We start from the raw sequence: 54,522 nt of genomic DNA on the forward strand, positions 1-54,522 counted from the left end.
GGCGCGCCACGCGCAGCGTCGGGTCCAGCGGCTGCTGCGTGGCAATGCGCAGGTGGGGCACATTGGGCGTGACCACCAGCGCGTCGTGCAGCGTGTCGAGCTCGTTCGAGGTGTTGAGGGTGATGATGTCCAGCACGTCCAGCCTGCGACCATGCGCGCGCGCGCCGGCGTTGGCGCCATCGACGATGCCCTGCATCTCCTGCATCTGTTCGGGCGGAAAACCCTGGCCGAAGAGGGTTTGCGCCACCCGACGGTTCTGCGCCCAGGCGGCCGCGGGCGCCTTGGGGCCCCAGAACTCCGACAGCGCGCGAATATAGGCCGCGATCTCGGTCGCCAGCAGGTGACCATGCTGCAGGCCGCGTTCGCGCGGCGCGCCCTCGATGTGCACCACCGTCCAGCCGGCCTGGGCGTAACGCCAGCCGGCGCCCCAGCGCTGCACGGTGTGCGGGTCGATGGGCGCGTCGGCCGCCGGCTGCGCCTGCGCGGTGCCCAGCCCCAGCAGCCACAGCGCCAGGCACAGCAGTGCCACCCGAACCGCTAACGCCTTGGCCATGGTCGATGCCCGCTGGTGAGGGATGGAGAGAAGTTCAGGCCGGCAGCGGCACCAGCCGCCAGCCCTGCGGCGCCGCCCGCTGGGCCAGCAGCAACTCGATATTGGGGTGCGAACCCGGGTGCGCCCGCGCCTCGGCCACGTGCTCGGCAAACCACTCCAGGCCCTGGGCGATGGCCGCCGCGCTCAGTTGCCCGTCGAACGCCTGCGCCAGCGCGTGGTAGATGCGCAGCGAGCCCATCTTGCCCGGCGCGGCGGGGATGTGGTGCACCACGGCACCATCGGCATCCAGCACGTCCAGTCCGCGCAGGTGGTCCGCCGTGGGCAGCGTGGCCAGCGTTTCAGCGAAGTTCATGGCTTCAATCCTGCCAGACCACCCACCCGGTCCACCACGTCAGCAGCACGATCAGCCCGAAGGCGATGCGGTACCACGCGAACGGCACGAAGCTGTGGCTGGAGATGTAGCGCAGCAGCCAGCGTACGCAGATCCAGGCGCTGATGAACGAGAACAGCAGGCCGACGCCGAACATGGGCGCGTCGGCCCACGACAGCAGCGCGCGCTCCTTGTAGAGCGAGTACACGCCCGCGCCGATCAGCGTGGGGATGGCGAGGAAGAACGAGAAATCCGTCGCCGCCTTGCGCGACAGCCCCAGCAGCATGCCGCCGATGATGGTGGCGCCCGAGCGGCTGGTGCCGGGGATCATGGCGAAGCACTGCACCAGGCCGACCTTCAGCGCGTCCAGCGGCGTCATGTCGTCCACGCTGTGCACGCGCGCCAGGTTTTGCGGCCGGCGCTCGGCCCACAGGATGACGAAGGCGCCCAGGATGAAGGTGGTGGCCACCACCTGCGGCGTGAACAGATGCGCCTTGATGGCCTTGCCGAACAGCAGACCCAGCACCACCGCGGGCAGAAAGGCGATCAGCACATTCAGCGTGAAGCGCTGCGCCTGCCGGCTGCTGGGCAGCGCCACCACGGTATCGCGGATCTTCTGCCAGTACACGATGATCACCGCCAGGATGGCGCCGGTCTGGATGGCGATGTCGAACACCTTGGCCTTGGTGCCGGTGAAGCCCAGCAGGCTGCCCGCCAGGATCAGGTGGCCGGTGGAGGAGATGGGGAGGAACTCGGTCAAACCCTCCACGATGCCCATGATCGCGGCCTTGACCAGCAGGACGGTATCCAAGAAAAACCTTTCTGAAACGCTACATCATTTGTAGCTTGCGGCGCCGATTCTACGGCGACTGACTGTCGATTTCCTTCATCATCCTGAAACGGACGGCACACCACCAGTTCACACCGCGCTGGCGCATCTCGCGCCGCGTGCATGCATTCCGTCGCATCGCGCTCGCACGGCGCCGGCCTGCGTCGCACAGTGCGGGCCATCGACATCGCCACCCAGGAGACCCGCCATGCTGCTGACCACCCTGCTCGCCGAGCATCCCGAAGCCATCGGCTGATGGGCGTTCGCCCCAAGGCCTTGGCTGCCGCCTGACCGCACCCGACCCATCCACGGAGTACTGCCATGCAGATGAGTCCCGTCATCGCCGTGCACCTGACAGCGGTCCTGGCCGCTCTCGTGCTCGGCCCGATAGCCCTCTGGGCGCGGCGCGGCCATGGCCAACCCGGCCGGAGCGTCACATCGCGACCGCGCCTGCACCGCGCCGCCGGCTACGCGTGGGTCAGCATGATGCTGCTGGCCGCGCTCTCGGCCCTGTTCATCCGCGATTTCACGCTGCCCAACATCGCCGGCTACACACCCTGCACCTGCTGGTGCCCACGACGCTGGTCATGCTGGTGATGGCCTTCCGCGCCCTGGCACGCGGCGACATCCGGGCGCACCGCCAGGCGATGGCGCGCACGTATGTCGGCGCCTGCGTCGTGGCGGGGCTGTTCACGCTGTTGCCTTCGCGCTATCTGGGCCAGCTGGTATGGGGGCAATGGCTGGGCTGGCTGTGACGGCCCGTCGGCCGCCGCCGCATTTCGCGCCGCTCTGGCGCCTTCCGTCGCAAGCCGCTCGCGCCGCGCGCCACACCGTCGCACACTCGTCTCAACCCACACGTTCCACAGGAGCTCTGCCATGACCGACTTGCGGTCCCCCGCCGTCGACAGCGCGCTCGACCGCCTGGCCCGCCGTCGCGCCAGCGCCAAGATGGGCTGGTTCATACACGCGGCCGTGTACGCCATCGTCAACCTCGGGTTGGCGGCGCTGTCGCTCTCGGCTGGGCGAGACTGGCACGCCTACCCGCTGCTCGGCTGGGGGCTGGGCCTGGCCATCCACGGCGCGGCGGTGTGGCTGATCGGGCCCGGTGCCGCGCTGCGCGAGCGCCTGGTAGAACGCGAGCGCGCCGCGCTGGCCCGCCGCGGCCATTGATGGGGCACCACCGACCCCGATCCTGATGCACGAAACCCCCATGACCACCGCCCTCGCCCTGCTGTCCGCCCTGCTCTACGCCGCCGCCCCGCCGTTGCTGGCCGTGGTGCAGGCACGCGATCCCCATCACGACACCGTGCGCGATCCCGTGAGCGACTACGCCCTGGGCACGGCGCGCGGCCTGTTCCAGTGGCACGGCCACCTGGGCACGCTGGCCGCCGCGCTGATGGCGGGCGTGATGCACCTGGCCGGCCTGCCGGGCTGGCTGGTGGCCTGCATGGCGGCGGTGGTGCTGGCGCGCATCGGCGTGCTGCTGTTCCCCACCGACCTGGAGGGCGCACCCAAGACCGCCAGCGGCCGCCTGCACATGGGGTTCGCCGTGGCCTCGTTCGCGCTGTACTACACCGTGGCCGACAACGCCACGCCGCTGCTCGCCCCCGCCGCGCCGCCCGCGTTGGCCGGCGTGCTGATCGCCCTGCGCTGGCTGTGCGCCTGGGCGCTGGCGGCCCTGGTCGCCTGCCTGCTGCTGCCGCCGCTGCGGCGCTGGTTCGGCTTGGCCGAGCGCGTGTTCCTGATCGCCGTGCCGGCGTGGTTCGCCGCCGCCAGCCTGGCCATCGCGGTGCGCTGACATGACCCCGCCCACAATCACCGTCCACCACCTCCACAATTCGCGCGCGCAGCGCATCCTGTGGCTGCTGGAAGAACTGGGCCAGCCTTACGACGTCGTGCATTACCAGCGCGATCCGCAGACCCTGCTGGCCCCGCCCGCGCTGAAGGCCGTCCACCCGCTGGGCAAGTCGCCGGTCGTGCAGGTCGATGGCGAGGTGCTGGCCGAAAGCGGCGCCATCATCGAGACGCTGGCCGAGCGCCTGGGCAACGGCCGCCTGCTGCCCGCGCCCGGCACGCCCGCGGCCACGCGCTGCCGCTACTGGCTGCATTACGCCGAAGGCTCGGCCATGCCGCCGCTGCTGCTGAAGCTGGTGTTCGACCGCATCGCGCAGGCCAGGATGCCGTTCTTCGTGCGGCCCGTCGCCCAGGGCATCGTCGACAAGGCCATGGCCGGCTTCGTCGGCCCGCAACTGAAACTGCACCTGAATTACATGGAGGGCGAACTGCAGCAGCGCGACTGGTTCGCCGGCGATGCCTTCAGCGCCGCCGACGTGCAGATGAGCTACCCGGTCGAAGCCGCGCAAGCCCGCGCCGGCCTGAACGCCGCCGAGCACCCGCGCCTGACCGACTGGCTGGCGCGCATTCACGCGCGGCCGGCGTACCAGCGTGCGGCGCAGCGCGGCGGCCAGGCGCGCAGCCGAGTGATTGATGGGACAGGCAGGCACTGGCCATGTAGGCGCGCACAGCCCCTCTCCCGCACGCGGGAGAGGGTGGGGGTGAGGGCAACCACGCATCGCCACGAAGCACGCGCCGGCACGCTGCCCGCGGCATCGCCCTCACCTTGGCCCTCTCCCCTTCGGGTGGAGAGGGGATGGCAGGGCTCGCTTTCAAGCGCTTTGCCCTCACCAACAAGCACAAAATACGGCCCTGGCGCCCATCCCACGGGCGCGCACAGCTACTTTACTCATAGCAACCCACATGCACCCCTTCTGGCGCGACACCCTTCGGCACGGCCTTCAGGTGCTGGCCTTCTGCTGCGTCATCGCGGTGTTCACCACCATGATGTGGCCGGGCAGCGGCTACGCGCGGCAGCTGGTGCATTCGATCAGCATCGGCATGATCACATGGGCGGTGATCGAGTTCGGCCGCCTGCTGGTGCCGGCGCAGCACTGCCACCGCAACCCCGACACCGGCGGCCACGGCTGGCCCAGGGGCTGGCGCGGCGTCGCCCTCACCGCCGCCGGCATTGCGGCAGGCTTTTTCGGCGGCACGCGGCTGGCGCGGCTGCTGCTGGGCGACGTGACCGAGTACCCGCAGCGCGACCTGGTGCTGGGCCTGCTGGTCACCGTAGCGGCGGGCACGGTGGCCAGCTTCTACTTTCACGCCCGCGGCCAGGCCGCCGCGCTGCAGGCCAGCCGTGCCGCCGCCGAGCGCGACGCCACCGAGGCCCGGCTGCGCCTGCTGCAAAGCCAGCTCGAACCGCACATGCTGTTCAACACCCTGGCCAACCTGCGCGCGCTGATCGGCGTCGACCCGCCTGCCGCGCAGCGCATGGTGGACCGGCTGAACGACTACCTGCGCGCCACGCTCGATGCATCGCGCGCCACCACGCACCCGCTCTCGGCCGAGTTCGAGCGCCTGCGCGATTACCTCGACCTGATGGCGATCCGCATGGGCCCGCGCCTGGCCGCGTCCTTCGACCTGCCCGAGGCGCTGCGCGACCTGCCCGTGCCACCGCTGATCCTGCAGCCGCTGGTCGAGAACGCCATCCGCCACGGGCTGGAGCCGCAGGTGGCGGGCGGCCGCATCGACGTGCGCGCCGAGCGCGTGGGCGACACGCTGCGCCTCACGGTGGCCGACACCGGCGCCGGGTTCGATGCGACCCACGTTCGCGAAGGCCGCTTCGGCATGGCGCAGGTGATCGAGCGCGTGGCCTCGTCCACCGGCGGGCGCGGCGTGGTCCACGTGCAATCGGCGCCCGGCGCGGGCACCACCGTCGCCCTCGAACTTCCCATCGACCAGGCATCGGCATGAACTGGGACACCCTCGTCATCGGCTCCGGCATCGGCGGCCTCACCGCCGCCGCCGCGCTGGCGCGCGAAGGCCAGCGCGTGCTGGTGCTGGAGCAGCACGACATCCTGGGCGGCATGACGCAGACTTTCGCGCGCCAGGGCTTCAGCTTCGGCACCGGCCTGCATTACCTGACGGGCGTGACGGCGCCTGGCGACGACGAAGCGCGCTTCGCCCGGCTGCTGAACACGCTGGGCGACGGCACGCTGCGCTTTCAGCCGCTGCCCGATCGCTTCGACCTGGTGCGGCTGATCCACCCCGATGGCACCGAAACGCGCTTCGCCTACGGCGCGCCCGAGGCGGACAACTGGGCGCGGCTGAAGGCGCAGTTCCCGGCCGAGGGGCTGCCATCGACGCGTATGCCGACCAGTACGAGCAGGCGCGCCGCAGCATCAACACCATGATGGCTCTGCACGGCGTGCCGCGCCCGGCGGCCACGCTGATGCGCTGGGTGCTGGGCCGGCGCTTGCAGCGCCGGGCCGACGTGACGCTGGCCGAGGCGCTGGCGCACGTGCGCGACCCGCAGCTGCGCGCCATCCTGGCCGCGCGCGGCGGCGACTACGGCCTGCCGCCCTCGCACGCGCCGCTGGTGCTGCACGCGCTGGTGATGGGCAGCTATGCCGAGGGCGGCGCGGGCTACCCCATCGGCGGCCCGGCGCGGCTGGCCGAGAGCCTGGCGGCCGGCGTGTGGAACGCGGGTGGCGAGCTGCGCACTGGCGCGCGCGTGGCGCAGCTGCTGGTCGAGGACGGCCGCGCCGTTGGCGTGCGGCTGGCCGATGGCCGCGAAGAACGCGCGCCCCACATCGTCTCCGCCATGGGCGCGCTCAACACCATCGCCGCGCTGCCCGATGGCGTGGCGGCCGATTGGCGCGCCAGCATCCGCAGGCACGAACCCAGCTGCGCCTACATGATGCTGTACCTGGGCTTCAGCGGCACCGCCGACGAGCTGCGCGCCCTCGGTTTCGACGGCGCCAACCACTGGATCTACGACGGCCACGCCACCGGCGCCGCGCCCGACCCCGAGGCGCTGATCTGGCGCAACCCCACCGACGAGGACGCCGGCGCGCTCTACGTCTCCTTCAGCGGCCTGAACGACCCCGAGCACGCCCAAGCGCCCACCGCCGAGGTGTTGGCGCTGTGCGACTGGGAGGTGTTCGCCGCCTGGCAGGATTCGCGCCTCGGCCACCGGCCCGAGGACTACGAGGCCACCAAGGGCTGGATTGAGGACCAGCTGCTCACCCAGTTCAAGCGCCTGTTCCCGACGCTGGCGCAGCGCGTGGCCTACCACGAGCTGTCCACCCCGCTGTCGCAGGCCGCCTATGCGCTGGCGCCCGAGGGCGCCATGTACGGCCTGGCCACCACGCCCGAGCGCCTGCTCGACCCGCGCTGCATGTGCGCACCCCCGTGCCCGGCCTGCTGCTGGCGGGGCAGGACGTGGCCTCGCTCGGCGTCGAAGGCGCCGCCATGGGCGGGCTGATGGCCGCCGCCACGCTGAAGCCGGCGCTGTGGAAGTTGATGAAGGGTTGAGCCGCCGGCCCTCCGCGGCAGGAGCGGCGGCAGCCGCGAACAAAGCGTATCCGCGGTGGACGACAGACCTGTTCGCGGCTGCCGCCGCTCCTACGACGCCCCGCCCCTGTGGGAGCGGCCTTGGCCGCGATACAGCGCATCGCCCCCAGCCACCGCCCCATCGCGGGCAAGCCCGCTCCCACACCTGGTCTTGTTTGATTTCCACGAAACAACATCCATTTCGTCATTCCGGCGAAAGCCGGAATCCACACGACGCGCGCGGCGGAGCTGGATCCCGGCTTTCGCCGGGATGACGATGGTTGACGTTTTGGCAGACGCCGCACGACACCCAGTCCATCCGCCCGCCGCTGCACCACAGGCCGCGCCCCGGCATACTCGCCCGCATGGCCCCGCCCGATTCACCCACCCCCGCGCAGACCCTGCGCCGCAGCACCGCCGCCCTGCTCGCCTTCTGGCTGCTGCTGGCGGGCGCGCTGTGGTGGGGCTTTGCGTGGTGGGAGGGCCGCCAGCGAGCAGGGCTGGAGCCGTACCAGATGGCGGGCGGCGAGTTGGTCATCCCGCGCAGCCGCGACGGCCACTTCTACGTGCGCGGCGAGGTGAACCACGAGCCCGTCACCTTCCTCGTCGACACCGGCGCCAGCAGCGTGGCCATCAGCAGCCGCTTGGCGCGCGCCGCGCGCCTGCCAGAAGGGCGCCCCATCACCCTCAGCACCGCGGGCGGCACGCGCGAAGGGCGGCTGGTGCACGGCGTGCCGGTCAAGGCCGGGCCGCTGGCGCACAACGACGTCAGCGTGACCACCGGGCTGGACATGGGCGACGGCAGCGGCGCGCTGCTGGGCCAGTCGTTCCTGCGCCATTTCGACGTGCGCATCGAAAGCGATCGCATGGTGCTGCACCCGCGATGAGCCATGCCGCCTACCCGTCGTTGATCTGCATTCCCGTAGGAGCGGCGGAAGCCGCGAATGGCCGCATCGCCACGTGCAGGCGCCGATTCGCGGCTTCCGCCGCTCCTACAGTTCCGACTCATCCTCGCTGAACCGCCAAAAGATGCCCACCGCCCTGATTGCCGAAGACGAACCCCTGCTGGCCGCCGCCCTGCAGGCCGAGCTGGCGCGCGCCTGGCCCGATCTGCGCATCGTCGCCACCGTGGGCGACGGCGCCAGTGCGGTGCGCGAGGCACTGGCGCTGCGGCCCGACGTGCTGTTTTTCGACATCCGCATGCCCGGCCTGAGCGGCCTGGACGCCGCCGCCGAGCTGGCCGACGCGTGGGACAGCAGCGCCCAACCCTTCCCCGCCCTGGCCTTCGTCACCGCCTACGACCAGTACGCCGTGCAGGCTTTCGAGACGCAGGCCATCGACTACGTGCTGAAGCCCGTGCAGCCCGAGCGGCTGCACAAATCAGCGCAAAACTGCGCGCAGCGCTTGCTGCACAAGCGCCGGCAGCTATCAACCCAATAGCTAACCAGGCCAGCCTGCAGGCCACCGCCGACCAGCTGCGCCACCTGCTGGCCGCGCTGCAGCCGGGCGCCGATGCCGCCGCGCCGGCGCCGCTGCGCCAGTTGCCCGTCAGCACCGCCGGCTCGGGCGGCTCGACCATCCGCATGGTGCCACTGGCCGAGGTGCTGTACCTGCAGGCGGCCGACAAATACGTGCGCGTGGTCACGCCAGGCGGCGAACACCTGCTGCGCACGCCGCTGAAAGACCTGCTGCCGCGCCTGAGTGCCGACGAGTTCTGGCAGATCCACCGCAGCACCCTGGTGCGCGCCGACGCCATCGACACCGTGCGGCGCGACGAGGCCGGCAAGCTGCACCTGACGCTGCGCGGCTGCCCCGACCAGCTGGCCGTCAGCCGCCTCTACGCCCACCTGTTCAAGGCGCTGTAGGCGCGCGCGGCGGGTTCGGCCCCGCCACTTGCAGGCGATGACATCGGCCTTGTGCGATCTGCCGCAATAGCGGAGTATCGGCTCCCAGCGCTTGATGGACGGGCGCTGACGGATAGATATAAGGGGAGTATCTGCTCACGCATCGGCGCAAACAATTGCCAACGCAGGCAAGCCCGCTCCCGTCCCACGGGTACGGAGTCTGCCTGAAAACAGGAGTATCGATCTCCAGCGCCCATCTGACGGGCGCTACTGAACAGGTATGCAGGGAGTATTAGAGGCAACACTGCACCCGCACCCTGCCCCGCCACACCGGCACGGGCGTACACCCGGCCCTCGCCGTCAGGCCGCCAGCAAAGAAAAGCCCGCTCAGATGAGCGGGCTGCAAGGGTGGTCACCTTGGAGAAGCCGGCCTGGGCACTGGGGGCCTGTTTCCCGGCGGGAGAACCCGGAGGTTAACGCACGTCAATCGTCCCAGCCACGGTGCCGGCGGTGCTTGCGCGGCTTCTTGTGCCAGTGGCCGGGCGGGCCGTAATACACCGGCGCCGGGCGGTACACCACGCGCGGCGGCGCGTAATAGGCCGGCGGCTGCACATACACGGGGCGCGGGCGCACGTACACGGGGCGCGGCGCCACGTACACGGGCGCGGGCTGCACATACACCGGCGCCGGGCCGTAATAGGCGGGCGGCACGTTGCCCACCCCCACCGACACCCCCGGCGAGCCCACGCCCACCGACCAATACACATCCCGTGCCTGGGCCACACCCACGGCGCCCAGCGCGCCCGCGGCGAGCAGCCCGGTGGCCAACATGCGCTGCATCGTCTTCATGGTCAAACTCCTGGTACGCGGCCCGTTGCGGGATATGCCGAACGCGGCCGATACCCTGATTAAACGAAGCAAAGCGCGATACAGACCACATCGCCCAGGTGAAAGCCGTATCCAACGGTAACCCACACCTTGAAAAATCAAGGGTTTACGCCAGCCCGGCGGCACAAAGTCACACCCGCGGCGACCCACCGCGCCCACCGGCGCCGCGTGCCGCACCAACGGGGTGCCGACCTAGAATCTGCGCCATGTCATCCCCCGCCAAACCCACCCCGGCCGACGCCGCCAAGCCCAGCAACTTCATCCGCCAGGCCATCGAGGCCGACCTTGAAAAAGGCACCCACGCCCAGCGCATGTGGGGCGGCCAGCCGGGCGACGGCCCCAGCCACGCCGCCGGCGCGCTGGACCCGGCGCGCATCCGCACGCGCTTTCCGCCCGAGCCCAACGGCTACCTGCACATCGGCCACGCCAAGAGCATCTGGCTCAACTTCAGCCTGGCGCAAGAGTACGGCGGCGTGTGCCACCTGCGCTTTGACGACACCAACCCCGAGAAGGAAGAGCAGGAGTACGTCGACAGCATCCGCGACATGGTGCGCTGGCTCGGCTGGGACCACCACTTTGCCGACGACCCCGCCCGCCCCGGCGTGAAGCAGCCGCACGAATACTTCGCCAGCGACTACTTCGACTTCATGTACCGCGCGGCCGAATACCTCATCGAAGCCGGCCACGCCTACGTGGACGAGCAGACCCCGAGCAAATGCGCGCCACGCGCGGCGACTTCGGCACGCCCGGCACCAACAGCCCCTTCCGCGACCGTTCGCCCGCCGACAACCTGGCGCGCTTCCGCGAAATGCGCGATGGCCAGCACGCCGACGGCGCCATGGTGCTGCGCGCCAAGATCGACATGGCATCGCCCAACATCAACCTGCGCGACCCGACGATTTACCGCATCCGCCGCGCCACGCACCACAACACCGGCGACAAGTGGTGCATCTACCCCATGTACACCTACGCGCACCCCATTGAGGACGCGCTGGAGCAGATCACCCACTCCATCTGCACGCTGGAATTTGAAGACCAGCGCCCCTTCTACGACTGGCTGCTGGAGCGCCTCATCGAAGGCGGCCTGCTCAAGGCCCGCCGCCGCGGCAGTACGAATTTGCGCGCCTGAACCTCACCTACGTCATCACCAGCAAGCGCAAGCTGGCGCAGCTGGTGAACGAGAAAAAGTCAGCGGCTGGGACGACCCGCGCATGCCCACCATCGTCGGCCTGCGCCGCCGCGGCTACACGCCCGAGGCCATCCAGCTGTTTGCCGAACGCATCGGCGTGACCAAGAGCGATTCCTGGATCGACTACAGCACGCTCGACGGCTGCCTGCGCGAAGACCTGGAAAACAAAGCCCACCGCGGCATGGCCGTGCTCGACCCCGTCAAGCTGGTGCTCACCAACTGGGCCGAGGTGTTCGGGTCGGACGCCTACACCGAAGACTGCACCCAGCCCGCCCTGCCCCACAGCGCCATTGCCGAAGGCCAGACCCCGCCGCCCGACCGCGTGTTCAAGATCGGCAAAGACGTGTGGATCGAACGCGAAGACTTTGAAGAAGTGCCGCCCAAGGGCTACAAGCGGCTGTTCCCCGGCAACGTCGTGCGCCTGAAAGGTGGCTACGTCATCGAATGCACGGGTTGCGCCAAAGACGCGGACGGCAAAGTGACCGAAGTGCACGCCAAAGTGATCGCCGGCACCAAGAGCGGCACCCCCGGCGCCGACAGCGTCAAGGCCAAGGCCGCCATCACCTGGGTGGGCGCCGCCGACGGCGTGAGCGCCGAAGTGCGCCTGTACGACCACCTGTTCACCGACCCGCAACCCGACGCGGGCGGCAAGAACTTCCTGGATGCGTTGAACCCCGACAGCCTGAAGGTGGTGACGGCGGTCGTGGAACCGTCACTGGCCGCGGCCAAGCCGGACCAGAAATTCCAGTTTGAGCGGCACGGCTACTTTGTGGCCGACCGGGCGGACCATGGCGTGGGCGGGAAAGTGGTTTTCAACCGGGTGACGGGGTTGAAGGATGGCTGGGGAAAGTAAGCTCATTCAAAACAGGGCGGTACAAAGTGAACTATTTGCGCAATTCTTCTATTGCAGAGGAGCGGGAGCAGGTTGACTACGAGGTCATCTTTGGCAACGACAATGGCGAAGATGAGGATCCCGAAGTATTGGCAGGTTATTTCCTTGAACACCAATCATTCACCAGAGCATCCGACAAGAGTCGTCGCATTGAGATAGTCAAAGCAAGAAAGGGCATGGGCAAATCCGCGCTACTTTCTCACCTGAAATATCGACTAATCAACGCCAATAACCCATTAGACAAAGAGTCCATAGTAATCAAGGTAACCGGAAACGAACTCATTGGCCTTGCCGACTTCACAGGAAATGACGCCTCCAAGATAGAAAATCGATGGAAGCAAGTGATATGCAAGCGCATCTCTATGGAGATTGCAAGTCAAATAGGATTTGCAGGCTCAGATGACACAATGTCACTGGTAGAAGCAGCAGAGATAGAGGGCCTAAAGGGCAAGAATCTTGTCACCGGCCTTATGGCCAGGATTGGGAAAGCCATAAACATTGCAGCTCTTGCAGCAACAAACGGCGCCGTTTCGCTAGAAGCGAGCAATCCTACAGACCCTGACAGGCTTGGCTACGAACACATTCTCAGAAGACTGCAAGAATCCAAAGCAAAAAGCGTTTGGCTTCTTGTTGACGACATCGACGCAAAATTTGTCGATACACCCGAACTACAAACTAGAATTGGGCCTTCTTCAGCGCAATTAGATCTCTTGCATTTTCTGTTGAGGGTCTTCGCATCAGAGCAAGTGTACGCCCAGATGTCTGGACAAATTTGAGAGGCATGGAGGATCAAGATAAATTTAGACAATACATTACTGAAATAAAGTGGTCAGACGAGCATCTGAGAAGTATATTTGCAAAAAGAATTCTTAGCTATTTACAAAGAAATGGAAGCGCCGAATACGCACACTGGAATGAACAAACAGACTACACCCGGATTTTGGCCCAGGTTTTTCGGGCCAATTTAGAATCGGGTCCGAAAAGGACAGCGATCCACTACGAGTTGCGATGATGCTTGCAGGCAAGAGACCTAGGTGGCTAGGGCAACTCTGCAAACAAGCTGGAAATGCAGCCGGAACCCATCTTATTCAGCAACGTCACTTTGATGCCGTAATGGGCTCATTTGGCCAAGAAAAATAAGCGATCTAATTAAAGAGCATCAACACCAGTTCAAGGAACTCCAAAAAGTTATTGATGCATTCAGGGGTAGCGAAAAAGCCTAACCAAGTTCAAATTAATATCGCTAATAGACAGGTTATTCGTAAAAAGCTGGGCGCCGAAAATATTCCGAGCGTAAACGGATTCCCCTTCAAATCCACCGATCAACTCGCAGAATTTTTATTCGAAATTGATTTTATAGTTGGCGAGAAGGGCGGCAAACATACCCAATATCAGCACGATCCGACGCTATTTTCGAGCGAGCATAACGCGCAAAACAAGATTCCTTGGATCGTGAACCTCAGCTATCGAAAATTTTTGGGCATCCAATAAACGAAGGGACAGACACCTTTAGGCTCGATTTGGCACTTCGTCACCCTACCTAAAAGTGCCTCAACCGCACCGGCGGTTCTCGATGTCTAACAGGCCCTAAAAAGACCACGAAATCCGGGTCGATTCATAAGGATTCGGGGCTAGATGGGGAAAAAGCCACCGCGCCCCGTCGTGTTGCCTGATCCAACAAACTCGGTGTGGCGTAACTTTGACAAGGTCTCAGCGTTCGGCTCTTCGTTCTCCAAGATGATGATCTGCCCGGGTTCCTTGCGTGAAGGGGGAAATTGGGGTCAGATGAAGATTACTCGTCGCACCTCGGACAGCAGCAATCATTTCTGCGGGTGTGTCCGCGGTCCTCGCTGCAAGACCACGCTGCCCAAGGTGACTGCCTCCCGCGCCGCATGATGCGCTGGCCAGTATATTTTTATAGCTGCTCGCGCCTGACCATCAAGCGCTGAAGCCGGTTTTAGCCTCTAACCGTAGTGACTATTGGGCCAAATGAAAACGCCCTTTCAGCCATGATCAATGAGGCGCATCGCTGCCCCATCACCAACCCAATTCGGGTTTCATCAAACCCAATTTGGGTATAAACTGCCAGCATGACCTCGACCGCCGACGCCCTCTTCCCGCGGTGCGCCAGCGCGTGCTGGCGGTGCTGTTCGGGTCGCCGGATCGCAGCTTTTACGCCAACGAGTTGATCGCGCTCGCGCGCTCGGGCACGGGGGCGGTGCAGCGTGAGTTGGCCAGTTTGCTGGCGGCCGGGCTGATTACAGTCCGTGACCAGGGCAACCAGAAGCACTATCAAGCCAACGCGGCGTCGCCGGTGTTTGCCGAACTGCGCGGGCTGGTGCTGAAAACGGTGGGCCTAGCCGATGTGCTGCGGGCGGCGCTGGCGCCGCTGGCGGGGCAGATCACCATGGCCTTCGTCTATGGCTCAGTCGCACGGCGCGAGGACACGGCCGCCAGCGACGTGGATGTGCTGATCGTCAGCGATGCGCTGGGCTACGCCGAGGTGTTTGGCGCGCTGGAAAGTGCGGCGCAGACGCTGGGCCGCGCCATCAACCCCACGCTGTACACCCGTGCCGAACTGGCGCGGCGGCGCGCGCAGGACAACGCCTTTGTCACCCGCGTGCTGGATCAGCCGCGCATCTGGCTGATGGGCGATGAAGAGGTATTGCGTGGCGACTGACTCGCTGTTCAACCTGAGCGGGCCAGGCAAGCCGCTGAAAGCCGAGCCGCCCGACACGGCCGAGACCGCTGGCCTGCTGCGTACCGGCCGCGCGCGCCTGATGGACGCGGGCAACGCCGCGCTGTCGCTCGAAAGCCGGTTCGACCTGGCCTACAACGCCGCGCACGCGCTGTGCCTGGCCGCGCTGCGGCGGCAGGGTTATCGCCCCAGCCAGCGCTACATCGTCTTTCAGGTGCTGCCGCACACGCTGGGCTTGGGGCCGGAAGTCTGGCGCGTGCTGGACAAGTGCCACAACACACGGAATCTGGGCGAATACGAGGGACTACTGGACATCGACGAGCGCCTGGTCAGCGGCCTGATCGAGGCGGCGCAGCGCGTGGACGAGGCTTTGCGCGCAGCGGGTGCGTGAACCTATGACCTCGTTCCACTTTCACGCCCGACGCGCTTGCGTTCGCGCAGGCTGACGGCATCAACGCGCTGGATGGCTCGCGCCTGCTGGATCAGATCGCCCGCCTCACGCCCGAGCAGCAGGCCGCGCTGTTGGCGGTGGCGTTCGAGGGTGAATATTGGCGCCCCAACTGCCCGAGCTGCGGCGTGAAGATGCTTGAGCGCGACGCGCGCAAGTCGGGCGAGCGCTTCTGGGGCTGCGAGAACTTTCCGCGCTGCAAGACCACGCAGCCGATGACGAGGGCGGCCGCCATGACACCGCAAGCCAACGGCTGATCGCCCGCAGCGCCTGGTCTTTCTCTATATTTTCGATAGCAGCTTGCGCCGTCTGGACAAGCGCGGGAGCACGATTTGGCCATTGATCGCCTGAAGGCCGCGCAGTGCCGGAAAATCGACCACGACTCGCCTCAAAATCGCTCGAAAATCCCCCATGGACAACACCCAAAAATAAAAGTCCGACGGTCTGGAAATATCAACTACACTGCTTCGGTCGTTGCTTGAAAATCCCTCCGGGCTTTTTCTGAACGATATGCACGGCAGCCACCCAACGGGTCGCCTGCATTCTTGGCAGCACGCCGCCAGGCTGCGCCACCCGCTGTCTTGAAAGAGCCTTGAGCAGCGCGGTTGTCCTTCAGGCTCACGCAGGATGCCCACGGCAAGCCTGCGGATTTGCATGATTTCTGTTTCCACTTTTTCCCCTCCATGGGCGCGGCCATGATGCCGCTGCCGACCCCTCGCCTGCCCCCGAACGACGCCAGCTCACGCTGGGCAAACCCATGCTGACCCGCATGATCGAAGTGCCGGGCGCTCTGTTTCTTGAAGCAGTGACGCCGGTGCGCCGGCGCCGCCAGTTGCAGCCGGCGGCACGTGTGCTGGCACGCCTGCTGGCCGTCACGCAGCTGCAATGGTTCGACGACCAGGGCGGCGCACGACCGCTGGCGGCGGCCTGACGCAGCCTTGACCGGCGCCCGCGCGGCCGCTGCCGCCACGGCGTCTTGCGCGCTCACTGCTGGGCGCCCGTTTTCCCCGGTGGCCCGGGTTTTGATATTGCCGGGGCCGCCATTTTCCTGAAGAGAGAAATATCCATGAGCCAAAATCTATGTGGGCAATCTGCCCTATTCCGCTTCTGATGCCGACCTGCAGCAAAATTTTTCGGCCTTCGGCGATGTGGTTTCGGCCACCGTGATGACCGACCGCGACACCGGTCGCTCGAAGGGCTTCGGCTTTGTCGAGATGAGCAGCCCCGCCCAGGCGCAGGCCGCCATCGAGGGGCTGAACGGCCAGTCGGTCTCGGGCCGCGCGCTGGTGGTGAACCTGGCACGCCCGCGCGACGACAGCGGCCCGCGTGGCGGCGGTGGCGGTGGCTATCGCTCCGGCAACGGCGGCGGTTATCGCGGCGGCGGCGGTCGCTACTGATCAACTGATCGCAGCGGCGGTCCGCAAGGCCCGTCAGCGCGCAGGAGCGCAGGCCCCGGCCTTGGCGCACGACACAGGCGGACACCTTGGCTGGTGTGCCGCCTGTGTTGTTTCTGGCGCTGTACGCTGGCAAGAGCGTGCGGCCCTGCGCCACGGGTTCAGCGCGCCGGGCCGGCCGGTCGGGGCGCATCACCCGCCGGGCGCGCGGGTACGATCCGCCCATGCTCGCCAATCTCACCCCTTTCCTGCTGCACTGGGCCATCACCGCGTTCGGCCTTTGGGTGGCGGCGCACGTGTTCAAGGGCATGCGCTTCGACAGCGGCGGCGCGCTGGCGGTGGCGGCGCTGCTGCTGGGGCTGGCCAATGCGGTGGTGCGGCCGCTGCTGGTGGTGCTGACGTTGCCGCTCACGCTGCTGACGTTCGGGCTGTTCCTGCTGGTGATCAACGCGCTGATGCTGATGCTGGTGGCCAGACTGGTGCGCGGCTTTCACCTGGACGGCTTCTGGACCGCGTTCTGGGCCAGCCTGTTCATGTCGCTGCTGAGTCTGGTGCTGGGCGCCTTCGTTCTGGGCGGCACGCCCGAGTTCACCATCGAAACCAGCCCGCCGCCGGGCCAGACCTGGCTGTGAGCGCGGCGCCGCCCCGCCCGCGACGGCGGCGCGCGCACTACCACGTCTACGTCATCGAACTGTCGAAAGACGTGCTGCTGGAGCCGCGCTTTCGCCGCTGCAACCCCGGCTACGTGGACGGCAAGCCCTGCGTGTATGTGGGCATGACGGGGCTGGACCCGGATGTGCGCTTCGACAAGCACAAGGCGGGCATTCAGGCCAACGCCTACGTTTTGAAGTACGGCCTGCGCCTGTTGCCCGATCTGTACGAAGGCTTCAACCCGATAACGCACGACGAGGCCGTGGCGCGCGAGATCGAAGTCGGCATCGACCTGCGCTCGGCCGGCATGGGGGTGTGGCAGGCGTAGCGGCCAGGGTTGTCGTCAGCCGCCGTTGCGCGTGCGGCTTCGACCGGCGGCCTGGCGACTGCCCAGGGCCGCCAGCAGCAGGCCGGTCAGCAGCAGGCTCCATTCGCCCAGCGTGGGCACGGAAGCGGGCGCGGGCGGCGGGGGCGGTGGCGCGCTGACTTCGAAGTTGGCGGCAAGGCTCTGGCCGCCGGCACTCAGCATGACGTTGTCGACGGCGCCGTGGAAGCTGCCGTCCCAGCCGGTGCCTGCGAAGGCCAGCACACCGACGATGCAGGCCCCGCTGACCGTGCCGGCAGAGCCGTCGATGTACGCCGACAGCGGCATGAAGGGGGCCACCGCGCCGATGTCGTTTTGCCAGACGATGGACGTGGGCGTGATGGTCTGGGGCACCCACTGGTCGGTGGGCACGGGCGTGGGCGCGGGGGTTTGGTAGCCGGGCTCGTAGATCAGATAGGTCTGATCGGCGCCGGTGTTCGCGTCACAGTCCAGATCGAGCCACAGCGCGTAGGCCGGCGCCTGGATGCCGGGGTTGGTGCTGCGCCGTCCCGGTAGAACTCGTAGCTCGCGCTGGCAAAGCTCGACAGCGGCACCGGCGTTTCCAGCCCGTACCACCACATGGCCTGCGCCGCAACCGTGGGCAGGGTGATTTCGGCCGAACCGTTGCCGCTGCGTGGCAAGGTGCCGGTGATGGCGGTGCTTCCCCGCCCGATGCGGCGTTGCCCCAGCCTGCCGGGTCAGCCGGCGTGACGATGGCAGCATGGGCGCTGCAGGCCAGCGCGGCAGCGGCGGTGGCGATCAGGCGAACAGTTCGAGCAGGCATCGGCGTCCCCCATGTGAAGCGATCGGTAACGTACCTGATTCCATCGGTCTGCTCAATGGGCACGGAGCCATCTTTACGAACCGGCCTCGACAAAGACAACAACCATGAGGCACCGGTGCTTCGTCGCCAGCTGGCGGCGGCATGACAGGTGCATGTGATCGCAGCACGCGGCGCGCGTTGATCAGGATCGTTACCATGCGTGACCCTCATGCGCTGCCGGCCAGGGCCGGACCGCTGCACCATGAATTCCTTCAACCGCATTCTTTACCTCGCGCTCGCCGTCTATGTGGCCGTGCTGCTCTACAAGGGTTGGACGAGCGGGCAAGTCATGACACGACGGCGCCCGCCCGGCAAACGGTATGGCCTGGTGGACCGCGGCGAAGCGCCCCGCAGATACTGGGGCTACATGCTGTTCTATGCCCTGGCCCTGATGCTTTTTGGCCATGACGATCTGGAGCGCCTGACGCTTTCGACCGCTGGCAGCCAGTCCGGCCATCAGCACCGCCCGAACCATGCACCAGCGCACGATGCCTGGCACGCAGCACCCAAGCGCCTCGCCCTGATGAGTTTGTCGCCAGGCAGCGATTCAGAATCATGGGAGTATCCACCTACAGCGCTTTATAGATAAGCGCTATAAGACTGGTATATGGGGAGTATCCTGAATTCACCACTCCCTGCGACATGGCGCGGCGACCACACCAGGCGATCCGGCCATTGGTCGGCACAGGCCAGGCTGGGTTCCAGGCTGCCGCGCACACGCCCACCACATCCGCTACGATGCATTAATCAGTGTTTGCTGATTTGCGCATATACGAAAAGGAGATACCCATGACCGCCCCCATCCAGACCGACGTGGCCATCATTGGCGCCGGCACCGCCGGCATTGGCGCCTTTGCCGAGCTGGGCAAGCTGGGCCTGTCGCGCGTGCTGATCAACCACGGCCCGCTGGGCACCACCTGCGCGCGGGTGGGCTGCATGCCGTCGAAGGCGGTGCTGCACGCGGGCGCGCAGTGGGCCACGCTGCGCACGCTTTGAACGGGGCCGAGCCACCAGCCGGCGCCCAGCGCCCCATCGACCTGTGGCGCCACGCCCGCGCCACGCGCGACATGCTGGCGGGCAACACGGCCAAGCGCACGCAGTCGGCCGCGGGCGACGATCTGCTGATGGGCCGCGCGCGCTTTGTCGGCCCCAGCACGCTGGACGTGGACGGCCGCCGCGTGGAGGCCAAGGCGGTGATCGTAGCCACGGGCTCGGGCCCGGTGGTGCCAGGCTTCCTGAAGGCGCTGGGCGAACGCGTGCTGACCACCGACACGCTGTTCGACCTGGACGAGCTGCCCGCCAGCGTCGGCATGCTGGGCCTGGGCGCCATCGGGCTGGAGATGGGGCTCGCGCTGTCGCGCCTGGGCGTGCGCGTGGTGGCGGGCGACATGAAGGCGCTGCCCGCCGGCATCACCGACCCCGAGGTGGGCCAGGCCGCCATTGCCCGCTTTGCGCCCGAGCTGACGATGTGGCTGGGCCAGCCGATGCAGGCCAAGGCGGATGACAAGCGCATCACCGTGAGCGCGGGCGATGGCCGATCGGAAACCGTCGACATGGTGCTGGCCGCGCTGGGCCGCAGCCCCAACCTGGACGGGCTGGATCTGGCCGCCGCCGGCGTGCCGCTGGACGACAAGGGCCGCCCCCAGCTGAGCGACGACGGCCTGCGCGCCGGCGATGCGCCGGTGGTTTTGCCGGCGACGTGAACGGCGTGCGCCCGCTGATGCACGAGGCGGTGGACGAAGGCCTGTTCAGCGCCCGGCTGGCGGCGCACATCGTCGACGGCCGCGCCATCGAGCAGCCGCAGCGCCGCGTGCCGCTGGCCATCGTGTTCAGCGACCCGGACATCGGCGCCGTGGGCATGGCGCACGACCAGCTGGATGCCGGCAGCACGGTGATCGGCACGGCCAAGGGCTCGGCCAACGGCCGCGCGCAGGTGCTGGGCGCGCCGGATGACCTGATCCGCGTGTACGCCGACGCCCGGTCGGGCCGCCTGCTGGGCGCCAGCCTGATCACCAGCCACGGCGAGCACCTGAGCCACCTGCTGGCCTGGGCCATCCAGCGCGGCGAAACCGCCCAGCAGCTGCTGGAGCTGCCCTACTACCACCCGACGCTGGAAGAGCTGCTGCAGAGCGCGCTGAAGGATGTGGCGCGGCAGGTGAAGGGCTGAGGCGGGCACGACCGGCGCGGTGCGGCGGTGTGCCGCGTCGTGATGGGTTCTTGCTCCACGTCGTACTCGCGCAACCCGCCGTGCTGTACAAACCGGCCAGCGCCGTCCGCGTGGCGGCCTGTTCACACCCCCAGGAGACACCCATGACCCACCCCACCCTTCCCCGCCGCCGCGACGTGATCCGCCAGGGCGCGGCCGGCGCGCTGGCACTGTCGCTGCCCGCGCTCAAGGCCCATGCGCAGGGCGATGCGGCCTGGCCCAGCAAGGTGATCCGCATGATCGTCGCCTTCCCGGCCGGCGGGCCGACGGACACGGCGGCGCGGCTGATCGCGCAGAAGCTGTCCACGCGGCTGGGCCAGCAGGTGATCGTGGACAACCGGCCGGGCGCCTCGGGCTCCATCGGCACGGCGGCGTTCATCAAGATGCCGGCCGATGGCTACAGCATCTCGATGTTCGGCATGCCGGCGCTGCTGGCGCCCATCGTCTACCGCAACAACCTGTACGACTCGCGCAAGGACTTCACCTGTGTGGCCACCGTGTACGACCTGCCCTACGTGATCGTGGTCAACCCGCAGGCGCTGCCCGGCGTGGACAACCTGCAGCAGCTGATCGCCGCCACCAAGGCGAAGGAGCTGAACTACAACAGCCCCGGCACGGGCAGCATGGGCCACCTGTCGATGGAGCTGCTGAAGGACCTTGGCAAGTTCCCCATGCAGCACATCCCCTACAAGGGCAGCGCGCCGGCCATGACGGACCTGCTGGGCGGCCAGGTGCCGGTGATGTACGCCGACCTGATCGCCGCCATGCCGCACATCGAGAGCGGCAAGATCAAGGCCATCGCCCTGGGCTCGCCCGATGCCAAGGTGTTTCTGCCCAAGGTGCAGGCGATCTCGGAACAGGGCTTTGCGGGCTTCAACTCCAGTTCGTGGAGCGGCATCGTGGTGCCCAACGGCACGCCGGCGCCGGTGGTGGCGCGGCTCGATCAGGAGCTGAAGGCCATCCTGGCCGAGGCCGACACGAAAGAGCGCATGCAGAAGATCGGCGCCCTGGCGGCGCACCAGCCGCCCGCGCAGATGAAGACGCGCCTGGCGCAGGAGTACGAGCGCTGGAACAAGGTGGCGACGGAGAAGAACATCTCGGCCTGACGGCGGCGGGCATGTGCATGCCAGGGCCGACGCCGGTCAAGCCGCTGCACGCCGGTTATTTACTATACTAAAAATAGCTGGTCGCGCTTGGTGGATGCGGCCTGCAGCCACATTTCATTGAAATTGTTCGCTGACGCCGGACCATGCCACCAACGCCGCGTGGTCGTGCGCGCACCCGATCCGTTGCGCCACCGCGTCGTTCAGCAGTCAGAATCCGAACCCATGCCGATGACGATGCAAGAAGTGGCCATCTGGGGCGTGCTGGCGGGCGGCCTGCTGACGCTGGCGGGGCTGGCGCTGGCCTAATGGCTGGCCGAGGGCGCCACCGGCCGGCCTTGCGCAATCTCGTATTCGTGGCGCTGATGGGCACGGCGGTGATCCTGATCGTCGGCCTGCCCGAGACGCTGTGGCCGCGGCTGGACGGGCGGGTGCTGCGCATGTTCAAGGCCAGTCTGGGGCCGCTGGCGGCCTCCGTCACGCTGTACTACCTGGGCCAGTGGATGGGCGGCCTGCGCGAGGACGCGGTGATGAACCGCATCACCAACTGGAGCGCGGCCGTGATGGGCGTGCTGGCGCTGGGCCTGGCGCTGGCGGCCCTGCTGGCGCCGCCGGAGCGCTTTCGCAGCGTGTTCATGGCGACGGCGGTGTGCAACGTGCTGGCGGTGCTGCCCGGCTTTGCGGCCTCCGCCCGGGCCGCCATGCTGGGTGATCGGCTGGCGCGCTGGATGGCCCTGGCCACGGCGGTGCTGGGCGCCATGACGACGGGGCTGTACCTGCACGGGCTGTACCTGCACGGCCTGGCCATGCAGGGCGTGGCATGGCCCTGGCTGGGCACCGGCACGGTGCTGGTCACGGTGGTGCTGACGCTGGGCTTCTTCATCCTCACCTCCGACCTGGTGGGCGTGCGCAACCGCGAGCAGCGGCGCCTGGCACGGCTGTCGCGCATCCAGCCGGGCATGGAACCGGCCACGCAACTGCCCACCGGCTCGCACCTGCTGACCCGGGTGGAAGACGCGCTGTGGACAGCCAAGCGCCGGCAGGCGCAGGTGGGTGTGGTGGCGCTGTACCTGGACAATCTGTACGAGCCGCTGGAAGGCGATGATCGCAGCAGCGAATACCAGATCCTGGTGGCGATGGCGGCGCGCATCCGCCGCGCGGCGGGCTTTCGCTGCCTGGTGGGCATCTACCACCCGCGCTGCTTCATCGTGGTGATCACGCTGGATGCCGACCGGCAGGCCTTTGCGGCGGCGCTGAACCGGCTGCGCGCCTACGTGGGCGAGTCGATCGACCTGCTGGGCACCGACCGGGGCCGCGGCGCTTTGTGCCGCGCGTGGGCGTGGGCGTGGTGGTGACCGATGCCGCCGACGCCGTGGCACGCGTGCTGCTGGACGAGGCCGAGCAGGAGGCGCGCGCCAGCGTGCCGGCCGAAGAGGTGGATACGCAGTACTGAGGCTGCGGGGCCGTGCGACCGTGGTTGATGGGGAAGCTATCGACTTGAAGATGCGCTGAATTTTTTGAACGCAGAGAACGCCGAGATTTCGCAAAAGCCGCAGAACAAGCTTGAAAACCTTGCGCGAGCTTTTGCAAGTGATGGGGCCATCTTCCTTGATGAGCGGCAGATGATGCTTCTGCGTCTTCTGCGCTGGCTTGGCGATTTCTGCGTTCAAAGGTTTTTCAACTTGCTTTCTTTCGAGTCAATATAAAGCCAAATCGGGCTTCAGCGCCCGCCCCAACTGCTCAGATAGCTCCCCTATTGATAGCAACAACAGGACGGATCGTGCCGCTTCAGTTGCGCCACGCGATGCCCACGGTGGCCGACACGCCGCTGCTGCGCACCGTGAGCGGGCTGCGCCGGGCATCGCCGTGCAGCTGCGAATAGCGCAGGCCGCCGAACACCACCCAGGCGCGCGACAGCGCATGCGCCACGTCGACGCCGATCTCCGTCTGGTACAGCCCGGCGCGCGGCTTGAAGGCGGGGTAGCCCGAGGCCGTGGTGGACGCCTGCGGAATGCCGAACTGGCTGCGCATGTACTGGCTGTTGCCCCACGAGGCGCCAAGGCCGAAGTCCATGCGCGTGGTCTCGCTGATGGGCCAGCGGTAGCCCAGCCAGCCGTCCAGCTCCATGCCGCGGCCGCGGTTCAGGATGTCCTGCGAGGCGGCCAGGCTGGCCGTCCAGCGGTCAGTGAGGTTGTAGCGCGCGCACGCGGGCACGCAGCGTGGCGCGCACGTCGGGCACGCCCTTCAGGCGCTCGGTGTCGGCCACGTCGCGGCCGCGGTCGATGTTGAGCGACAGGCTGAGGTTGAAGTCGTCGGTTTCGCGCAGCACGGCCTGGGCGCCGCTGCCGCGGTCGCGCCGGCCCTGCCCCATCAGGCCGTAGCCGCCGCCGGTGCTGAGGCGCCAGCGGCCCCATTGCAGCGCACCCACGGGCTTGAGCTTGAAGTCCTGGCTTTTGCCGCCGAAGAAGTTGGGGCTGGTGTTGGCCGCCACGCCGACGAGAAAGTGCACGCGCTCGTCGTCGGGCTGCTCGGGGCGGTGCGGCTGCGGCAGGTTGTCGTAGGCCCAGGGCTGCTGTGCGCGCCGCGCCGGCGGGGGTGCCGGGCGCGGTTTCGCCGGCGGCGGCCACGCCGGGAGCGGGCGGGGTGCTGGTCTGGGCGAGGTGCAGCGCGGGGCCGGACGCCGCGAAGGCCTCCTGCGGCGCCATGGCCTCGACATCGAGCGTGGCCAGCGCCGGCGCGGCGCAGCCAAGGCCGGCGATGACGGCGGTGAGGGCGCGGGCGCGAGGCAAGGGGATGAACGGCAACTGCATGGTCAGGATGATGCGCGAAAAACCAGCGGCCAACCGGCCGCACCCGGCTATTGTCGCGCTGCCGTGGCGCGCGGCATGAAAAAGCCCGCGTGATGCGGGCTGGTGGTCTGCGCTCAGCGGCCGTCGCCGTCGGCATCGCCGGGCAGCGCGCGTTCCACGCGGTGCCACGCGGCCTGGCTGGCCAGGCGGGCCTGCTCCCAGGTCAGGCGGGATTGGCCCTTGAGCGATTCCCAGTCGTTGCGCAGCTCGGCCTCGGCCTGCTCCCAAGGGCGGTCGGCGTAGCGGCCACGGCCCTGATAACCCAGGCGGTAGGCGGGGGCGTAGTCGTCCTCGTAGCTGTAGCCTTCCACATAGCCGGGCTGGCCGATGTGGTTGTCGCGCCAATAGTCGTAATTCGGGTCGCCGGCGCTAACGGCGGCGTAACCACCCAGTGCACCGGCGATGGCACCGATGGTGCCGCCCACGACGATGCCGACCGGGCCCGCCACGGCGGTACCGATGGCCGCGCCCGCCGCGGCGCCCGCGGCCATGCCACCGCCCATGACGACGCTGTTGGCTTCGAACGCCCGCTCTGCGGGCGTCAGCGGCTCCTGCGCCTTCAGGCGCGGGTCTTGCGAGGGGATGCCGGCCGGTGCGGCGGTGGGCGGTTCCTCGGGCGGTTGGGTGTTCTTCAGGTCGTTGGCCATGTCGGCTCCTTGTCTCGGTGGTTTCGTCGGATCGGCTCGCGGGGCGCTGGCTTTGCAGTTGGCGCCGATGAGCCGGCATGGGACCACTGTGCAGCGTGCAGCACGCGCCGGCTGTCGCCGAAGGCCGCTGCGGCTGTCGGTCAGGCCTGACAGCGGGCGTGGGCGTGGGCGCCGGGGCGGTGGCGCACCGGCGTCGATTGCTATTTTTAGAAGCTTTCCGCGGCGTGCTGACGCCGACCTGCGCCGGTTGGATGGCAGCGCTGCGTCAGCCGGGCGCGCAGCCGCTGTGCACGCTGGCCGGCGGCAGCGCGATGCGGAACACCGATCCGCGGCCGAGCTGCGAGCGCACGCTGACGCTGCAGCCGGTCTGCCGCGCCAGCTGCTGCACCACGGTCAGGCCGAGGCCGAAGCCGTCCTGCGTGCCCGTGTGCTGGCCGGATTTGAAGAATTCCTGGAACACCTGCGCCTGCTCGTGCGGCGCGATGCCGGCGCCGGTGTCCCACACCTCCAGCCGCGGCGCCGACAGCGTGCCGCGCAGCGCCAGCAGCACGCCGCCCTGATCGGTGTAGCGGATGGCATTGGCCACCAGGTTGCCCAGGATGCGCTGCATCATCACGCGGTCCGTCGTCACCCTGGCACACTGCAGCGCGCGGCTGGTCCGCAGGCGCAGCCGCAGCCCCTTGTCGTGCATGGCGGGGCGGGCCTGCACCTCCATGTCGGTCAGCAGTTCGTGCAGGCACACCGGCTGCGGCACCGGGTGCAGGCGGCCCCAGTCCAGCAGCGCCAGGTCGAAAAGGTTGTCGAACAGGCTGTTGACGGCGGCGCTGGACTTGACGATGCGCGGCGCCAGGTCGTCCACCTGGTCCGGGTCCTGCTGCAGCATGTCGGCGTACAGCCGCAGTGCGTGCACCGGCTGGCGGATGTCGTGCGTGGCCACGGCCAGAAAGCGCCGCCGCGCGTCCAGCGCCTGCTCCAGGTCGGCACTGCGCGCCTGCAGCGAATCGATCAGCAGCGCGTTGCGGTGCTGCAGCGTCATGGCGCGCAGGAACACCTCGTGCTGCGTGCGCCCGATGTGCACCAGCGCGAACCAGTAGACCAGCAGCAGCACCAGCATGAGGCCGTTGATCCACGCCACCTGGGGCAGCAGGGCCAGCACCACCGCGTAAGACACCACCAGCGCCCCGGCAAAGCTGTTGATGTAGGCCATCAGGCTGGGCCGGTGCGGCGCCAGCGCGGCGATGGAGAGCGCGCCGATGCAGACCAGGATCAACCAGCTGACCATCAGCGCCGCCGAGGCGCCCTGGCTGCCGGCAAAGATCAGCACCGAGCAGCCCCACAGCGCGCCGTAGAGGGCCCACGGCCAGCGCAGGCGGCGCCCGAAGTGCGCGCGCTCGGCCGCGCTGCCCTGCATCACCTGCCGTGCATGAAAGCGCAGCAGCGCCATCCACGCCAGTTCGGCCGCCATGGCGATGGCGCCCCAGATCAGCGGCCACGGGCCGCCGCGCTGGCGCCACAGCAGGGCCGAGAACACCACCGCCGTGATGAGCGAGGGCCATTGCAGCCCGCGCAGCGTGGCCAGCACGTTGTCCACCAGCGCGGCGTCGACCTCGACCGAATCGGGCACACGCGCCGCGTCGGCATCGCGCTCGTCGGCGGGGGCAGGCAGGGTCGGGGGATGGGTGGAAGACATGCAGGGGGCGGGCAGGCCCGGCGGATTCTACGGAGCGGGGTGCGGGCTTTCTTCAGCCGGCATCAGAGCACCGCTTCTTGGCCTGCTTGCCAGCGCGATGATCACGATTCACCACGACCCGATCGTGGGCTCGCAGTCAGGCCTGGGCAGGCGGCGCCGCGCCACCGGCGCGCGCGCAGGCCCAGGCCACGCCGGGCCGTGCGCCCGGCACCGTGTCGCACGCCAATGCGTACAGCGCCGGCAGATCGCCGCGCGTGGCCACGCCGCCCAGCGCCGCGGCCAGAGGGGCCAGCGGGTCGGCGCCGCTGGCGGGCAGCGCTGCGACGGGCGTGAACAGGTTGAACTTCATCAGCAGCTTCTGGTCGTCGGCATTCGGTGCGCGCGGCAGCTGGGCGATGAAGCGGCGAAACGGCGAACCGGGCGGCTGCGTGGCCTGCAGCCACTCCCAGCGGTTGCACTGGCCGTAGGTCTTGAAGTTGCCCTCGCCCATGCCGCTGGGGAACATGTTGGCGTTGAGCACGGCCAGCTCGTCCAGGATCCGCGCCTCGTGCCAGCCGGCGGCCTCGCGCTCGGCGATGCGGGCGAACAGGTCCACCGGGCGCGTGCCGAAGTCCTCGTCGTTCTCGATCCACTGTACCTGGCTGGATTCGGGCGCACCGCCCACCTTGGCGCGGCACAGGCGGTACTGGTTGAACCAGGCGTGGGCCTCACCCAGCTCGCGCGAGCGGGCGTAGGCCTGCGCGTCGGCAAAGCTGGCGGCAGGCTGCCACTGCGGCGGAAACAGCAGCGCGTGGCCCAGCTCGTGCGCCAGCGACCCAAACGTGGCGTGGGTGCACACCGCTGGCGCGGGCGGGTGGAAGAAGCGGATCAGCCCCGGCTGGCCGGTGGCGGCGCTGAAGGCGGCCTCGACCCGCTCGATGCAGCCGCCCTGGCGATGGAAGTCGGCCAGCTGCGCCCACATGGCGGGCGTCTGGCGCACCGCCTGCGCCTCGTCGTCGGCAAAGCCGGCGTGGCGCAGGTCGCGCAGGATGCGGCGGGCGAGGAACCACATGGCGGAACCGACTGTAGCGCGGCCCCACAATGCAGGCATGAACCACCCGCTGCCCCCGACGAACTGCGCGCCCTGCAGGCCCAGGCGCCCGCCGCGCCGCACTGCGCTTGCAGCGTGGGCGCCTGCGCCGGCTGGCGCAGCCTGCCGCCCGAGCGCTGGCCCGCCGCGCGCATGCAGGCCGTGGGCACGCTGCGCGATGCGGACGTGTACGAGCCGAGCTTCGAGGAACTGCACCCGCAGGGCACGCGCTACGAATCGGCCGACGCGCCGGTGGCGCCGCACTTCTACCCCTACAACCGCTGCACGCTGTTCCGCTGCGCCGACTGCCAGCGCTTGCTGCTGCGCTACACCGAGGCCGGCGGCTACTACGTGGACGAACGCGTGCGCGAACTGGCGCCCGGCCTGCCGGTGCTGGGCGACCAGCCCGCCTGATACTATCGTATTGATAGCTTTCGACGCTTGTATCCGGGCGCCTGAAGCCCGATTTCACCCATCCACCCCGACACCATGACCACCCCCTGCCCGCCCCGGCATCCGCCACGCTGCCGATGCGCCACCTGCTGCTGGGCCTGGCGGTGGTGGCGGTGTGGGGCACCAACTTCGTGGTCATCAAGTACGCGCTGGCGCACCTGCCGCCGCTGGCGCTGGCGGCGCTGCGCTTTGCGCTGGCGGCGTTTCCGGCGCTGCTGTTCATCGGCCGGCCGGCGGCCAGCTGGCGCAACGTGGCGGCCTACGGGCTGCTGATCGGCGTGGCGCAGTTCGGGCTGATGTTCATCGCCATGACGCGCTTCGTCTCGCCCGGCCTGGCCTCGCTGGTGGTGCAGGTGCAGGTGTTCTTCACCATCGGCCTGGCCATGCTGCTGGCGGGCGAGCGGGTGCGCGTGTTCCAGGTTCTGGCCATGGCCCTGTCGGTGGCGGGCATGGTGCTGATCGGCTGGCACGCCGTGACCGAGGGCGCGTCCGTCACGCCGCTGGGGCTGGTGCTGATGCTGCTGGCCGCCCTGGCCTGGGCCTGCGGCAACATCGTCAGCCGCGCCGCGGGCCGCGTGGACGCGCTGGGCTACATGGTGTGGAGCAGCCTGTTCGCCGTGCCGCCGCTGGTGGCGCTGTCGCTGCTGCTGGAGGGCTGGCCCGCCATCCACGCCGGGCTGCTGTCGGCCACCTGGGGCACCTGGGTGGCCGTGCTGTGGCAGTCGGTGGGCAACACGCTGTTCGGCTACGGCGCCTGGGCCTGGCTGCTGGCGCGCTACCCGGCGGCCAGCGTCACGCCGCTGGCGCTGCTGGTGCCGGTGTTCGGCATGGGCGCATCGGCGCTGTGGCTGCGCGAGCCCATGCCGGGCTGGAAGATCGGCGCCGCGCTGCTGGTGCTGGGCGGGCTGGCGCTGAACCTGCTGTGGCCGCGGCTGCGCGCTGTGCTGGCGCGCTGAACTACAGTCGGCGCATGTCTGAAGTCACGAGCACAAGGAAACACTGGATGCATCGCGTGCGCTGGCGCTCGCACCTGGCCACGCTGGCCATGGTGCTGGTGGCGCTGCTGGCCGCGCACTTCTGGCAGACGCGGAACGTGCCCGGCGGGCCGGCGCCGGATTTCAGCGCGCTGGCCGTGAGCGCGCAGGACGGCGCGGTGCTGAGCCTGGCGCAGTGGCGCGCCGCTCACCCCAGCCAGCAGGTGGCGCTGCACTTCTGGGCCGAGTGGTGCCCCATCTGCAAGCTGGAAGAGCATAGCGTGAGCCGCGTGTCGCGCGACTGGCCGGTGCTGACGGTGGCCATGCAGTCGGGCGACGTGGCGGCGGTGCGGCGCGTGCTGGGGCAGCGCTCGCTGGAATGGGCCACGGTGATCGACCCGGATGGCTCGGTCGCGGCAAGCTACGGCTTTCGCGCCGTGCCGGCCTTCGTGGCCATCGGCAGCGACGGCCGCATCCGCGCCACCAGCGTGGGCTACACCAGCGAGATCGGCATGCGGCTGCGACTGTGGTGGGCGCGGTGGTGATGTTGGCGGAGTCGTTGGCCGTGAATCATGGCGATAACGATTTGGTGCGGAACTTCAGTATCAATACAAGAGCTGCTCGCGCCTGATTGATGGGCGCCAGAGCCTGATTTCATACACAAAAATATTCGGAAGGTCCCCCTCCTTTCGAAACCTCACGACCACGGCTGCCCCGCAACAGCATCCGCGATACGCCGCCCTCAGTGCTCGGGGGCGATGTGCTCGCCCCACTCGTACAGCGCCTCCAGCACGCCTTGCGCGCGCTCGTCGTCCTCGACGCCTTCGGCCAGCCCATCGATGCGGTCGAAAAAGCCCTGCAGCGTGAGCGCGCCGCCCTCGCCTTCCATCAGCCGCGCCGCGCGGTGCTCGGCCCAGCGCGCCTGCTCGGCGTCGCTCAGCGTGTCGGGGAAGTTGCGCGCGCGGTAGCGCCACACCAGCTCGGTCAGGCGCGCGTCGTCGAAGCCGGTGCGGGCCAGCGCCAGCTCGGACGGCGACAGGCGCAGCAGGTCGTTCAGGCGGCGGCGGTCGGCGTTGCCGACGAAGCCGCCGTACAGATCCTCGTCCACGTCGAGCGCTTCGCCACCGGCGGGGCGTGCATAGACGGCGGGCCACAGCGCGCTCAGGTCGGGAAGCGCGCGCAGGCGCTCGAAGTGGCGCTCGGCCAGCGCCAGGTCGACGCCGTGGCGCGCGGCCTGCGCGTCGGTCAGCGTCTTCAGGTGGCCGATGACCATGGGCGACTTGTTCAGGTGCACGCCCTTGATGGCCAGGCGCGACACGCCCTCGGGCAGCTCGGCCGTGGGGGTGAACAGGCGCTCGCGGATGGCCTCGGGCTTCAGGTCGGCCAGCTCGGCCGGGTCGGCGGCCAGGTCCCAGGCCAGCAGCTCGTTCTTGTTGGTGGGGTGCATGGCCAGCGGCGCCATCACGGCGATGCAGCCGCGCGCGGCACCGAACATGCCGCTGACGTGCAGGAAGGGCCGTGCATCCTGCAGCGTGGTGGGCAGGCGCAGCTCCTGCGCCACGCGCTCTTTTATGCAGCGACAGGCAGAAGTCGAACAGCTTGGGCTGGCGCTGGCGCAGCAGCCGCGCCAGCGCGATGGTGGCGCGCACATCGGACAGCGCATCGTGCGCCGATTCGTGCGCCAGGCCGTTGGCGGCGCTCAGCTTCTCGAGCCGGAAGGTGGTGTGGCCGTCCTCGCCCACCGGCCACTCGATGCCCTCGGGCCGCAACGCGTGCGCGGTGCGCACCACGTCCAGCAGATCCCAGCGCCCGCAGCCGTTCTGCCACTCGCGCGCATAGGGGTCGCGCAGGTTGCGCCACAGCATGAAGCGGGTGACCTCGTCGTCGAAGCGGATCGAGTTGTAGCCGACGCCGATGGTTCCGCCCTCGCCCAGCGCATCGTTGATGCGGCGGGCGAATTCATGCTCGGGCACGCCCTTGGCCGCGCACTCCTGCGGCGTGATGCCGGTGATCAGGCAGCTTTCGGGCTCGGGCAGCACGTCGGTCGCCGGCTGGCAGTACAGCATCAGCGGCTCGCCGATCTCGTTCAGCTCGGCATCGGTGCGGATGGCGGCGAACTGCGCCGGCCGGTCGCGCCGCGGGTTGGCGCCGAAGGTTTCGTAGTCGTGCCAGAGAAAGGTGGGCGTGCTCATGGGCACCGAGCATAGCGGGCGCCAGCGTGGTGCTGATGCGTTGCCGGGGCTCAGGCCTTGGGCGGACGGTGCAGGCCGCAGATCTTGTGGCCATCCGGGTCGCGGAAGTAGCACAGGTACAGGCCGGCGGGGCCGCCGCGCCAGCCGGGTGGGTCTTCCACCGGCACGGCGCCGTGCGCGATGGCCGTGGCGTGGAACTGGTCCACCTGCTCCGGGCTGGCCAGGTTGAAGCCGATGGTCGTGCCGTTGCTGCAGGTGGCGGGCTGGCCGTCGATGGGCTGGCTCACGCTGAACGTGCCGCCGTTGGCACGCCAGAACACGCGGTGGCGGTCCACCACGCCGGGCTTGGCGCCGGTAACGGCCAGCACGGCATCGTAGAAAAGCCTGGATTTCTCGAGATCGTTGGTGCCGATCATCACGTGGCTGAACATGGGCATCCTTCCTGTCGGAGTTGAAAAGTGGGGTTGGATGCTAGCAGCCGGCGGCGGCCGTTCGCCGCCAGAAACAAGAAAGGCTGGTTGCCTGGGCAACCAGCCTTTGGTGGGCGCAGCGGGCTTCAGTCCGCCGCCATTTCCTCTTCCGGCTCGGCCGGCTCGGCGCCCTTGGCGCGCTCGCGCTTCGGGTTCGGGGTGATGTCGAGCAGCACCTCGTCCTTCTCGTCCAGGTCGACTTCGAGACGCCCACCCTCGGTCAGGCGACCGAACAGCAGTTCGTCGGCCAGCGCCTTGCGGATGGTGTCCTGGATCAGGCGCTGCATCGGGCGCGCGCCCATCAGCGGATCGAAGCCCTTCTTGGCGAGGAACTTGCGCAGCTTGTCGGTGAAGGTGACTTCGACCTTCTTCTCGGCCAGCTGCTGCTCCAGCTGCAGCAGGAACTTGTCGACCACGCGCAGGATGACGTTTTCATCCAGCGGCTTGAAGCTGACGATCGCGTCGAGCCGGTTGCGGAACTCGGGCGTGAACAGCCGCTTGATGTCGGCCATCTCGTCGCCCGCCTGGCGCTGCGTGGTGAAGCCGATGGTGCTCTTGTTCAGCGTCTCGGCGCCCGCGTTCGTCGTCATGATGATGATGACGTTGCGGAAGTCGGCCTTGCGCCCGTTGTTGTCGGTCAGCGTGCCGTGGTCCATCACCTGCAGCAGCACATTGAAGATGTCGGGGTGCGCCTTCTCGATCTCGTCGAGCAGCAGCACGCAGTGCGGCTTCTTGCTGACGGCCTCGGTCAGCAGCCCGCCCTGGTCGAAGCCGACGTAGCCCGGAGGCGCGCCGATCAGGCGGCTCACCGCATGGCGCTCCATATATTCCGACATGTCGAAGCGGATCAGCTCGACGCCCATGATGTAGGCGAGCTGCTTGGCAGCCTCGGTCTTGCCGACGCCGGTGGGGCCGCTGAACAGGAAGCTGCCGATCGGCTTGTCGCCCTTGCCCAGACCCGAGCGTGCCATCTTGACGGCGGCGGCCAGCACTTCGAGTGCCTTGTCCTGACCGAACACCACGCTCTTCAGGTCGCGTTCCAGCGTCTGCAGCTTGCTGCGGTCGTCGTTGGACACGCTGGCCGGCGGGATGCGGGCAATTTTTGCCACGATCTCCTCGATCTCGTGCTTGCCGATGGTCTTCTTGCGCTTGCTGGCCACGGCGATGCGCTGCGCCGCGCCGGCCTCGTCGATGACGTCGATGGCCTTGTCGGGCAGGTGGCGGTCGGTGATGTACTTGGCCGACAGCTCGGCCGCGGCCTGCAGCGCCGAAGTGGCGTACTTGACGGCGTGGTGCTCCTCGAAGCGGCTCTTGAGGCCCTTGAGGATCTCGATCGTCTCGGGCACCGTGGGCTCGACCACGTCGACCTTCTGGAAGCGCCGCGACAGCGCCGCGTCCTTCTCGAAGATGCCGCGGTACTCGGTGAAGGTGGTGGCGCCGATGCACTTGAGCTGGCCGCTGGACAGCGCCGGCGAGCAGGTTGGACGCGTCCAGCGTGCCGCCCGACGCCGCGCCGGCGCCGATCAGGGTGTGGATCTCGTCGATGAACAGGATCGCGCCCGGCTTGTCCTTCAGGCTCTTCAACACGCCCTTCAGGCGCTGCTCGAAGTCGCCGCGGTACTTGGTGCCGGCCAGCAGCGCGCCCATGTCGAGTGCGTAGACGGTGGCGTCTTCCAGCACCTCGGGCACGGTGCCTTCGGTGATGCGCCAGGCCAGACCTTCGGCGATGGCGGTCTTGCCCACGCCGGCCTCGCCCACCAGCAGCGGGTTGTTCTTGCGCCGGCGGCACAGGATCTGGATGGTGCGCTCGACCTCGTAGTCGCGGCCGATCAGCGGGTCGATCTTGCCTTCCTTGGCATTCTGGTTCAGGTTGACGGTGAACTGCTCCAGCGGCGACTGCTTCTCGCTCTTCTCGCCGCCTTCCGCCTCGCCCTCGGCGCCGCCCTGCTGGCCTTCAGTGGGCTTGCTGGCTTCGGGCGGGTCGCTCTTGCGGATGCCGTGGGCGATGAAGTTGACAACGTCCAGGCGCGTGACGCCCTGCTGGTGCAGGTAGTACACGGCGTGCGAATCCTTCTCGCCGAAGATGGCAACCAGCACGTTGGCACCGGTCACTTCCTTCTTGCCGTTGCCGGTGCTCTGCACGTGCATGATGGCGCGCTGGATCACGCGCTGGAATCCCAGCGTGGGCTGCGTGTCCACGTCGTCGGTGCCGGCCACCTGGGGCGTGTTGTCCTTGATGAAGTTGGTCAGCGACTTGCGCAAGTCGTCGATGTTGGCCGAGCAGGCGCGCAGCACCTCGGCGGCGCTGGGGTTGTCCAGCAGCGCCAGCAGCAGGTGCTCGACGGTAATGAATTCGTGGCGCTGCTGACGGGCCTCGACGAACGCCATGTGGAGGCTGACTTCCAGTTCCTGGGCAATCATGGTGTGTTTCCTTTAGCGCCTTAAGCTTACGACTGTCTCAAGGCTTCGACAGTCACAGTTGGGGAAGTTCGGTGATATTCAACGCCGTGACCCTCGTCGCCGTCATGCGGGGTTTGCCCTACTCGACCGGCTCGCTGACGCACTGCAGCGGGTGGCCGGCCTCGCGCGCGGCGTCCATCACCTGGTCCACCTTGGTGCTGGCCACGTCGCGCGAATACACGCCGCACACGCCTTTGCCGTCCAGGTGGATCTTCAGCATGATCTGGGTGGCGGTTTCGCGGTCCTTGCCGAAGAACTCCTGGATCACGACGACGACGAACTCCATCGGCGTGTAGTCGTCGTTCAGCATCACCACCTGGTACATCTGCGGCGGCTTGACCTTGAGCGGCACGCGCTCGAGCACGACACTGTCGCCGCCGCCGGGCTGCTGCGCCGGCACGATGGGGCCCGGGGTGGTGGGTGGCTTCTTGGGGTGGTGGTCGCCATGAAAATCATTCTATCGGGCCGCCTGCAACCCAGTCGTGCGCGCGCCCAAAGCCGGCACATGGGGTTGCCGGCGCAGATCGCAAGCCTTCAAGTTAGCGCGCGCCCACCGGGAAGCCCCCAAACGGTGGGCGGCCGGTTGACAAGCGCGAAGTTGTTACAGCACACTCAGGCGGCAAGGATGGAAGTCATAGAAGGAGACCCCGATGCCCATTGGAAAAGTCAAGTGGTTCAACGACCTCAAAGGGTTTGGATTCATCGAGCCGGATGGCGGCGGCCCGGACGTGTTCGCGCATTTCTCGGCCATAGACATGGACGGCTTCAAGACACTGAAAGAAGGCGCCCGCGTCAGCTACGAAGTGAACCAGGGTCCCAAGGGCCTGCTGGCCATCAAGATCCGCACCGAACCGGCCGATGACGGCGTGGCCCAGGCCATGCCATCAGCCCAGCCCGCCAGCGATCAGCCTCTGATGCCGAACTGACGGCGCGTTGCACGCGCCCAGCAAAAGCCCGGGCATGCCCGGGCTTTTTGTGGACGGCGCACCCGAAGGCGCGCCGGCAGCGGTGGTCACATGTGCTCGATCATCACCTGGCCAAAGCCCGAGCAGCTGACCTGCGTGGCACCTTCCATCAGCCGCGCGAAGTCGTAGGTGACCTTCTTGCTCTGGATGGCGCCTTCCATGCTGCTGATGATCAGGTCGGCGGCCTCGGTCCAGCCCATGTGGCGCAGCATCATCTCGGCGCTGAGGATTTCGGAGCCGGGGTTGACGTAGTCCTTGCCGGCGTACTTGGGCGCCGTGCCATGCGTGGCCTCGAAGCAGGCCACGCTGTCGCTCAGGTTGGCGCCGGGCGCGATGCCGATGCCGCCCACCTGCGCGGCCAGCGCGTCTGATACATAGTCGCCGTTCAGGTTCAGCGTGGCGATCACGCTGTATTCAGCCGGGCGCAGCAGGATCTGCTGCAGGAAGGCGTCGGCGATCGAATCCTTGACGATGATGTCCCTGCCCGTCTTGGGGTTCTTGAACTTGCACCACGGGCCGCCGTCCATCAGTTCGGCGCCGAACTCGCGCTGCGCCAGCGCGTAGCCCCAGTCGCGGAAGCCACCCTCGGTGTACTTCATGATGTTGCCCTTGTGCACCAGGGTGACGCTGGGCTTGTCGTTGTCGATGGCGTACTGGATGGCCTTGCGCACCAGGCGCTCGGTGCCCTCGATGGACACCGGCTTGACGCCGATGCCCGAGGTCTCCGGAAAGCGGATCTTGGTCACGCCCATCTCGTTGATCAGGAAGTTGATCAGCTTCTGCGCCTTGTCGCTCCTGGCCTCGTACTCGATGCCGGCGTAGATGTCCTCGCTGTTCTCGCGGAAGATCACCATGTCGACCTTCTCGGGCTCCTTCAGCGGTGAGGGCACACCCTTGAAGTAGCGCACCGGGCGCAGGCAGACGTACAGGTCCAGCTCCTGGCGCAGCGCCACGTTGAGGCTGCGGATGCCGCCACCCACGGGCGTGGTCAGCGGGCCCTTGATGGAGACCACGTACTCCTTCAGCGCCGCCAGCGTCTCCTCGGGCAGCCAGACGTCGGGGCCGTAGACGCGCGTCGACTTCTCGCCCGCGTACACCTCCATCCAGTGGATTTTGCGCTGGCCGCCGTAGGACTTCTCGACCGCGGCATCGACCACCTTGATCATCACCGGCGTGATGTCGAGGCCCGTGCCATCGCCTTCGATGAAGGGGATGATCGGCTGCTCGGGCACGTTCAGCGTGAAGTCGGGGTTGACGGTGATCTTCTGGCCGCCTGAGGGCACCTGGATGTGCTGGTACATGGAATGGAGTCTCCGAAGGGTGATACCGGGACCAGCGCCACGCCGCGGCGGGCATGGCCCTGAAAAGCGAAGTTCATTCTAGCCAGCGCTGCCCGCGTGCGGCCGAACGCCAGCGCGGCGGCGACAATGCAGGCTGCGCCAACGGCCTGGCGAACCTTTGCCGGCGCCCAGGTCAGATGCGCTTGTTGCCTTTCATTGCCACCGCCATGCGTTCATCCCTCCGCCGCCACCTGCTTGCCATCCTCGCCGTTCTGGCCTGCGCGCCCGCCTTCGCACAACTGGCGCCCGCCGGCCAGCCGCAGCTCGATCTGCCGCGCACCACGCTCAGCATCGGCATGCACCGCATCGACACGCAGCTGGCCACCGCACCCGAGCAGCGCCAGATCGGCCTGATGCACCGCAAGGAAATGCCGCAGCATGAGGGCATGCTGTTCATCTTCGAGCAACCCGCCACGCAGTGCTTCTGGATGCGCAACACGCTGATCCCGCTGACGGCCGCCTTCGTGGCCGACGACGGCAGCATCGTCAACCTGGCCGACATGCAGCCGCTTCAGGAAACCAGCCACTGCTCGGCCAAGCCGGTGCGCTATGTGCTGGAGATGAACCAGGGCTGGTTCAAGCAACGCAACCTGAAGGCCGGCGCCCGGTTGCGCGGCAAGCCGTTCGAGGCCGCGCGCTGATTTTTAGCCAAAACCACCTCCAGCGTTTATGCAGCAAGCGCTGGCAGCTATGATTATTGAACCAATCGGCTTGATGATCCTATGAAAAACGGCGCCCGCAGGCGCCGCTGTTGGGTTCAGTCCAGGACAGCGATCAGGCCGCGACCTTGGCCAGCGCGTCGTTGAAGGTCTTGCTGGGGCGCATCACCTGCGCCAGCTTGGCCGGGTCGGGCTGGTAGTAGCCGCCGATGTCCACTTCCTGGCCCTGGATCTCGGTCAGCTCCTGCACGATCTTCTGCTCATTGTCGGCCAGCGCCTTGGCCAGCGGCACGAACTTCTTGGCCAGTTCGGCGTCCTCGGTCTGCGCGGCCAGCTCCTGCGCCCAGTACATGGCCAGGTAGAACTGGCTGCCGCGGTTGTCGAGCTGGCCGGTCTTGGGGCTGGGGTTCTTGTTGTTGTCCAGCAGCTTGCCGGTGGCGGCGTCGAGCGTCGTCGACAGCAGCTTGGCCCTGGCGTTGCCGGTCTTCAGGCCCAGGTCTTCCAGCGACACCGCCAGCGCCAGGAACTCGCCCAGCGAATCCCAGCGCAGGTGGTTCTCTTCAGTCAGCTGCTGCACGTGCTTGGGTGCCGAGCCGCCGGCGCCGGTCTCGTACATGCCGCCGCCGGCCATCAGCGGCACGATGGACAGCATCTTGGCGCTGGTGCCCAGCTCCATGATCGGGAACAGGTCGGTCAGGTAGTCGCGCAGGATGTTGCCGGTGGCGCTGATGGTGTCCTGGCCGCGGATCACGCGCTCCAGCGTGTAGCGCATGGCGCGCACCTGGCTCATGATCTGGATGTCGAGCCCGTTGGTGTCGTGTTCGTGCAGGTACATCTTGACCTTGGTGATGAGCTGGTTCTCGTGCGGGCGGTACGGGTCGAGCCAGAACACCACCGGCATGCCCGAGTTGCGCGCGCGTGACGGCGAGCTTGACCCAGTCGCGGATCGCCGCGTCCTTGACCTGGCACATGCGCCAGATGTCGCCCTCCTCCACATCCTGGCTCATCAGCACCTCGCCGGTGGCAATGTCGGTGATGTTGGCCACGCCGTCCTCGGGGATCTCGAAGGTCTTGTCGTGGCTGCCGTATTCCTCGGCCTGCTGCGCCATCAGGCCGACGTTGGGCACGGTGCCCATGGTCTTCGGATCGAACGCGCCGTGCCACTTGCAGAAGTTGATCATCTCTTGGTAGATGCGGGCGAAGGTGCTTTCGGGCATCACCGCCTTGACGTCCTTCAGGCGGCCGTCGGCACCCACATCTTGCCGCCGTTGCGGATCATGGCGGGCATCGAGGCGTCGACGATGACGTCGTTGGGCGAGTGGAAGTTGGTGATGCCCTTGCTCGAGTCGACCATGGCCAGCTCGGGCCGGTGCTCGTGGCAGGCGTGCAGGTCGCGCTTGATCTCGTCCTGCTGGCTTTGCGGCAGGTCCTCGATCTTGTTGTACAGATCGACCATGCCGTTGTTGACGTTGATGCCCAGCTCGTCGAACAGCTTCTGGTGCTTGGCGAACGCGTCCTTGTAGAAGATCTTGACGCAGTGGCCGAACACGATGGGGTGCGACACCTTCATCATCGTGGCCTTCACGTGCAGCGAGAACATCACGCCGGTCTTGTGCGCGTCCTCGATCTCCTTTTCGTAGAAGGCCAGCAGCGCCTTCTTGCTCATGAACATCGAGTCGATCACCTCGCGATCCTGCAGGCTGACCTTGGGTTTGAGCACGATGGTCTTGCCGCTCTTGGTGATCAGCTCCATCTTCACGTCGCGCGCGCGGTCCAGCGTCATCGACTTCTCGCCGCTGTAGAAGTCGCCATGGTGCATGTGCGAGACGTGGCTGCGCGAGGCCTGGCTCCACTCGGCCATGCTGTGCGGGTTCTTGCGCGCGTACTCCTTCACCGCGCGGGGTGCGCGGCGGTCGGAGTTGCCCTCGCGCAGCACCGGGTTGACGGCCGAGCCGATGCACTTGTTGTAGCGCGCGCGGATCTCCTTCTCTTTCTCGTCCTTCGGGTTCTCGGGGAAGTCGGGAATCTTGTAACCCTTGTCCTGCAGCTCCTTGATGGCCGCCTTGAGCTGCGCCACCGACGCGCTGATGTTGGGCAGCTTGATGATGTTGGCCTCGGGCTTGAGGGTGAGCTTGCCCAGCTCGGCCAGGTTGTCGGGCACGCGCTGTTCTTCACTCAGGTACTCGGGGAACTGGCCCAGGATGCGGCCGGCGACCGAGATGTCGCTGGTGGTCACGTCGATGCCGGCGGGCGCGGTGAACGCCTGGACGATGGGCAGGAACGACGCGGTCGCCAGCAGGGGCGCCTCGTCGGTCAGGGTGTAGACGATGGTGGATGGCTTGTCGCTCATGGGGGTCTCTCCGGTTGTCGTTGTTGGCATGCCGCGGGGCGAACGCTGGTGGCGTCGGCGCGGCATGGTGTCATGCCTTCCTGACGCGGCGCTCACGCAGACCGCGTCGGTTGCGGCGCCTATTGTGACAAATGGCAGGCCTCATCATCCGCCCGGGGTTGGCGTGCGGTGGCCGCAAGCTATGCTTTTGCTAGCTTGCAGCGCCTATCAGGCATTGATTTCATGCGAAAAACACCATGAAATCAGCATGGACAATGCGCAAGCAGCTACGTTATTCGCAGCAAGCCGCGCTGGCCCAGGCCCATGGGTCCAGCGCCGTCAGCCCCGAGCGCTCCTGATCACCCCTGGGCGAGGAAACTATTTGATCAGCGCCTGCAAGGCCCTGAACTGCGGATGTTCGCAGTCGCGCAGCCACTCGAAGCCGACCATCTCGGTCGTCACCAGTTCGCAGCCGGCGCCGGCCAGGCGGTCGTAGGCGGCGTCGCGGTTGCGTTCGGTGCGCGAGCTGCAGGCGTCGGTTACCACCCACACGTCCCACTCGGCTTCCAGCAGGCTCAGCGCGGTCTGCAGCAGGCAGACGTGCGTCTCACAGCCGGCGATGACCACGGTGCCGCGCTCGGGCGCCGCCTGCACCGGCTTCTGCAGGTGCTTGGGCAGGCTGCGCGCGTTGCCGCGCGGGGCCGGCGCGGGCGGGGCCAGCAAAGGCTGCAGTTCCTCGGCGCCGCTGAAAGCCATCTTGGGCACGATGCGGTCGCACAGCGCCGCCAGCGCTTCGTCGGTGCCGCCCAGCTTGGCCGGGTTCTGCTCGGTCGCCCACACGGGCACGTCGACCAGCCTGGCCATCTGCGCCAGCCGGCGCGCGTTGGCCACCACCGCCGCCGCGTCGTGGATGGCGGGCATGAGGCGGGCCTGGTAGTCGATCAGCACCAGCTGGCAGTCATCGGCGTCGAGCAGCATGAGAATCCTCCAGGCGGCGCCTGGCAAGGGCACCAAAGAAAAACGCTCCGAAGTCAGGTCACTTCGGAGCGTTCATTTTGACTTGGTGGGTGATACATGGATCGAACATGTGACCCCTGCCGTGTGAAGGCAGTGCTCTACCGCTGAGCTAATCACCCGTTTCGCGTGTTCGGCGAAGCATGGAATTATATACCAGTATTTTCCCGCTCAGGCAGCCGCCGCATGATCGGCCTGCCACACCAGCTTGCCGCCGCTGGCCTTGTCGATCTGCGCCAGCACGTCGGCGTGCGCGGTCAGCTCCTGCGCGTTGGCGGTCAGCACGGGCAGGTCGAACACGCTCAGGTCGATGCGTTCGCCCTCGGCGCCCTGCTCGCCGACGTCGCCCAGGTCGATCAGCAATGCCTCCTGCCCGCGCGTGAGGTTGATGTAGACGTCGGCCAGCAGCTCGGCATCGAGCAGCGCCCCGTGCAGCGTGCGGCCCGAGTTGTCGACGCCCAGGCGGTCGCACAGCGCATCCAGGCTGTTGCGCTTGCCGGGGTACAGTTGCTTGGCCATGGCCAGGGTGTCGGTGACCTCGCTCACGAAGCTGGTGAACACCGGCTTGCCCAGGCGCTCCAGTTCCTTGTCGAGAAAGCCGATGTCGAACGCCGCGTTGTGGATGATGATCTCGGCGCCTTCGAGGTAACGCAGGATCTCCTCGGCCACTTCGGCGAACTTGGGCTTGTCGCGCAGGAACTCGGTGGTCAGCCCGTGTACGCGCAACGCGTCTTCGTGGCTGTCGCGCTCGGGGTTGACGTAGAAGTGCAGGTTGTTGCCGGTGAGCTTGCGGTTCAGCAGCTCGACGCAGCCGATCTCGATGATGCGGTCGCCGCTTTCGGCCGAAAGGCCGGTGGTTTCGGTGTCGAGGACGATCTGGCGCGACATGGAGTGTTGAACGTTTGTTATCGAAAACAGAGCTGCTGGCGCCCGCCAGTCAATGATTTCAGTTGTTTTTCTCTTGAAACCATTACCAGTAAAGCGCAAGCCACTATTGATTCATGAGCACCCGGTGATTCACGCCGAACGCGCCAGCGGTTCAGTGGTTTTCCCGCGCATGGTTGATGGAGTAGCGCGGGATTTCCACCGTCAGGTCCGTCTTGCCCACGATGGCCTGGCACGACAGGCGCGACAGCGGCTCCAGGCCCCAGGCGCGGTCGAGCAGGTCTTCCTCCTCCTCCTCGGCTTCGTTCAGCGAATCGAAACCCTCGCGCACGATGCAGTGGCAGGTGGTGCAGGCGCGGCTCATCTCGCAGGCGTGCTCGATGGGGATGTCGTTGTCCAGCAGCGCCTCGCAGATCGAGTCGCCCACGTTGGCCTGGATCTCTGCGCCTTCGGGGCAGTACTCGGGATGGGGAAGAACGGTGATGGTGGGCATGGTGTTCAGATCGATTCGACCGATTTTCCGGACAGGGCCTTCTGGATGCTGGCGTTCATGCGCATGGCGGCGAACGCCTCGGTGCCATCGGCCAGCGCCTTGGTGGCGGCTTCGATGGCGGCGGCGTCGGTGCTGTTGGCGGCGATGCCGCGCAGCGACAGCATCAGCGCGTCGACTTCGGCGCGTTCTTCCTTCGACAGCAAGGCGCCATCGGCATCCAGCGCGCTCTGCGTGGCCAGCAGCATGCGGTCGGCATCGACGCGCGCCTCGACCAGCGCGCGCGCCTTCACATCGGCCTCGGCGGTGCTGAAGCTGTCCTGCAGCATCCGGGCGATCTGCTCGTCGGAGAGGCCGTAGCTGGGCTTGACGTCGATGTGCGCCTCGACGCCGCTGGTCTGCTCTTTCGCGCCGACGTGCAGCAGACCATCGGCATCGACGGTGAAGGTGACGCGGATGCGCGCCGCACCCGCCGCCATGGGCGGGATGCCGCGCAGCTCGAAGCGCGCCAGGCTGCGGCAGTCCTGCACCAGGTCGCGCTCGCCCTGCACCACGTGCAGCGCCAGTGCCGTCTGGCCGTCCTTGTAGGTGGTGAAGTCCTGCGCCATCGCGGTGGGGATGGTCTGATTGCGCGGCACGATGCGCTCGACCAGGCCGCCCATGGTCTCGATGCCGAGCGAGAGCGGAATCACGTCGAGCAGCAGCAGGTCACCCGCCGCGTCGTTGCCGGCCAGCTGGTTGGCCTGGATGGCGGCGCCCAGCGCCACCACTTCGTCGGGGTTGAGGTTGACCAGCGGCTCGCGGCCGAAGAAGTCGGCCACGGCGCGGCGGATCACCGGCATGCGCGTGGAGCCGCCCACCATCACCACGCCCTTGACCTCATTCGGTGCCAGTTGCGCATCGCGCAGCACCTGGCGCACGGTGGTCAGGCAGCGCTGCGTCAGTGCGGCGGTGGCGGCCTCGAAATCTGCGGATTTCAAGTCAAATCGGGCTTCAGCGCCCGCCAGCATTGCGCTGAAAGCTACGTTTTCAGAAGCACTCAAGGCTTCCTTGGCGGCGCGCGCCGCGGCTTTCAGCGCCGCCTTGTCGGTGGCGGTTGCGGCCGTGGCACCGGTCTGCGCCAGCAGCCAGTCGGCCAGCAGGCGGTCGTAGTCGTCGCCACCCAGGGCCGAATCGCCGCCCGTGGCGATGACCTCGAACACGCCCTGCGTGAGCCGCAGGATCGACACGTCGAAGGTGCCGCCGCCCAGGTCGAACACGGCGTAAACGCCTTCGCTGGCGTTGTCCAGGCCGTAGGCGATGGCCGCGGCGGTGGGTTCGTTGATCAGGCGCAGCACGTTGATGCCGGCCAGCTGCGCGGCGTCCTTGGTGGCCTGGCGCTGCGCGTCGTCGAAGTAGGCGGGCACGGTGATGACGGCGCCGTACAGGTCTGCTTCAAAAGTGTCTTCGGCGCGGTAGCGCAGCGTGGCCAGTATGTCGGCGCTGACCTCGACCGGCGACTTTTCGCCATGCGGCGTCTGGATGCCCACCATGCCGGGCTGGTCGATCAGCCGGTAGGGCAGCTGGTCGCGGCCGGCGATGTCGGCGGCGCCGCGGCCCATCAGGCGCTTGACCGAGGTGATGGTGTTCTCGGCATCCTGCGCGGCGTTCGCCAGCGCGTCATGGCCGATCTGGCGGCAACCGCCCGGCAGGTAGCGCACCACCGAAGGCAGCAGCACCCTGCCCTGCTCGTCCGGCAGGCATTCGGCCACGCCGTGGCGCACGGCGGCCACCAGCGAATGGGTGGTGCCCAGGTCGATGCCCACGGCGATGCGCCGCTGGTGCGGGTCGGGCGATTGGCCGGGTTCGGAAATTTGCAGCAGAGCCATACAGCGGGGTTCAGAAATGCGCGCGAAAAATCATTCGAGTGTCGCACGCTTGCGGTCGATGTCGCCGGCCAGCCTGTCGAGAAACATCAGTGCCCGCACGGTTTGGGCGGCGGCTGGCCAGTCGTGCTGGGCATCCATCTGTTGCTCCAGTTTCAGGAGCATCTCGCGCTTCAGCGTGGCCGACTGGCGGCCGATTTCATCCATGGCCGCGGCGTCGACCGCGTCGTCCACCGCCTCGCGCAGCTCCATCTGCTGCATCAGGAACTCCGCCGGCATGGCGGTGTTGCTTTCTGCGTCGATGGGCGCGCCGTTCAGCTCGCACAGGTAGGCCGCGCGCTTCAGTGGATCCTTCAGCCGGCGATAGGCCTCGTTGATGCGCGCCGACCACTGCATGGCCACACGCTGCGCGGCCGCGCCCTGGGCGGCGAACTTGTCGGGGTGCACCTGCCGCTGCAGCTCCTTCCAGCGCGCATCGAGCTGCGCCGCGTCCTGCGCGAAGCGGGGCGGCACGGCGAACAGCTCGAAGTCGGTGGATTGCAGGTTCATGGATGCGGATCGTGTGAAACGGGTGGCACCGGCGCCACCATGCCGGTGGGCAGTTCAGCAAGGGCCTCGGCCGGCGCCTCGACACGCCAGATGTCGACGCAACAGCCGCAGCCCTGGTTGTCGGAGCACTGGATGCGCGTGCCCCAGCGGCGAAACCACGCGTTGACGGCCAGGATGTCGCGTTCGTTGTCGATCGTGACGCTGACCGTCGCCTTCGCCATGCTCGGGCGCGCGCGCTGTCAGACGCGGAACGATTCGCCGCAGCCGCAGCGGTCGCGCTCGTTGGGGTTGTTGAAGCGAAAGCCCTCGTTCAGGCCCTCGCGCACGTAGTCGAGTTCGGTGCCGTCGATGTAGGCCAGGCTCTTGGGGTCGATCATCAGCTTGACGCCGTGCTGCTCGAACAGCTCGTCCTCGGGCGCGACCTCGTCCACGTATTCGAGCTTGTAGGCCAGGCCCGAACAGCCCGTGGTCTTGACGCCCAGGCGCACGCCCACCCCTTTGCCACGCTTGGCGAGGTATTTGGTGACGTGCCGCGCAGCGGCTTCGCTCAATGTGACGGCCATGATGCTTTCTTCGATTTCAGTTCTTGCGCAATGCAATGGTGAGCAGGACGACCGAGCCCACGACGGCCAGCAACTGGTGCGGCTCGCCGCGCTGCAGGTACATCAGCTCGCCTTCGGTCAGGCGTGCCTTGGGGCGCGGATCGGGCTCGCCCAGCGCGTGCGAGATGACGTCGACACAACCCTTGATGCACTGCATCGTGATCTCGCCGTCGACCCGGTGATCCAGCATGCGCCGGCCCTCGGGCATCAGCAGCAGCATCACCTCCAGGTCCTCGCCCTTGAACAGCGCCCGCGATTCGAACTCGGTCGGCAGCGGACCTTCGGGGACGAGTGCCTGCGTCTGTCCGGGCAAGAGGTGATCAAGTGCCATGTCCAAGAGCCTTTCGTGAGAACAACGCGTTGGTGATCGCGCCGCGGCGTGCGCGGCACACGTGGGTTGCGTCGGCGCCTTCAGGCGGCGACGGTGTGCTTGTTCTTGTAATCCTGCACCGCCGCCTTGATGGCGTCCTCGGCCAGGATCGAGCAGTGAATTTTCACCGGCGGCAGGGCCAGCTCTTCGGCGATCTGGCTGTTCTTCAGCTCGGCCGCCTCGTCCAGCGTCTTGCCCTTGACCCATTCGGTGACGAGCGAGCTGGAGGCGATGGCCGAACCGCAGCCGTAGGTCTTGAAGCGCGCGTCCTCGATCACGCCCGTCTGCGGGTTGACCTTGATCTGCAGCTTCATCACGTCGCCGCAGGCCGGTGCGCCGACCATGCCGGTGCCCACGCTGTCGTCGCCCTTGTCAAAGCTGCCGACGTTGCGGGGTTCTCGTAGTGGTCAATGACTTTTTCAGAATAGGCCATGGTGTTTACTCCTTTATTGATAGCTATTTGCGCTTTGTGGATGGGCGCTAGCGGTCAATCTGATTCAAGATTCAATGTGCCGCCCACTGGATGGTGGACAGGTCGATGCCTTCCTGGTGCATCTCCCACAGCGGGCTGAGTTCACGCAGCTTGGCGACGTTCTCGCGGATCGTCTGGATGGCGTAGTCGATCTCTTCCTCGGTGGTGAAGCGGCCGATGGTCATGCGCAGGCTGCTGTGGGCCAGTTCGTCGCTGCGGCCCAGGGCGCGCAGCACGTAGCTGGGTTCCAGCGATGCCGAAGTGCAGGCCGAGCCGGACGAAACCGCCAGCCCCTTGATGCCCATGATCAGCGACTCGCCCTCGACGTAGTTGAAGCTCATGTTCAGGTTCTGCGGCACACGGCGTTCCAGGCTGCCGTTGATGAAGACCTGCTCGATCTCCTTCAGGCCGTCCAGCAGGCGCTTCTGCAGGCGTGCGGCGTGGGCGTTGTCCTCTTGCATCTGCGCCTTGGCGATGCGGTAGGCCTCGCCCATGCCGACGATCTGGTGCGTGGGCAGCGTGCCGCTGCGCATGCCGCGCTCGTGGCCGCCGCCGTGCATCTGCGCCTCCAGGCGCACGCGCGGCTTGCGGCGCACGTACAGCGCGCCCACGCCCTTGGGGCCGTAGGTCTTGTGCGCGGTCAGGCTCATCAGGTCGACGGGCAGCGTCTTCAGGTCGATCTCGACACGGCCCGTGGCCTGCGCCGCGTCGACGTGCAGCAGCACGCCCTTCTCGCGGCAGATGGCGCCGATGGCGGCGATGTCCTGGATCACGCCGATCTCGTTGTTGACGAACAGCACGCTGGCCAGGATGGTGTCGGGGCGGATGGCGGCCTTGAACTTGTCCAGATCCAGCAGACCGTCTTCCTGCACGTCGAGGTAGGTCACTTCGAAGCCCTGGCGCTCCAGCTCGCGCATGGTGTCCAGCGTGGCTTTGTGCTCGGTCTTGAGGGTGATGAGGTGCTTGCCCTTGCCCTTGTAGAAGTGGGCCGCGCCCTTGAGCGCCAGGTTGGTGGATTCGGTGGCGCCGCTGGTCCACACGATCTCGCGCGGGTCGGCACCGATCAGGTCGGCCACCTGCTCGCGGGCGGTTTCAACGGCTTTCTCGGCCTCCCAGCCCCAGGCGTGGCTGCGGCTGGCGGCATTGCCGAAGTGCTCGTACAACCACGGCACCATGGCGTCGACCACGCGCGGGTCGCACGGCGTGGTGGCGCCGTAGTCCATGTAGATGGGGAAATGCGGAGTCTGGCTCATGGCGAATGGCAATCGCAGGGTTCTGGTTGGTTTATGAACGTTTTCGGCCTCCAGCGCTTGCCCAGCAAGCGCCAGCAGCTACTTATTTTGTAGTCAACCCACCCAGTGCGAAGACCGAGTTGGGTGCGTTGACGCGGATCGGCTTGACCACCGGCGCGGACGAGATGGCGCGCTTGGTGGCGGGCTTGTCCTCGATCTCGATGCCGTTGGCGTGCTGGTCGTCCACCAGCTTCTGCAGCGTCACCGATTCCAGGAACTCGATCATGCGGTCGTTGAGCGAGGTCCACAGATCGTGCGTCATGCAGCGCCCGCCCTCGCCGCGGCAATTTTCCTTGCCGCCGCAATGCGTGGCGTCCAGCGGCTCGTCGACCGAGGTGATGATGTCGGCCACCGTGATGTCGGCCGCCTTGCGGCCGAGCGAGTAGCCGCCCCCGGCCCGCGGGTGGATTCGACCAGCTCGTGCCGGCGCAGCTTGCCGAACAGTTGTTCGAGGTACGACAGCGAAATCTGCTGCCGCTGGCTGATGGCGGCCAGCGTGACCGGGCCGTTGTCCTGGCGCAAAGCCAAGTCGATCATGGCCGTGACGGCGAAACGTCCCTTGGTGGTTAGGCGCATGTGAAGCTCCTTGGCGTATGGGTATGTCGATGGTTGTCGCAGGCCCTGGGACCGCGACCGATTCGGTGTCTGACGGCTTGGGCAACCAGGATGGCGCTGCTGCCGTCTATTTCCGAGTGTTTTGATCAAGTATACAGCAATTCCCACTGCAGCGTGGGGCTTTGCGTGCGCTGGCGGCACTGCCTCGCAAGGCGCCGCCGGCTTTTCCTACACCGAGGTGGCCCTTGCACGGACATGCAGGGCACGGCCCCCGCCCTAAATTGCGGAGGACGTTTCAACCTCTCCCAGACAACCCCACCCAGACAACCGAAAGCCACCATTCATGAAACCCCGTTCCACGCCTCGACCTTCCGCGCGCTGCTGGCCGCGGCGGTGCTGGCGGGCGGGCTGGCCGCCTGCGGTGGCCGCGACAACGACCGGCTCGGCGCGCACGACGCCCCTTCGTTCGAAACCCAGATGGCCCGCAGCCAGGCCGCTGCCGTGGAGGCGCAACGCAAGGCCGACGTGGCCGAGCAACAGGCGCGCGAGGCGCGGGCCGGACTGGATCGCGAAGCTGCCGCCGCCATTCACGATGCCGACATCACCCAGGCGATCAGCGCACGCCTGGCGCGCGAGCGCAGCCTGCGCGAGGCGCCGATCAAGGTGCAGACGCTGCAGGGCGTCGTGTGGTTGCGGGGCCATGTACCGTCCGAAGCCGCGCGCTCGGACGCTGAATTGCTGGCCCGCACCACCGATGGCGTGCTGGCCGTGCGCAACCGGCTGGACGTGGTGACGCGCTGACCGGCCGTCCTCGCTGGCCGTTTTCTACCGGTTTTCAACCAGTTCTCTTGACCCCGAAAGGAAACCCCATGAAAAAGATGAACCACACCCGCCCCGCCGCGATCGCCCTGGCCGTGCTGATGGCCGCCGCGTTGGGCGCCTGCAGCAAGAGCGAGCAGGAACAGGCGCAGCGCCAGGTCGATCAGGCCGCGACGCAGGCGGCCGAAGCCGGCCGCGAACTGAAGGCCGACGCCCAAGAGGCTGGCCGCGAATTGAAAGCCGAGGCCCAGCAAGCCGGCCGCGAGGCTGCCGAAGCGGGCCGCGAGCTGAAAGCAGACGCTGCCGAGGCTGGCCGCGAACTGAAGGCCGATGCCGCCGCCGCGACGGCCGAGGCACGTGCCGAAGCCGCCAAGGCCGGTGAAGCCATCAAGGAAGGTGCGCGCGACGCCGCCGGGCTGGCCAGCGACGTGGCCATCACCGCCTCGGTCAACGCCAGGCTGGCGAAGGACCCGGACCTGAGCGCGCTGCGCATCAACGTGGACACCAAGGACGGTGCCGTCACCCTCACCGGCCCGGCGCCCAGCCAGGCCGCCAAGGACCGCGCCGCCACGCTGGCACGCGAGGTGGAAGGCGTGAAGTCGGTGACCAACAGCCTGTCGGTCAGCTGAAGGAAGTCAGGCGCGGCAGGCTAGGCCGCGCTGCGGCCGGCCAGGCTGCTCAGGTTGTCGGTGCCGGGCGCGCCAAAGGCGCTTTGCTTCAGCACGTGCAACTGGTCGCGCACGCGCGCCGCCTGCTCGAACTCCAGGTTGCGCGCGTGCTCCAGCATGAGCTTTTCCAGCCGCTTGATCTCGCGCGCGATGTCCTTCTCGGACATGTCCTCGACCCTGGCGCGCGCCACCTCGGCCGCCAGCACTTGGGCGTCGGTGCCGCCACCCTTGTCGCTGTAGACGCCGTCGATCAGATCCCGCACCTGCTTGACGATGCCGCGCGGCGTGATGCCATGCTCGGCGTTGAAGGCGATCTGCCTGGCGCGGCGGCGCTCAGTCTCGCCCATGGCCTTCTTCATCGATTCGGTGATGCGGTCGGCGTACAGGATGGCCTTGCCGTTGACGTTGCGCGCCGCACGGCCGATGGTCTGGATCAATGAACGCTCGGCGCGCAGAAAACCTTCCTTGTCGGCGTCGAGGATGGCCACCAGCGACACCTCGGGAATGTCCAGCCCCTCGCGCAGCAGGTTGATGCCCACCAGCACGTCGAACGCGCCCAGGCGCAGGTCGCGGATGATCTCCACGCGCTCCACGGTATCGACGTCGGAGTGCAGGTAGCGCACCTTCACGCCGTTGTCGGTCAGGTACTCGGTCAATTGCTCGGCCATGCGCTTGGTCAGCGTGGTGATCAGCACGCGCTCGTGCTTCTCGGTGCGCAGGCGGATTTCCTGAAGTACGTCGTCCACCTGGTGCGTGGCCGGGCGCACCTCGACCTCGGGGTCGACGAGACCCGTGGGCCGCACCACCTGCTCCACCACTTGGCCGGCATGCGTCTTCTCGTAGTCGGCCGGCGTGGCGCTGACGAACACCACCTGCCGCATGCGCTGCTCGAACTCGGCAAACTTCAGCGGCCGGTTGTCCAGCGCGCTGGGCAGGCGGAATCCGTATTCGACCAGCGTGGTCTTGCGCGCCTTGTCGCCGTTGTACATGGCGTTCAGCTGGCCGATCATCTGGTGGCTCTCGTCCAGGAACATGATGGCATCGCGCGGCAGGTAGTCGGTCAGCGTGGCGGGCGGATCGCCCGGCGCGGCGCCCGACAGATGGCGCGTGTAGTTCTCGATGCCCTTGCAGTGGCCCAGCTCGCTCAGCATCTCCAGATCGAACCGCGTGCGCTGCTCCAGCCGCTGCGCCTCGACCAGCTTGCCTTCGGCGACGAAGAACTTGAGGCGCTCGGCCAGCTCCAGCTTGATCGATTCGACCGCCGCCAGCGTCTTCTCGCGCGGCGTCACGTAGTGGCTGCTGGGGTAGATGACGAAGCGCGGCACCTTCTGCTGGATGCGGCCGGTGAGCGGGTCGAACAGGCTGATGCTTTCCACCTCGTCGTCGAACAACTCCATGCGCACCGCCAGCTCGCTGTGTTCGGCCGGGAACACGTCGATGGTGTCGCCGCGCACGCGGAAGGTGCCGCGCGCGAAGTCCATGTCGTTGCGCTGGTACTGCATGCGCACCAGCTGCGCGATGGCGTCGCGCTGGCCCTGCTTGCCACCCACCTTCAGGATCATCCGCATCTGCAGGTAGTCGTCGGGCGCGCCGATGCCGTAGATGGCCGACACCGTGGCCACGATCACCGTGTCGCGCCGCTCCAGCACGCTCTTGGTGGCCGACAGGCGCATCTGCTCGATGTGCTCGTTGATCGCGCTGTCCTTCTCGATGAACAGGTCGCGCTGCGGCACATAGGCCTCGGGCTGGTAGTAGTCGTAGTAGCTGACGAAGTACTCGACCGCGTTCCTGGGGAAGAACTCGCGGAACTCGCTGTACAGCTGCGCCGCCAGCGTCTTGTTGGGCGCGAACACGATCGCCGGCCGCCCCAGCCGCGCGATCACGTTGGCCATGGTGAAGGTCTTGCCCGAACCGGTCACGCCCAGCAGGGTCTGGAACGATTCGCCGTTCTCCACGCCCTCGACCAGCGCGTCGATGGCCGTGGGCTGGTCGCCCGCCGGCGGATACGGCTGGAAAAGCTGAAACGGCGAGTCGGGGAAGGTGACGAACTGGCCGGTGGTCGGCGTCTCGGCCGCTGCGATGGTGGTCATACAGATGAAACGGTTCGGGGCGGGCCGCTAAAATTCAAGGGTTTTCCTCCAGCGTAGCGCATGCGGGCCAGTTGGACACCGCCGCACGCCTTTTGTCCGCCCTTTTCAGCCCACAGGATTGACCACCATGTCTTTGTTTTCCGCCGTCGAAATGGCCCCCAGCGACCCGATCCTGGGTCTGAACGAGCAGTTTGCCGCCGACACCAACCCCAACAAGGTCAACCTGGGCGTCGGCGTGTACTTCGACGAGAACGGCAAGCTGCCGCTGCTGGCCTGCGTGCAGGCGGCCGAGAAGGCGCTGATGGACGCGCCGAAGCCGCGCGGCTACCTGCCGATCGACGGCATTGCCGCCTACGACAACGCGGTGAAGAAGCTGGTGTTCGGCGCCGATTCCGACGTCGTCACGCAGGGCCGCGTGGCCACGGTGCAGGCGCTGGGCGGCACGGGCGGGCTGAAGATCGGCGCCGACTTTCTGAAGAAGCTCAGCCCCAACGCCAAGGTGCTGATCAGCGACCCGAGCTGGGAGAACCACCGCGCGCTGTTCACGCAGGCCGGCTTCGAGGTGGGCACCTACCGCTACTACGACGCCGCCACGCGCAGCCTGAACTTCGACGGCATGCTGGCCGACCTGAAGGCCGCCGCGCCCGGCACCATCGTGGTGCTGCACGCCTGCTGCCACAACCCGACGGGCTACGACATCACGCCAGCGCAATGGGCGCAGGTGATCGAGGTGGTGAAGGCCGGCAAGCTGACCGCCTTCCTCGACATGGCCTACCAGGGCTTTGCCCAGGGCATCGCCGAAGACGGCGCGGTGGTCGGCCAGTTCGTGGCCGCGGGGCTCGACATCTTTGTCTCCACCTCGTTCAGCAAAAGCTTCAGCCTGTACGGCGAGCGCGTGGGCGCCCTGTCGGTGGTGTGCGCCAGCAAGGAAGAAGCGGCCAAGGTGCTGAGCCAGCTGAAAATCATGATCCGCACCAACTACAGCAACCCACCCACGCATGGCGGCGCCGTGGTGGCGATGGTGCTGGACGACCCAAGTTGCGCGCCCAGTGGGAAGAAGAACTGGCCGGCATGCGCACCCGAATCAAGGCCATGCGCCAGGCACTGGTCGACGGCCTGAAGGCAGCGGGCGTGCAGCAGGACATGGGCTTCATCACCACGCAGGTGGGGATGTTCAGCTACTCGGGTCTCAGCAAGGACCAGATGGTGCGCCTGCGCAACGAATTCGGCGTGTACGGCACCGACACCGGCCGCATGTGCGTGGCGGCGCTGAACGAGAAGAACATCGGCCACGTGTGCGCGTCGATCGCCAAGGTGATCTGACGCTGTCAGCGGCGCCAGCAGCCTGAAAACAGGCGATAGCCATTTGGCGTCGTTTCTTGATTCAATAATGATAGCTGCTAGCGCCCGGCAATCGGGCGCCAGCAGCTATTTTCATTGTCAAGAAAATTTGGCAAGCCCCTCTTGCCCAGCCTGGCGCCGCGCTCAGAAGTCGTCGCTGCCGCCAAAGGCCATGCTCTCGAAGCGCGTCAGCGGCTTCAGGAAGGTGAGCTTGACGGTGCCCGTGGGCCCGTTGCGCTGCTTGCCGATGATGATCTCGGCCACGCCGGGTTCGCGCGAATCCTTGTTGTAGTAGTCGTCGCGGTAGATGAACATGATGATGTCGGCGTCCTGCTCGATGGCGCCGGATTCGCGCAGGTCGCTCATCATGGGGCGCTTGTCGGTGCGCTGCTCCACGCTGCGGTTGAGCTGCGACAGCGCGATCACGGGGCATTGCAGCTCCTTGGCCAGCGCCTTCAGGCCGCGCGAGATTTCGCCCAGCTCGGTGGCGCGGTTCTCGCCGTCGGAGCTTGATCCGCTCATCAGTTGCAGGTAGTCGACCACGATCAGGCCCAGCTTGCCGCACTGGCGCGCCAGGCGGCGCGCGTTGGCGCGCAGCTCGGACGGCGTGAGGCCCGGCGTCTCGTCGATGTGCAGGCTGACGTTGCGCAGGCGCTCGATGGCCTCGGTCAGGCGCGGCCATTCCTCGTCGGTCAGCTTGCCGGTGCGCAGGTGGCCCTGGTCGATGCGGCCGATGGAGCCGACGATACGCACCGCCAGCTGGGCGGCGCCCATTTCCATCGAGAACACAGCCACCGGCAGGCCCTCGTTCAGCGCCACGTGCTCGGCGATGTTGATGGCGAACGCCGTCTTGCCCATCGACGGGCGCGCGGCCAGCACCACCAGGTCGCCCGCCTGCAGGCCGGCGGTCATGCGGTCGAGGTCGATGAAGCCGGTGGGCACGCCCGTCACGTCGTTCGGGTTGTCGGCCATCTCCTGCACGCGGTCGAGCAGCTGCACCACCAGGCTGTCCATGGCCTGGAAGCCTTGCTTCATGCGCGAGCCTTCCTCGCCGATCTTGAAGATCTTGCCTTCGGCTTCGTCGAGGATCTTGTCCACCGCCCGGCCCTGCGGGTTGAAGGCGCTGGTGGCGATCTCGTCGCTGGCGCTGACCAGCTTGCGCAGGATCGAGCGCTCGCGCACGATCTCGGCATAGCGGCGGATGTTGCTGGCGCTGGGCACGTACTGCGCCAGCGAGTTCAGGTAGACCAGCCCGCCGATCTCGTCGCCCTTGCCCTGGCGCTGCAGCTCTTCGTAAACGGTGATGACGTCGGCCGGCTTGGTCTCGTTGATGAGCTTGCCGATGGCGGCATAGACCAGCCGGTGCTCGTAGCGGTAGAAGTCGCTGTCGATCAGCACGTCGCCCACGCGGTCCCACGCGTTGTTGTCGAGCAGCAGGCCACCCAGCACGCTGGATTCGGCCTCCAGCGAGTGCGGCGGGATGCGCAGCTGCGCGACCTGGCGGTCGGTGGGGAGGTCGTCGCCGAGGTCGGCGTAGGCGGGAGGAAAGACGGAAGACATCGAGGGCAGCGAGGCAGCGGCGAACTGCGGCAGGGAAGGCGTGGTCAATGCTACGCCCGTGGCTCCGCTTGTCATGGGACAAGCCTGTGGACAAGCGGTGCAGCAGCGGTGAACTGGTGTTGTGAAGCTGTGGAGAATGCGGAGCCGGTGAAGACCGCATCGGTATGATTTTTATAGTGGGTGGCGCTCGTCCAGCAATGGATTCAA

55 protein-coding genes, 1 tRNA gene and 10 pseudogenes (1 of these 66 only partly in view) are annotated in these 54,522 nt (G+C 67.3%); 35 read left to right on the forward strand and 31 right to left on the reverse strand.

Annotated features, from left to right (window positions below):
* The 3 genes in view from H0I39_RS02555 to H0I39_RS02565 are tightly spaced (at most 58 nt apart) and all read right to left on the reverse strand, a layout consistent with a single transcriptional unit that may run on beyond the window.
* On the reverse strand, positions 1–529 hold the beginning of the coding sequence (locus H0I39_RS02555; RefSeq protein WP_180549462.1) for a C45 family autoproteolytic acyltransferase/hydrolase. The gene continues 1,484 nt to the left of window position 1, outside the view; only the first 529 of its 2,013 coding nucleotides appear in the window; its start codon is at positions 527–529; its stop codon lies off the left edge, out of view.
* A 58-nt stretch (positions 530–587) separates the two neighbouring features.
* Entirely contained in the window at positions 588–905 is a 318-nt protein-coding gene (locus H0I39_RS02560) for a DUF2322 family protein (RefSeq protein WP_180549463.1), read from the reverse strand.
* A gap of 4 nt (positions 906–909) precedes the next feature.
* Positions 910–1,734 carry an undecaprenyl-diphosphate phosphatase gene (locus H0I39_RS02565; protein WP_180549464.1) on the reverse strand — a complete coding sequence of 275 codons (825 nt, stop codon included), beginning with the start codon at positions 1,732–1,734 and terminating at the stop codon, positions 910–912.
* Positions 1,735–2,073: 339 nt separating this feature from the next.
* Between H0I39_RS02565 and H0I39_RS23030 the strand changes: the two genes are divergently transcribed.
* The 10 genes and pseudogenes from H0I39_RS23030 to H0I39_RS02610 all read left to right on the forward strand — a co-directional run bounded on the left by H0I39_RS23030 (position 2,074) and on the right by H0I39_RS02610 (position 9,011).
* Positions 2,074–2,349 carry a DUF2306 domain-containing protein gene (locus H0I39_RS23030; RefSeq protein ID WP_307776753.1) on the forward strand — a complete coding sequence of 92 codons (276 nt, stop codon included), beginning with the start codon at positions 2,074–2,076 and terminating at the stop codon, positions 2,347–2,349.
* Positions 2,322–2,507 carry a DUF2306 domain-containing protein gene (locus H0I39_RS23035; protein ID WP_307776754.1) on the forward strand — a complete coding sequence of 62 codons (186 nt, stop codon included), beginning with the start codon at positions 2,322–2,324 and terminating at the stop codon, positions 2,505–2,507. Before H0I39_RS23030 ends, H0I39_RS23035 begins: the two co-directional genes overlap by 28 nt.
* 121 nt (positions 2,508–2,628) lie before the next feature.
* Positions 2,629–2,922 carry a 2TM domain-containing protein gene (locus H0I39_RS02575; RefSeq protein WP_180549465.1) on the forward strand — a complete coding sequence of 98 codons (294 nt, stop codon included), beginning with the start codon at positions 2,629–2,631 and terminating at the stop codon, positions 2,920–2,922.
* A gap of 40 nt (positions 2,923–2,962) precedes the next feature.
* Entirely contained in the window at positions 2,963–3,550 is a 588-nt protein-coding gene (locus tag H0I39_RS02580; protein ID WP_180549466.1) for a DUF998 domain-containing protein, read from the forward strand.
* A 1-nt stretch (position 3,551) separates the two neighbouring features.
* Positions 3,552–4,217: pseudogene (locus H0I39_RS02585) on the forward strand (glutathione S-transferase family protein); the annotation flags it as partial.
* A gap of 292 nt (positions 4,218–4,509) precedes the next feature.
* A complete protein-coding gene (locus H0I39_RS02590; protein WP_180549467.1) occupies positions 4,510–5,565 on the forward strand; it encodes a sensor histidine kinase in 1,056 nt (351 codons plus the stop codon).
* A 17-nt stretch (positions 5,566–5,582) separates the two neighbouring features.
* Positions 5,583–6,005 (forward strand): annotated as a pseudogene (locus tag H0I39_RS02595) (NAD(P)-binding protein); the annotation flags it as partial.
* The gene (locus tag H0I39_RS02600; RefSeq protein WP_180549468.1) at positions 6,002–7,078 is read left to right on the forward strand and encodes a phytoene desaturase family protein; all 1,077 of its coding nucleotides are present in this window, start codon (positions 6,002–6,004) and stop codon (positions 7,076–7,078) included. The pseudogene H0I39_RS02595 and the gene H0I39_RS02600, both read left to right, overlap by 4 nt.
* A 433-nt stretch (positions 7,079–7,511) precedes the next feature.
* Positions 7,512–8,033 carry a retropepsin-like aspartic protease family protein gene (locus H0I39_RS02605; protein WP_180549469.1) on the forward strand — a complete coding sequence of 174 codons (522 nt, stop codon included), beginning with the start codon at positions 7,512–7,514 and terminating at the stop codon, positions 8,031–8,033.
* 142 nt (positions 8,034–8,175) lie between these two features.
* Positions 8,176–9,011, forward strand: a pseudogene (locus tag H0I39_RS02610) (LytR/AlgR family response regulator transcription factor).
* A gap of 462 nt (positions 9,012–9,473) precedes the next feature.
* Here the strand turns inward: H0I39_RS02610 and H0I39_RS02615 are convergent.
* Positions 9,474–9,839: a hypothetical protein gene (locus tag H0I39_RS02615; RefSeq protein WP_180549470.1), complete on the reverse strand. Its 366-nt coding sequence runs from the start codon at positions 9,837–9,839 to the stop codon at positions 9,474–9,476.
* A gap of 245 nt (positions 9,840–10,084) precedes the next feature.
* On the opposite strand from H0I39_RS02615, the pseudogene H0I39_RS02620 reads away from it, so the two are divergent.
* The 6 genes and pseudogenes from H0I39_RS02620 to H0I39_RS02645 all read left to right on the forward strand — a co-directional run bounded on the left by H0I39_RS02620 (position 10,085) and on the right by H0I39_RS02645 (position 15,362).
* Positions 10,085–11,920: pseudogene (locus H0I39_RS02620) on the forward strand (glutamine--tRNA ligase/YqeY domain fusion protein).
* 26 nt (positions 11,921–11,946) lie between these two features.
* Positions 11,947–12,735: a P-loop ATPase, Sll1717 family gene (locus H0I39_RS02625; RefSeq protein WP_180549471.1), complete on the forward strand. Its 789-nt coding sequence runs from the start codon at positions 11,947–11,949 to the stop codon at positions 12,733–12,735.
* 418 nt (positions 12,736–13,153) lie between these two features.
* A complete protein-coding gene (locus H0I39_RS02630; protein WP_180549472.1) occupies positions 13,154–13,450 on the forward strand; it encodes a hypothetical protein in 297 nt (98 codons plus the stop codon).
* Positions 13,451–14,081: 631 nt separating this feature from the next.
* Positions 14,082–14,639, forward strand: coding sequence for a nucleotidyltransferase domain-containing protein (locus H0I39_RS02635; protein WP_180549473.1), 558 nt, complete (start codon positions 14,082–14,084; stop codon positions 14,637–14,639).
* Positions 14,629–15,048, forward strand: coding sequence for a hypothetical protein (locus tag H0I39_RS02640; RefSeq protein WP_308645746.1), 420 nt, complete (start codon positions 14,629–14,631; stop codon positions 15,046–15,048). The genes H0I39_RS02635 and H0I39_RS02640 overlap by 11 nt, the downstream gene beginning before the upstream one ends.
* A 137-nt stretch (positions 15,049–15,185) precedes the next feature.
* A complete protein-coding gene (locus H0I39_RS02645) occupies positions 15,186–15,362 on the forward strand; it encodes a topoisomerase DNA-binding C4 zinc finger domain-containing protein (RefSeq protein WP_308645906.1) in 177 nt (58 codons plus the stop codon).
* Between the two features lie 24 nt (positions 15,363–15,386).
* On the opposite strand, the gene H0I39_RS02650 is transcribed toward H0I39_RS02645, so the two are convergent.
* Complete coding sequence (locus H0I39_RS02650) at positions 15,387–15,776, reverse strand: hypothetical protein (RefSeq protein ID WP_180549475.1); 390 nt, start codon at positions 15,774–15,776, stop codon at positions 15,387–15,389.
* A gap of 86 nt (positions 15,777–15,862) precedes the next feature.
* On the opposite strand from H0I39_RS02650, the gene H0I39_RS02655 reads away from it, so the two are divergent.
* The 4 genes from H0I39_RS02655 to H0I39_RS02670 all read left to right on the forward strand — a co-directional run bounded on the left by H0I39_RS02655 (position 15,863) and on the right by H0I39_RS02670 (position 17,478).
* Positions 15,863–16,036 carry a hypothetical protein gene (locus H0I39_RS02655; protein WP_180549476.1) on the forward strand — a complete coding sequence of 58 codons (174 nt, stop codon included), beginning with the start codon at positions 15,863–15,865 and terminating at the stop codon, positions 16,034–16,036.
* A gap of 151 nt (positions 16,037–16,187) precedes the next feature.
* Positions 16,188–16,502: an RNA-binding regulator gene (gene rbp, locus H0I39_RS02660; RefSeq protein ID WP_308645747.1), complete on the forward strand. Its 315-nt coding sequence runs from the start codon at positions 16,188–16,190 to the stop codon at positions 16,500–16,502.
* 221 nt (positions 16,503–16,723) lie between these two features.
* Positions 16,724–17,131, forward strand: coding sequence for a phage holin family protein (locus tag H0I39_RS02665; protein WP_180549477.1), 408 nt, complete (start codon positions 16,724–16,726; stop codon positions 17,129–17,131).
* Complete coding sequence (locus H0I39_RS02670; RefSeq protein WP_308645748.1) at positions 17,128–17,478, forward strand: hypothetical protein; 351 nt, start codon at positions 17,128–17,130, stop codon at positions 17,476–17,478. Before H0I39_RS02665 ends, H0I39_RS02670 begins: the two co-directional genes overlap by 4 nt.
* Before the next feature lie 15 nt (positions 17,479–17,493).
* Here H0I39_RS02670 and H0I39_RS23040 read toward each other — a convergent pair whose 3' ends face one another.
* Positions 17,494–18,090 carry a hypothetical protein gene (locus H0I39_RS23040; RefSeq protein ID WP_180549478.1) on the reverse strand — a complete coding sequence of 199 codons (597 nt, stop codon included), beginning with the start codon at positions 18,088–18,090 and terminating at the stop codon, positions 17,494–17,496.
* Between the two features lie 449 nt (positions 18,091–18,539).
* On the opposite strand from H0I39_RS23040, the gene H0I39_RS02680 reads away from it, so the two are divergent.
* From H0I39_RS02680 to H0I39_RS02700, 7 genes are all read left to right on the forward strand, one after another.
* The gene (locus H0I39_RS02680; protein WP_180549479.1) at positions 18,540–18,926 is read left to right on the forward strand and encodes a hypothetical protein; all 387 of its coding nucleotides are present in this window, start codon (positions 18,540–18,542) and stop codon (positions 18,924–18,926) included.
* A 200-nt stretch (positions 18,927–19,126) separates the two neighbouring features.
* Positions 19,127–19,333 (forward strand): FAD-dependent oxidoreductase, encoded by a 207-nt coding sequence (locus H0I39_RS21460; protein WP_257645580.1) that lies wholly within the window; start codon positions 19,127–19,129, stop codon positions 19,331–19,333.
* Positions 19,330–20,040: an FAD-dependent oxidoreductase gene (locus H0I39_RS21465; protein ID WP_257645581.1), complete on the forward strand. Its 711-nt coding sequence runs from the start codon at positions 19,330–19,332 to the stop codon at positions 20,038–20,040. Before H0I39_RS21460 ends, H0I39_RS21465 begins: the two co-directional genes overlap by 4 nt.
* Positions 20,037–20,504, forward strand: coding sequence for an oxidoreductase dimerization domain-containing protein (locus tag H0I39_RS21470; RefSeq protein WP_308645749.1), 468 nt, complete (start codon positions 20,037–20,039; stop codon positions 20,502–20,504). Before H0I39_RS21465 ends, H0I39_RS21470 begins: the two co-directional genes overlap by 4 nt.
* 143 nt (positions 20,505–20,647) lie before the next feature.
* Positions 20,648–21,649, forward strand: a complete 1,002-nt coding sequence (locus tag H0I39_RS02690) for a Bug family tripartite tricarboxylate transporter substrate binding protein (RefSeq protein ID WP_180549480.1) — start codon at positions 20,648–20,650, stop codon at positions 21,647–21,649.
* A 159-nt stretch (positions 21,650–21,808) separates the two neighbouring features.
* Positions 21,809–21,955, forward strand: a complete 147-nt coding sequence (locus H0I39_RS02695) for a hypothetical protein (RefSeq protein WP_180549481.1) — start codon at positions 21,809–21,811, stop codon at positions 21,953–21,955.
* 29 nt (positions 21,956–21,984) lie between these two features.
* Positions 21,985–23,001, forward strand: coding sequence for a hypothetical protein (locus tag H0I39_RS02700; protein WP_180549482.1), 1,017 nt, complete (start codon positions 21,985–21,987; stop codon positions 22,999–23,001).
* Positions 23,002–23,434: 433 nt separating this feature from the next.
* On the opposite strand, the gene H0I39_RS02705 is transcribed toward H0I39_RS02700, so the two are convergent.
* The 5 genes from H0I39_RS02705 to H0I39_RS02725 all read right to left on the reverse strand — a co-directional run bounded on the left by H0I39_RS02705 (position 23,435) and on the right by H0I39_RS02725 (position 27,883).
* On the reverse strand, positions 23,435–23,860 hold the full coding sequence (locus H0I39_RS02705; protein ID WP_180549483.1) for a MipA/OmpV family protein: 426 nt from the start codon (positions 23,858–23,860) through the stop codon (positions 23,435–23,437).
* Positions 23,829–24,395 (reverse strand): hypothetical protein, encoded by a 567-nt coding sequence (locus H0I39_RS02710; protein ID WP_180549484.1) that lies wholly within the window; start codon positions 24,393–24,395, stop codon positions 23,829–23,831. The genes H0I39_RS02705 and H0I39_RS02710 overlap by 32 nt, the downstream gene beginning before the upstream one ends.
* A gap of 174 nt (positions 24,396–24,569) precedes the next feature.
* Positions 24,570–25,142: a hypothetical protein gene (locus H0I39_RS23045; RefSeq protein ID WP_180549485.1), complete on the reverse strand. Its 573-nt coding sequence runs from the start codon at positions 25,140–25,142 to the stop codon at positions 24,570–24,572.
* A gap of 265 nt (positions 25,143–25,407) precedes the next feature.
* Positions 25,408–26,832, reverse strand: a complete 1,425-nt coding sequence (locus tag H0I39_RS02720; protein WP_180549486.1) for a sensor histidine kinase — start codon at positions 26,830–26,832, stop codon at positions 25,408–25,410.
* A 136-nt stretch (positions 26,833–26,968) separates the two neighbouring features.
* The gene (locus tag H0I39_RS02725) at positions 26,969–27,883 is read right to left on the reverse strand and encodes a hypothetical protein (protein WP_180549487.1); all 915 of its coding nucleotides are present in this window, start codon (positions 27,881–27,883) and stop codon (positions 26,969–26,971) included.
* Between the two features lie 114 nt (positions 27,884–27,997).
* Here H0I39_RS02725 and H0I39_RS02730 point away from each other — a divergent pair, with 114 nt between their 5' ends.
* The 3 genes from H0I39_RS02730 (at position 27,998) to H0I39_RS02740 (ending at position 29,873) form a co-directional block, all read left to right on the forward strand.
* Positions 27,998–28,315, forward strand: a complete 318-nt coding sequence (locus H0I39_RS02730) for a hypothetical protein (RefSeq protein ID WP_308645750.1) — start codon at positions 27,998–28,000, stop codon at positions 28,313–28,315.
* Positions 28,316–28,425: 110 nt separating this feature from the next.
* Entirely contained in the window at positions 28,426–29,310 is an 885-nt protein-coding gene (locus H0I39_RS02735) for an EamA family transporter (protein ID WP_257645955.1), read from the forward strand.
* A gap of 47 nt (positions 29,311–29,357) precedes the next feature.
* Positions 29,358–29,873, forward strand: a complete 516-nt coding sequence (locus H0I39_RS02740; RefSeq protein ID WP_257645582.1) for a redoxin family protein — start codon at positions 29,358–29,360, stop codon at positions 29,871–29,873.
* Positions 29,874–30,070: 197 nt separating this feature from the next.
* Here H0I39_RS02740 and sbcB read toward each other — a convergent pair.
* From sbcB to clpS, 4 genes and pseudogenes are all read right to left on the reverse strand, one after another.
* Positions 30,071–31,520 (reverse strand): annotated as a pseudogene (gene sbcB / locus H0I39_RS02745) (exodeoxyribonuclease I).
* 50 nt (positions 31,521–31,570) lie between these two features.
* Entirely contained in the window at positions 31,571–31,951 is a 381-nt protein-coding gene (locus tag H0I39_RS02750) for a VOC family protein (RefSeq protein WP_180549490.1), read from the reverse strand.
* Positions 31,952–32,076: 125 nt separating this feature from the next.
* A pseudogene (clpA, locus tag H0I39_RS02755) lies at positions 32,077–34,411 on the reverse strand (ATP-dependent Clp protease ATP-binding subunit ClpA).
* 118 nt (positions 34,412–34,529) lie between these two features.
* On the reverse strand, positions 34,530–34,853 hold the full coding sequence (gene clpS / locus H0I39_RS02760) for an ATP-dependent Clp protease adapter ClpS (RefSeq protein WP_180551661.1): 324 nt from the start codon (positions 34,851–34,853) through the stop codon (positions 34,530–34,532).
* A gap of 247 nt (positions 34,854–35,100) precedes the next feature.
* On the opposite strand from clpS, the gene H0I39_RS02765 reads away from it, so the two are divergent.
* Positions 35,101–35,376 carry a cold-shock protein gene (locus tag H0I39_RS02765; protein ID WP_180549491.1) on the forward strand — a complete coding sequence of 92 codons (276 nt, stop codon included), beginning with the start codon at positions 35,101–35,103 and terminating at the stop codon, positions 35,374–35,376.
* Positions 35,377–35,462: 86 nt separating this feature from the next.
* Here the strand turns inward: H0I39_RS02765 and icd are convergent, their stop codons facing one another.
* The gene (gene icd / locus H0I39_RS02770) at positions 35,463–36,716 is read right to left on the reverse strand and encodes an NADP-dependent isocitrate dehydrogenase (protein ID WP_180549492.1); all 1,254 of its coding nucleotides are present in this window, start codon (positions 36,714–36,716) and stop codon (positions 35,463–35,465) included.
* A gap of 176 nt (positions 36,717–36,892) precedes the next feature.
* Here icd and H0I39_RS02775 point away from each other — a divergent pair, with 176 nt between their 5' ends.
* Positions 36,893–37,396: a DUF192 domain-containing protein gene (locus H0I39_RS02775; protein WP_180549493.1), complete on the forward strand. Its 504-nt coding sequence runs from the start codon at positions 36,893–36,895 to the stop codon at positions 37,394–37,396.
* A 133-nt stretch (positions 37,397–37,529) separates the two neighbouring features.
* Here H0I39_RS02775 and H0I39_RS02780 read toward each other — a convergent pair.
* From H0I39_RS02780 to iscR, 13 genes and pseudogenes are all read right to left on the reverse strand, one after another.
* A pseudogene (locus H0I39_RS02780) lies at positions 37,530–39,764 on the reverse strand (NADP-dependent isocitrate dehydrogenase).
* Positions 39,765–40,121: 357 nt separating this feature from the next.
* Positions 40,122–40,721 carry an isochorismatase family protein gene (locus H0I39_RS02785; protein ID WP_180549494.1) on the reverse strand — a complete coding sequence of 200 codons (600 nt, stop codon included), beginning with the start codon at positions 40,719–40,721 and terminating at the stop codon, positions 40,122–40,124.
* 83 nt (positions 40,722–40,804) lie between these two features.
* A tRNA-Val gene (locus H0I39_RS02790) sits at positions 40,805–40,879 on the reverse strand.
* Positions 40,880–40,928: 49 nt separating this feature from the next.
* Positions 40,929–41,645 (reverse strand): DNA polymerase III subunit epsilon, encoded by a 717-nt coding sequence (dnaQ, locus tag H0I39_RS02795; protein WP_180549495.1) that lies wholly within the window; start codon positions 41,643–41,645, stop codon positions 40,929–40,931.
* A 151-nt stretch (positions 41,646–41,796) separates the two neighbouring features.
* A complete protein-coding gene (gene fdx, locus H0I39_RS02800; RefSeq protein WP_180549496.1) occupies positions 41,797–42,135 on the reverse strand; it encodes an ISC system 2Fe-2S type ferredoxin in 339 nt (112 codons plus the stop codon).
* A gap of 5 nt (positions 42,136–42,140) precedes the next feature.
* Complete coding sequence (hscA, locus tag H0I39_RS02805) at positions 42,141–44,000, reverse strand: Fe-S protein assembly chaperone HscA (RefSeq protein WP_180549497.1); 1,860 nt, start codon at positions 43,998–44,000, stop codon at positions 42,141–42,143.
* 30 nt (positions 44,001–44,030) lie between these two features.
* Positions 44,031–44,546, reverse strand: coding sequence for a Fe-S protein assembly co-chaperone HscB (gene hscB / locus H0I39_RS02810; protein WP_180549498.1), 516 nt, complete (start codon positions 44,544–44,546; stop codon positions 44,031–44,033).
* On the reverse strand, positions 44,543–44,767 hold the full coding sequence (locus H0I39_RS02815) for a hypothetical protein (protein WP_180549499.1): 225 nt from the start codon (positions 44,765–44,767) through the stop codon (positions 44,543–44,545). Before H0I39_RS02815 ends, hscB begins: the two co-directional genes overlap by 4 nt.
* An 18-nt stretch (positions 44,768–44,785) precedes the next feature.
* The gene (gene iscA / locus H0I39_RS02820; protein ID WP_180549500.1) at positions 44,786–45,109 is read right to left on the reverse strand and encodes an iron-sulfur cluster assembly protein IscA; all 324 of its coding nucleotides are present in this window, start codon (positions 45,107–45,109) and stop codon (positions 44,786–44,788) included.
* Between the two features lie 16 nt (positions 45,110–45,125).
* Positions 45,126–45,479, reverse strand: coding sequence for a cupin domain-containing protein (locus H0I39_RS02825; protein WP_180549501.1), 354 nt, complete (start codon positions 45,477–45,479; stop codon positions 45,126–45,128).
* An 80-nt stretch (positions 45,480–45,559) separates the two neighbouring features.
* A pseudogene (iscU, locus tag H0I39_RS02830) lies at positions 45,560–45,951 on the reverse strand (Fe-S cluster assembly scaffold IscU).
* A 71-nt stretch (positions 45,952–46,022) separates the two neighbouring features.
* Positions 46,023–47,243, reverse strand: coding sequence for an IscS subfamily cysteine desulfurase (locus H0I39_RS02835; RefSeq protein ID WP_180549502.1), 1,221 nt, complete (start codon positions 47,241–47,243; stop codon positions 46,023–46,025).
* Between the two features lie 82 nt (positions 47,244–47,325).
* Positions 47,326–47,858, reverse strand: a pseudogene (iscR, locus tag H0I39_RS02840) (Fe-S cluster assembly transcriptional regulator IscR).
* Positions 47,859–48,092: 234 nt separating this feature from the next.
* Between iscR and H0I39_RS02845 the strand changes: the two are divergent.
* Both H0I39_RS02845 and H0I39_RS02850 read left to right on the forward strand, forming a co-directional pair.
* Positions 48,093–48,638 (forward strand): BON domain-containing protein, encoded by a 546-nt coding sequence (locus H0I39_RS02845; RefSeq protein ID WP_180549503.1) that lies wholly within the window; start codon positions 48,093–48,095, stop codon positions 48,636–48,638.
* A 68-nt stretch (positions 48,639–48,706) separates the two neighbouring features.
* Complete coding sequence (locus tag H0I39_RS02850) at positions 48,707–49,285, forward strand: BON domain-containing protein (RefSeq protein ID WP_257645584.1); 579 nt, start codon at positions 48,707–48,709, stop codon at positions 49,283–49,285.
* Between the two features lie 20 nt (positions 49,286–49,305).
* On the opposite strand, the gene uvrB is transcribed toward H0I39_RS02850, so the two are convergent.
* Positions 49,306–51,414 carry an excinuclease ABC subunit UvrB gene (uvrB, locus tag H0I39_RS02855; protein WP_180549504.1) on the reverse strand — a complete coding sequence of 703 codons (2,109 nt, stop codon included), beginning with the start codon at positions 51,412–51,414 and terminating at the stop codon, positions 49,306–49,308.
* 127 nt (positions 51,415–51,541) lie between these two features.
* Between uvrB and H0I39_RS02860 the strand changes: the two are divergent.
* Positions 51,542–52,737: pseudogene (locus H0I39_RS02860) on the forward strand (amino acid aminotransferase).
* 162 nt (positions 52,738–52,899) lie between these two features.
* Here H0I39_RS02860 and dnaB read toward each other — a convergent pair.
* Positions 52,900–54,315 carry a replicative DNA helicase gene (dnaB, locus tag H0I39_RS02865; protein ID WP_180551663.1) on the reverse strand — a complete coding sequence of 472 codons (1,416 nt, stop codon included), beginning with the start codon at positions 54,313–54,315 and terminating at the stop codon, positions 52,900–52,902.
* Positions 54,316–54,522 lie beyond the last annotated feature (207 nt).

This window comes from Ottowia beijingensis (assembly GCF_013423955.1).
Lineage (GTDB): Bacteria > Pseudomonadota > Gammaproteobacteria > Burkholderiales > Burkholderiaceae_C > Ottowia > Ottowia beijingensis.

What these genes read in the sequence shown, in the direction of transcription:
- H0I39_RS02560 (WP_180549463.1), bottom strand. Translation starts at nt 905, where the DNA reads ATGAACTTCGCTGAAACGCTGGCCACGCTGCCCACGGCGGACCACCTG.
- H0I39_RS02665 (WP_180549477.1), top strand. Translation starts at nt 16,724, where the DNA reads ATGCTCGCCAATCTCACCCCTTTCCTGCTGCACTGGGCCATCACCGCG.
- H0I39_RS02580 (WP_180549466.1), top strand. Translation starts at nt 2,963, where the DNA reads ATGACCACCGCCCTCGCCCTGCTGTCCGCCCTGCTCTACGCCGCCGCC.
- H0I39_RS02655 (WP_180549476.1), top strand. Translation starts at nt 15,863, where the DNA reads ATGCTGACCCGCATGATCGAAGTGCCGGGCGCTCTGTTTCTTGAAGCA.
- H0I39_RS02835 (WP_180549502.1), bottom strand. Translation starts at nt 47,243, where the DNA reads ATGAGCCAGACTCCGCATTTCCCCATCTACATGGACTACGGCGCCACC.
- iscA (WP_180549500.1), bottom strand. Translation starts at nt 45,109, where the DNA reads ATGGCCGTCACATTGAGCGAAGCCGCTGCGCGGCACGTCACCAAATAC.
- H0I39_RS23045 (WP_180549485.1), bottom strand. Translation starts at nt 25,142, where the DNA reads ATGGCCAACGACCTGAAGAACACCCAACCGCCCGAGGAACCGCCCACC.
- H0I39_RS23030 (WP_307776753.1), top strand. Translation starts at nt 2,074, where the DNA reads ATGCAGATGAGTCCCGTCATCGCCGTGCACCTGACAGCGGTCCTGGCC.
- H0I39_RS02845 (WP_180549503.1), top strand. Translation starts at nt 48,093, where the DNA reads ATGCAGGGCACGGCCCCCGCCCTAAATTGCGGAGGACGTTTCAACCTC.
- H0I39_RS02590 (WP_180549467.1), top strand. Translation starts at nt 4,510, where the DNA reads ATGCACCCCTTCTGGCGCGACACCCTTCGGCACGGCCTTCAGGTGCTG.
- H0I39_RS02740 (WP_257645582.1), top strand. Translation starts at nt 29,358, where the DNA reads ATGCATCGCGTGCGCTGGCGCTCGCACCTGGCCACGCTGGCCATGGTG.
- H0I39_RS02725 (WP_180549487.1), bottom strand. Translation starts at nt 27,883, where the DNA reads ATGTGGTTCCTCGCCCGCCGCATCCTGCGCGACCTGCGCCACGCCGGC.
- H0I39_RS02815 (WP_180549499.1), bottom strand. Translation starts at nt 44,767, where the DNA reads ATGGCGAAGGCGACGGTCAGCGTCACGATCGACAACGAACGCGACATC.
- H0I39_RS02575 (WP_180549465.1), top strand. Translation starts at nt 2,629, where the DNA reads ATGACCGACTTGCGGTCCCCCGCCGTCGACAGCGCGCTCGACCGCCTG.
- H0I39_RS02785 (WP_180549494.1), bottom strand. Translation starts at nt 40,721, where the DNA reads ATGCTGCTCGACGCCGATGACTGCCAGCTGGTGCTGATCGACTACCAG.
- H0I39_RS02615 (WP_180549470.1), bottom strand. Translation starts at nt 9,839, where the DNA reads ATGAAGACGATGCAGCGCATGTTGGCCACCGGGCTGCTCGCCGCGGGC.
- H0I39_RS02850 (WP_257645584.1), top strand. Translation starts at nt 48,707, where the DNA reads ATGAAAAAGATGAACCACACCCGCCCCGCCGCGATCGCCCTGGCCGTG.
- hscA (WP_180549497.1), bottom strand. Translation starts at nt 44,000, where the DNA reads ATGGCTCTGCTGCAAATTTCCGAACCCGGCCAATCGCCCGACCCGCAC.
- H0I39_RS02690 (WP_180549480.1), top strand. Translation starts at nt 20,648, where the DNA reads ATGACCCACCCCACCCTTCCCCGCCGCCGCGACGTGATCCGCCAGGGC.
- icd (WP_180549492.1), bottom strand. Translation starts at nt 36,716, where the DNA reads ATGTACCAGCACATCCAGGTGCCCTCAGGCGGCCAGAAGATCACCGTC.
- H0I39_RS02630 (WP_180549472.1), top strand. Translation starts at nt 13,154, where the DNA reads ATGCATTCAGGGGTAGCGAAAAAGCCTAACCAAGTTCAAATTAATATC.
- H0I39_RS02765 (WP_180549491.1), top strand. Translation starts at nt 35,101, where the DNA reads ATGCCCATTGGAAAAGTCAAGTGGTTCAACGACCTCAAAGGGTTTGGA.
- uvrB (WP_180549504.1), bottom strand. Translation starts at nt 51,414, where the DNA reads ATGACCACCATCGCAGCGGCCGAGACGCCGACCACCGGCCAGTTCGTC.
- H0I39_RS02605 (WP_180549469.1), top strand. Translation starts at nt 7,512, where the DNA reads ATGGCCCCGCCCGATTCACCCACCCCCGCGCAGACCCTGCGCCGCAGC.
- dnaQ (WP_180549495.1), bottom strand. Translation starts at nt 41,645, where the DNA reads ATGTCGCGCCAGATCGTCCTCGACACCGAAACCACCGGCCTTTCGGCC.
- hscB (WP_180549498.1), bottom strand. Translation starts at nt 44,546, where the DNA reads ATGAACCTGCAATCCACCGACTTCGAGCTGTTCGCCGTGCCGCCCCGC.
- fdx (WP_180549496.1), bottom strand. Translation starts at nt 42,135, where the DNA reads ATGCCCACCATCACCGTTCTTCCCCATCCCGAGTACTGCCCCGAAGGC.
- H0I39_RS02600 (WP_180549468.1), top strand. Translation starts at nt 6,002, where the DNA reads ATGATGGCTCTGCACGGCGTGCCGCGCCCGGCGGCCACGCTGATGCGC.
- H0I39_RS02750 (WP_180549490.1), bottom strand. Translation starts at nt 31,951, where the DNA reads ATGTTCAGCCACGTGATGATCGGCACCAACGATCTCGAGAAATCCAGG.
- H0I39_RS02720 (WP_180549486.1), bottom strand. Translation starts at nt 26,832, where the DNA reads ATGTCTTCCACCCATCCCCCGACCCTGCCTGCCCCCGCCGACGAGCGC.
- H0I39_RS02680 (WP_180549479.1), top strand. Translation starts at nt 18,540, where the DNA reads ATGAATTCCTTCAACCGCATTCTTTACCTCGCGCTCGCCGTCTATGTG.
- dnaB (WP_180551663.1), bottom strand. Translation starts at nt 54,315, where the DNA reads ATGTCTTCCGTCTTTCCTCCCGCCTACGCCGACCTCGGCGACGACCTC.
- H0I39_RS02825 (WP_180549501.1), bottom strand. Translation starts at nt 45,479, where the DNA reads ATGGCACTTGATCACCTCTTGCCCGGACAGACGCAGGCACTCGTCCCC.
- H0I39_RS21460 (WP_257645580.1), top strand. Translation starts at nt 19,127, where the DNA reads ATGACCGCCCCCATCCAGACCGACGTGGCCATCATTGGCGCCGGCACC.
- H0I39_RS02775 (WP_180549493.1), top strand. Translation starts at nt 36,893, where the DNA reads ATGCGCTTGTTGCCTTTCATTGCCACCGCCATGCGTTCATCCCTCCGC.